Annotated in this window: 33 protein-coding genes and 1 tRNA gene; 26 read left to right on the top strand and 8 right to left on the bottom strand. The window is 67.9% G+C overall.

Going from position 1 to position 40828, the window contains the following annotated elements:
* Window positions 1-897, bottom strand: an 897-nt coding sequence (locus tag H0W38_RS00380) for an MBL fold metallo-hydrolase (RefSeq protein WP_292450534.1), incomplete at its 3' end; no start/stop codon positions are given.
* A 122-nt stretch (window positions 898-1019) separates the two neighbouring features.
* Here H0W38_RS00380 and H0W38_RS00375 point away from each other — a divergent pair.
* The 19 genes from H0W38_RS00375 (at window position 1020) to H0W38_RS00285 (ending at window position 22052) form a co-directional block, all read left to right on the top strand.
* On the top strand, window positions 1020-1463 hold the full coding sequence (locus H0W38_RS00375; RefSeq protein ID WP_292450533.1) for a MerR family DNA-binding transcriptional regulator: 444 nt from the start codon (window positions 1020-1022) through the stop codon (window positions 1461-1463).
* Between the two features lie 49 nt (window positions 1464-1512).
* Window positions 1513-2760, top strand: coding sequence for an isovaleryl-CoA dehydrogenase (locus H0W38_RS00370; protein ID WP_292450532.1), 1248 nt, complete (start codon window positions 1513-1515; stop codon window positions 2758-2760).
* Window positions 2761-2901: 141 nt separating this feature from the next.
* Window positions 2902-3573, top strand: coding sequence for a carbonate dehydratase (gene can, locus H0W38_RS00365; protein ID WP_292450531.1), 672 nt, complete (start codon window positions 2902-2904; stop codon window positions 3571-3573).
* A gap of 194 nt (window positions 3574-3767) precedes the next feature.
* Entirely contained in the window at window positions 3768-5618 is a 1851-nt protein-coding gene (aceK, locus tag H0W38_RS00360) for a bifunctional isocitrate dehydrogenase kinase/phosphatase (RefSeq protein ID WP_292450530.1), read from the top strand.
* Between the two features lie 80 nt (window positions 5619-5698).
* A complete protein-coding gene (locus tag H0W38_RS00355; RefSeq protein ID WP_292450529.1) occupies window positions 5699-6889 on the top strand; it encodes an acetyl-CoA C-acyltransferase in 1191 nt (396 codons plus the stop codon).
* Window positions 6886-7359, top strand: coding sequence for a MaoC family dehydratase (locus H0W38_RS00350; protein WP_292450528.1), 474 nt, complete (start codon window positions 6886-6888; stop codon window positions 7357-7359). The genes H0W38_RS00355 and H0W38_RS00350 overlap by 4 nt, the downstream gene beginning before the upstream one ends.
* 130 nt (window positions 7360-7489) lie before the next feature.
* The gene (trkA, locus tag H0W38_RS00345) at window positions 7490-8893 is read left to right on the top strand and encodes a Trk system potassium transporter TrkA (protein WP_292450527.1); all 1404 of its coding nucleotides are present in this window, start codon (window positions 7490-7492) and stop codon (window positions 8891-8893) included.
* The gene (locus tag H0W38_RS00340; RefSeq protein ID WP_292450526.1) at window positions 8894-10351 is read left to right on the top strand and encodes a TrkH family potassium uptake protein; all 1458 of its coding nucleotides are present in this window, start codon (window positions 8894-8896) and stop codon (window positions 10349-10351) included. It abuts the gene before it with no gap.
* Between the two features lie 179 nt (window positions 10352-10530).
* Window positions 10531-11655 carry a TRAP transporter substrate-binding protein gene (locus tag H0W38_RS00335; protein WP_292450525.1) on the top strand — a complete coding sequence of 375 codons (1125 nt, stop codon included), beginning with the start codon at window positions 10531-10533 and terminating at the stop codon, window positions 11653-11655.
* A 73-nt stretch (window positions 11656-11728) separates the two neighbouring features.
* On the top strand, window positions 11729-12358 hold the full coding sequence (locus H0W38_RS00330) for a TRAP transporter small permease subunit (RefSeq protein WP_292450524.1): 630 nt from the start codon (window positions 11729-11731) through the stop codon (window positions 12356-12358).
* Complete coding sequence (locus H0W38_RS00325) at window positions 12358-14313, top strand: TRAP transporter large permease subunit (RefSeq protein WP_292450523.1); 1956 nt, start codon at window positions 12358-12360, stop codon at window positions 14311-14313. Before H0W38_RS00330 ends, H0W38_RS00325 begins: the two co-directional genes overlap by 1 nt.
* A 34-nt stretch (window positions 14314-14347) precedes the next feature.
* Window positions 14348-14953: a 2-hydroxychromene-2-carboxylate isomerase gene (locus H0W38_RS00320; protein WP_292450522.1), complete on the top strand. Its 606-nt coding sequence runs from the start codon at window positions 14348-14350 to the stop codon at window positions 14951-14953.
* A gap of 113 nt (window positions 14954-15066) precedes the next feature.
* Window positions 15067-16704, top strand: a complete 1638-nt coding sequence (locus tag H0W38_RS00315) for a carboxyl transferase domain-containing protein (RefSeq protein ID WP_292450521.1) — start codon at window positions 15067-15069, stop codon at window positions 16702-16704.
* Window positions 16705-16741: 37 nt separating this feature from the next.
* Window positions 16742-17008 carry a type II toxin-antitoxin system VapB family antitoxin gene (locus tag H0W38_RS00310; protein ID WP_292450520.1) on the top strand — a complete coding sequence of 89 codons (267 nt, stop codon included), beginning with the start codon at window positions 16742-16744 and terminating at the stop codon, window positions 17006-17008.
* Window positions 17005-17406, top strand: coding sequence for a PIN domain nuclease (locus H0W38_RS00305; protein ID WP_292450519.1), 402 nt, complete (start codon window positions 17005-17007; stop codon window positions 17404-17406). Before H0W38_RS00310 ends, H0W38_RS00305 begins: the two co-directional genes overlap by 4 nt.
* Window positions 17407-17408: 2 nt before the next feature.
* Complete coding sequence (locus H0W38_RS00300; protein ID WP_292450518.1) at window positions 17409-18554, top strand: acyl-CoA dehydrogenase family protein; 1146 nt, start codon at window positions 17409-17411, stop codon at window positions 18552-18554.
* Window positions 18555-18568: 14 nt separating this feature from the next.
* A complete protein-coding gene (locus tag H0W38_RS00295) occupies window positions 18569-19357 on the top strand; it encodes an enoyl-CoA hydratase/isomerase family protein (protein ID WP_292450517.1) in 789 nt (262 codons plus the stop codon).
* Between the two features lie 3 nt (window positions 19358-19360).
* Entirely contained in the window at window positions 19361-19990 is a 630-nt protein-coding gene (locus H0W38_RS00290) for a DUF4126 domain-containing protein (RefSeq protein WP_292450516.1), read from the top strand.
* A gap of 13 nt (window positions 19991-20003) precedes the next feature.
* Complete coding sequence (locus H0W38_RS00285) at window positions 20004-22052, top strand: acetyl/propionyl/methylcrotonyl-CoA carboxylase subunit alpha (RefSeq protein WP_292450515.1); 2049 nt, start codon at window positions 20004-20006, stop codon at window positions 22050-22052.
* A 191-nt stretch (window positions 22053-22243) separates the two neighbouring features.
* Here the strand turns inward: H0W38_RS00285 and H0W38_RS00280 are convergent, their stop codons facing one another.
* Window positions 22244-22690 carry a hypothetical protein gene (locus H0W38_RS00280; protein WP_292450514.1) on the bottom strand — a complete coding sequence of 149 codons (447 nt, stop codon included), beginning with the start codon at window positions 22688-22690 and terminating at the stop codon, window positions 22244-22246.
* A 139-nt stretch (window positions 22691-22829) separates the two neighbouring features.
* Between H0W38_RS00280 and H0W38_RS00275 the strand changes: the two genes are divergently transcribed.
* Genes H0W38_RS00275 through H0W38_RS00265 form a run of 3 tightly spaced genes read left to right on the top strand, consistent with a single transcriptional unit; the run spans window position 22830 to window position 24666 of the window.
* Window positions 22830-23756, top strand: a complete 927-nt coding sequence (locus H0W38_RS00275) for a hydroxymethylglutaryl-CoA lyase (RefSeq protein WP_292450513.1) — start codon at window positions 22830-22832, stop codon at window positions 23754-23756.
* 53 nt (window positions 23757-23809) lie between these two features.
* Window positions 23810-24010: a DUF1289 domain-containing protein gene (locus H0W38_RS00270; RefSeq protein ID WP_292450536.1), complete on the top strand. Its 201-nt coding sequence runs from the start codon at window positions 23810-23812 to the stop codon at window positions 24008-24010.
* Window positions 24007-24666, top strand: coding sequence for a 2-hydroxychromene-2-carboxylate isomerase (locus H0W38_RS00265; RefSeq protein WP_292450512.1), 660 nt, complete (start codon window positions 24007-24009; stop codon window positions 24664-24666). Before H0W38_RS00270 ends, H0W38_RS00265 begins: the two co-directional genes overlap by 4 nt.
* A 71-nt stretch (window positions 24667-24737) precedes the next feature.
* Here the strand turns inward: H0W38_RS00265 and H0W38_RS00260 are convergent, their stop codons facing one another.
* Window positions 24738-25862, bottom strand: a complete 1125-nt coding sequence (locus H0W38_RS00260) for an ABC transporter substrate-binding protein (RefSeq protein WP_292450511.1) — start codon at window positions 25860-25862, stop codon at window positions 24738-24740.
* Window positions 25863-26032: 170 nt separating this feature from the next.
* Between H0W38_RS00260 and uvrA the strand changes: the two genes are divergently transcribed.
* Entirely contained in the window at window positions 26033-32401 is a 6369-nt protein-coding gene (gene uvrA / locus H0W38_RS00255) for an excinuclease ABC subunit UvrA (RefSeq protein WP_292450510.1), read from the top strand.
* 48 nt (window positions 32402-32449) lie between these two features.
* On the opposite strand, the gene H0W38_RS00250 is transcribed toward uvrA, so the two are convergent.
* The 5 genes from H0W38_RS00250 to H0W38_RS00230 all read right to left on the bottom strand — a co-directional run bounded on the left by H0W38_RS00250 (window position 32450) and on the right by H0W38_RS00230 (window position 38414).
* Complete coding sequence (locus H0W38_RS00250; RefSeq protein ID WP_292450509.1) at window positions 32450-33931, bottom strand: aspartate aminotransferase family protein; 1482 nt, start codon at window positions 33929-33931, stop codon at window positions 32450-32452.
* Window positions 33932-33938: 7 nt separating this feature from the next.
* Complete coding sequence (locus H0W38_RS00245; protein WP_292450508.1) at window positions 33939-34565, bottom strand: LON peptidase substrate-binding domain-containing protein; 627 nt, start codon at window positions 34563-34565, stop codon at window positions 33939-33941.
* 14 nt (window positions 34566-34579) lie between these two features.
* A complete protein-coding gene (gene rapZ, locus H0W38_RS00240) occupies window positions 34580-35482 on the bottom strand; it encodes an RNase adapter RapZ (RefSeq protein WP_292450507.1) in 903 nt (300 codons plus the stop codon).
* Between the two features lie 175 nt (window positions 35483-35657).
* On the bottom strand, window positions 35658-37385 hold the full coding sequence (gene recN, locus H0W38_RS00235; protein ID WP_292450535.1) for a DNA repair protein RecN: 1728 nt from the start codon (window positions 37383-37385) through the stop codon (window positions 35658-35660).
* Window positions 37386-37511: 126 nt separating this feature from the next.
* Complete coding sequence (locus tag H0W38_RS00230) at window positions 37512-38414, bottom strand: NAD kinase (protein ID WP_292450506.1); 903 nt, start codon at window positions 38412-38414, stop codon at window positions 37512-37514.
* Window positions 38415-38497: 83 nt separating this feature from the next.
* Here H0W38_RS00230 and hrcA point away from each other — a divergent pair, with 83 nt between their 5' ends.
* The 3 genes from hrcA to H0W38_RS00215 all read left to right on the top strand — a co-directional run.
* Window positions 38498-39526 carry a heat-inducible transcriptional repressor HrcA gene (gene hrcA / locus H0W38_RS00225; protein WP_292450505.1) on the top strand — a complete coding sequence of 343 codons (1029 nt, stop codon included), beginning with the start codon at window positions 38498-38500 and terminating at the stop codon, window positions 39524-39526.
* 34 nt (window positions 39527-39560) lie between these two features.
* Window positions 39561-39637: transfer RNA gene (locus H0W38_RS00220), tRNA-Ile, on the top strand.
* Between the two features lie 460 nt (window positions 39638-40097).
* On the top strand, window positions 40098-40828 hold a 731-nt coding region (locus tag H0W38_RS00215), incomplete at its 3' end, for a hypothetical protein (RefSeq protein WP_292450504.1).

Genomic DNA, 40828 nt, shown 5'->3' with positions numbered 1-40828 from the left:
CGCCTCGGCGCAGGCCGTCATCACCTCGGCGAAGCGCTCGGCATGGTGGTCTCGAAGCTGGTCGATGCGCGTGTGCAGGCCGGTGAAGGGGCGGCCGTGCGAGGGCAGCACCAGCGTGTCGGCGGGCGGGGCGCGCAGGCGTTCGATGGAGGCCAGGTAAAGCGCCAGCGGATCGGCCTCGGGTTCGATGTCGATCACGCTCACGTTGGTGCTGATGCGCGGCAGGACCATGTCGCCGGAGATCAGGACGCCGAGCGCTCCGCAATGCAGGGCGATGTGCTCGGGCGCATGGCCGTAGCCGGCGTGGCACTGCCATTCCTGCGCCCCGATGACGAGGCGCTGGCCGTCCATCAGCCGGTGAAAGCGCGGCGGCACCGCGGGCACCATCGACGCGTAGTAGTTCGAGCGCCGGCGCACCTTGTCCAGCGCCTCGGGATCGGCAAGCCCGTGACGCGCGAAGTGGGCGGCGGCCGCCTCGCCGCCGAAGCCGGTGGTGCTTTGCGTGGCCAGCTTGGCGGCGTGGTAGTCGGTGGCACTCATCCACAGATCGCACTGCCAGCGCGAGGTGAGCCAGTCGGCCAGGCCGATGTGGTCGGGGTGCATGTGGGTGACGATCACGCGCAGCACCGGCAGGCCGTCGAGCTGGGTCGCGAACACCTGTTCCCAGGCTTCGCGGGTCGGCTCGCTGGCGATGCCGCAGTCGACGATGACCCAGCCTTCTATCGGTCCGTCCGGGCCCTGCCGGCGGTCCCGCAGCAACCACAGGTTGATGTGGTCCAGCGCGAAGGGCAGGCCCATGCGCAGCCACTTGACGCCGGGGGCGACCTCGAGCGCAGTGCCGGGTGCCGGCAAGGTGTCGCCGTGCGGATAGTCGAGCTGCATTTCGAGGGCGTTCATCGCGATGAGTCCATGGTGATCGGTCGGCGCCGGCGGGCGGCGGCATAGCGGGCCGCGGCTGCAGGCCCGCGGCTATAGTTGACGTTAACGTCAACGTCAACGTCAACCGATTCTAGGCAGCCATGCCCGCACCCGCTGTCTCCGAGACATCACCGTCGTTCACGATCCGCGAGTTGGCGCGCGAGTTCGACCTGACCACGCGCGCGATCCGCTTCTACGAAGACTGCGGCCTGCTGGCGCCGGCACGCGGCGGCGCCGGAGGACGCCAGCGCGTGTACACCGCGCGCGACCGCACCCGGCTCAAGCTCACCCTGCGAGGCAAGCGGCTAGGGCTCTCGCTGGCGGAAATCAAGGAACTCGTCGATATGTACGAGTCGCCGCGAGACTCCGTGCCGCAACTGAAGAAGTACCTCGCCGTGCTCGCCGAGCACCGTGAGCAAATCGAGCAGCAGCTCGCCGACCTGCAGGCCACGCTCGACGAGGTGCGCACGCACGAGAAGGAAGCGCGCCGCCTGCTCGCGCAGGGCGAGCAGCGCAGGGCCGGACGCGCCCGAGCCGCGGCCTGAGCCGGTCCTCGGCGAGCGACGGACAACGCACAAGTTCAGGAGACGCCTCATGCAGCCACCCGGCCTCGACTTCGATCTCGGCGAAGACATCGAAGCGCTGCGCGACACCGTGCGCGCCTTCGCCCAGGCCGAGATCGCGCCGCGCGCGGCCGAGATCGATTCGAGCGACCAGTTCCCCATGGACCTGTGGCGCAAGCTCGGCGAGCTGGGCGTGCTCGGCATCACCGTGGCCGAGGAGTACGGCGGCGCCGACATGGGCTACGTGGCGCACATGGTCGCCATGGAGGAGATCTCGCGCGCCTCGGCCAGCGTGGGCCTGAGCTACGGCGCGCATTCCAACCTCTGCGTCAACCAGATCAAGCGAAACGGCAACGCAGCGCAGCGAACGAAGTACCTGCCCAGGCTGATCAGCGGCGAGCACGTCGGTGCGCTCGCGATGAGCGAGCCGGACGCCGGCAGCGATGTCATCGGCATGAAGCTCAAGGCCGAGGACAAGGGCGGCCACTACCTGCTCAACGGCACCAAGATGTGGATCACCAACGGCCCGGACGCCGACACCATGGTGGTCTATGCGAAGACGGAGCCGGTGAACGGGGGCCCCCACGCTTCGCTGCCCCCAGAGGGGGCGCACCGGCCTGCTGGCGGCCGGTCGGCCGGCGGGGGCGCGCGCGGCATCACCGCCTTCATCGTCGAGAAGGGCATGAAGGGCTTTTCGACCGCGCAAAAGCTCGACAAGCTCGGCATGCGCGGTTCGCACACCGGCGAGATGGTGTTCAGCAACGTCGAAGTGCCGGCCGAGAACATCCTCGGCGGCTTGAACCAGGGCACCAAGGTGCTGATGAGCGGGCTGGACTACGAACGCGCGGTGCTCGCGGCCGGGCCGATCGGGATCATGCAGGCGGTGATGGACAACGTGCTGCCCTACATCCACGACCGCAAGCAGTTCGGCCAGAGCATCGGCGAGTTCCAGCTCATCCAGGGCAAGGTGGCCGACATGTACACCGTGCTGCAGGCGGCGCGGGCGCTTTGCTACACGGTCGGCAAGAACCTCGACAAGCTCGGCACCGAGCATGTGCGACAGATTCGAAAGGACTGCGCCAGCGTCATCCTCTGGTGCGCGGAGAAGGCGACCTGGATGGCCGGCGAGGGCATCCAGGTGTTCGGCGGCAACGGCTACATCAACGACTACCCCCTCGGGCGGCTGTGGCGCGATGCCAAACTCTACGAGATCGGCGCCGGCACGAGCGAGATTCGCCGCATGCTGATCGGCAGGGAGCTGTTTGCGCAAACCATGTGACTGACCGCGCCGGGCACGCGGCTTCACCACGCGTGCGGCGGTCAGTCCGTAAACTCCCGGCTCGCCGCATGCGCATACGCCGCATGAGCCTGCATGACCGCGCCAGGGCAGTTTCCGCAGCGCGCAGCAAGAGAGTAGTCAATGAGCACCGACCTCCAGGAACTGTTCGACAACAACCGCGCCTGGGCCGAGCGCACCGAAGCGCGCGAGCCCGGTTTCTTCTCGCGCCTGCTGCGCCAGCAGGCGCCGAAATACCTGTGGATCGGCTGCAGCGATAGCCGCGTGCCGGCCAACGAGCTGGTCGGCTTGCTGCCGGGCGAGCTGTTCGTGCACCGAAACGTCGCCAACGTGGTGGTGCATTCGGATCTGAACTGTCTGTCGGTGATCCAGTACGCGGTCGACATGCTGGGCGTGCAGCACATCGTTGTGGTCGGCCACTCGGGCTGCGGCGGCGTGGTGGCGGCGCTGGCCGATCGGCGCGTCGGCGTGGCCGACAACTGGCTGCGTCACGTGAAGGACGTGCGCAAGAAGCACCAGACCTGGCTCGACACCGTGCCGCCCGAGCGCCGGGTCGATGCGCTGTGCGAGCTCAACGTGGTGGAGCAGGCCGTCAACGTCTGCCAGACCACCATCGTGCAGGACGCCTGGGAGCGCCGCCAGACCGTGGTGATCCACGGCTGGGTCTACGGCCTGAACAACGGCCGGCTGCACGATCTGACCATGACCGTGGCCGGGCCGACGCAGACCGACACCGCTTACGTGCAGGCGCTTGCCACGGTGAAGGCGCGGTATGCGTCGCCTGCGGAGGCCTGAAATGACGGCTGCAGCGCATCGGTGCGGCCTGCCGTCGGCTGATTGCGGTGGCGGTGGCGAGCTTTCCCTGCTTGCAGGCGGAAGCGGGGCCGCCGACTTCGTTCAGGAAATGCTTGTTCATTGCGTCGGCGACCCCGCTCCCGGCTTTGCTTGCGCGAACACTTCGGTCTCGGCAGTCCCGCAGAGCCACTGAGATGGAACGCGCTCCCTCCCTGCAGATCCTGAACGACCCGCGAGCGCTCGACATTGCGCAGGCGCTGATCCAGGGCTTCGACCGCCACTACACGCTCTTTCGCCAGACCAGCGCCGAAGCCAAGCAGCGCTTCGAGGCGGCCGACTGGCATGGGCAGCAACGCGCGCAGGCGATGCGCATCGAGTTCTACGACGCGCGGGTCGGCGAGGCGGCCGAACGGCTCGAGACCGAGTTCCAGGTGAGCGTGCTCTCGCGCGAAACCTGGCAGCAAGTCAAGCTCTACTACATCGGCCTGCTGATCGACCACCACCAGCCCGAGCTGGCCGAGACCTTCTTCAACTCGGTCACCACCCGCATCCTGCACCGCAGCTACTTCCGCAACGAATTCATCTTCGTGCGCCCCGCGGTCAGCACCGAGTACATCGAGAACGACGAGCCGGCCGCGCAGCCGACCCACCGCGCTTACTACCCGAGCCGCGAGAACCTGCGCGAGACCCTGCTGCGCATCATCGACAACTACCGGCTCGACCGCGAGTTCGAAGACCTGGGCCGCGATGTCGAGTACGTGCTGGCGGCACTGCAGAGCCAGCTCGGCGAGGTGAAGCTGCGCGCCAACTTCCAGATCCAGGTGCTCTCCAGCCTGTTCTTCCGCAACAAGGGCGCCTACCTCGTCGGCAAGTACATCAACGGCTTTCACGAGACCGGCTTCGCGCTGCCCATCCTGCACAACGCGCGCGGGCAACTCGTCATCGACGCGGCGCTGTTCGGCGAGGACGACCTGCTGTTGCTGTTCAGCTTCGCGCGCGCCTACTTCATGGTCGAGATGGAGATTCCCTCGGCCTACGTGCACTTCCTGCGCAGCCTCATGCCGAGAAAGCCACGCTGGGAGCTCTACAACGCGCTCGGGCTGGCCAAGCAGGGCAAGAACGTCTTCTACCGCGATTTTCTCTATCACCTGCGCCACTCGTCGGACAACTTCCGCATCGCGCCCGGCATCAAGGGCATGGTGATGCTGGTGTTCGACCTGCCCAGCTTTCCCTTCGTCTTCAAGGTCATCAAGGATTTCTACCCGCCGCAAAAGGAAACCACGCGCGAGCAGATCAAGGGGAAGTACCTGCTGGTCAAGAGCCACGACCGCGTGGGCCGCATGGCCGACACGCTCGAGTACAGCGACGTGGCCTTTCCGCGCCAGCGCTTCGACGAGGAACTGATCGCCGAGTTGAAGCACTTCTGCCCCAGCCTGCTCGTCGAGGAGGGCGACAGCCTGGTGATCCACCACGTCTACATCGAGCGGCGCATGATCCCGCTCAACATCTTTCTGCAGGAAGCCTCGCCGGAGCAGCTTTCCCATGCCGTCGTCGAGTACGGCAATGCCATCAAGGACTTGGTCTCGGCCAACATCTTTCCGGGGGACATGCTCTGGAAGAACTTCGGCATCACCCGCAACGGCAAGGTCGTGTTCTACGACTACGACGAGATCGAGTACCTCTCCGACTGCAACTTCCGCAAGGTGCCCGAGCCGCGCAACGAGGAAGAGGAGATGTCTGGGGAGGTCTGGTATTCCGTCGGCGCGAGGGACGTGTTTCCGGAGACCTTCGAGCCCTTCCTGCTCGGCAACCCCGCCGTGCGAGAGGTGTTCATGCGGCACCACGCCGATCTGCTCGAGGCGGCCTTCTGGCAAAGCCACAAGGACCGCATCCTGGCCGGCCATGTGCACGATGTGTTTCCCTATGCGCGCAACAAGCGTTTCCGCCGTCGCGGCGACTCACCGTTCAGCAGCTTCCAGGCCGGCGACGGGCTGCCGCCGGCTGCTGCGGCAGGGCACTCGGAGCTCGATCGCAATCCGATCTGATCCAGGGCTGCCGGCACCTCGCCCTCAGTTTCAAACTTCGTTTCCTTTCCGCTTCTCTTTCCGTAGCCACAGGAGCTGTGATGTCCCCATCCCACCCGGACCCCATCGTCATCGTTTCCGCCGCCCGCACGCCGATCGGCGGCCTGCTCGGTGACTTCTCGACGCTCGCGGCCTGGGAGCTCGGCGCCGTCGCGATCCGCGCCGCGGTCGAGCGTGCGGGTATGCCCGGCGACGCGGTCGATGAAGTGCTGTTCGGCAACTGCCTGATGGCCGGCCAGGGCCAGGCGCCGGCGCGGCAGGCGATGCGCAAGGCCGGCCTGCCGGATTCCGCCGGCGCGGTCACGCTGTCCAAGATGTGCGGCTCGGGCATGCGCGCCATGATGTTCGGCCACGACATGCTGGTGGCCGGCTCGGCCTCGGTGATCGTGGCTGGCGGCATGGAGAGCATGACCAATGCGCCGCACCTCGCCTTCGCACGCAAGGGCATCAAGTACGGCGCCGCCGCGCTCTACGACCACATGGCCATCGACGGCCTGGAAGACGCCTACCAGCGCGGCAAGGCGATGGGCGTGTTCGCCGAGCAGTGCGTGGGCAAGTACGGCTTCACGCGCGAGGCAATGGACGCCTTCGCGATCGCCTCGACCGAGCGGGCAATCCAGGCCAACAGCGACGGCAGCTTCGACTGGGAGATGGCGCCCGTCACGCTTTCCGGCAAGGCGGGCGAAGTGAAGATCGCCCGGGACGAGCAGCCCTTCAAGGCCCGGCTCGACAAGATCCCCGGCCTGAAGACCGCCTTCGCGAAGGACGGCACGATCACCGCCGCCACGTCGTCGAGCATCTCCGATGGCGCTGCGGCGCTGGTGCTGATGCGCGAATCGACCGCCCGCGAGCGCGGCGCCACGCCGATCGCGCGCATTCGAGCGCACAGCGTGCATGCGCAGGCGCCCGAGTGGTTCACCACCGCGCCGGTCAGTGCGATCGACAAGGTCTTGAAGAAGACCGGCTGGAGCACGGCCGAGGTCGATCTTTGGGAAATCAACGAAGCCTTTGCCGCGGTCACGATGGCAGCGATGACCAAGTTCGAGCTGCCGCACGATCGCGTCAACGTCCACGGCGGGGCCTGCGCGCTCGGCCACCCGATCGGCGCGAGCGGCGCGCGCATCGTTGTCACCCTGCTCGGCGCGTTGCGCAAGCACGGCGCCAGGCGCGGCGTGGCGGCGCTTTGCATCGGCGGCGGCGAAGCGACGGCAATGGCCGTGGAGATGCTGTGAGCGATGTTTCCAAGCCGCAGCGCCCGCAGCCGACCGTGCCCGCCGAGCCCGGCCACACGATAGAGCGCATCGACCGCTACAGCCGCGAAGACATCGTCGCCTTTGCCGCCGCCTGCCGCGACACCAACCCGCTGCACACCGACGACGCGCTGGCGCAGCGTTCGCGCTTCGGCGAGGTCATCGCCAGCGGCCAGCACACCAGCTCGATGCTGCTCGGCCTGCTGGTCACGCACTTCGCTCAAGACACCGAACCGCACCCGGCCGAGGTGCTGGTGCTGCACGTCAATTTCGCCTTTCGCGGTGCGATCTTCGCCAACGAGGAGGTCCGCCTGCGATGGCGAGTTGTCGAGGTGGCCTGGAACGGCAAGCTCGGCGGGCACGTGCTCGTGCTCGAAGGCGGCGCTGCCACGGCGCGCGCGCGTCCGGCGCTGGTGGCGCGGGCCACGCTTCTGGTCAAGTCCGCCTCGTGAAAGCACCGGTCCTCGCCGCATGCTGCTGCATCGGCCCGACAGTTGCGCCACGCAGCGGCCGCTTCGTCGCTCGCCCGAGCGAGGGGGCTGCGAGACGCCCGCGGCGGCGCGCTCGTGTGAACATCCCGGCATGAACATCATCATCCTCGGAGCCGGCCGGGTCGGCGAGAGCGTGGCCGAGAGCCTGGTCTCCGAGCGCAACGACATCACCGTCGTCGATCTCGATCCGCAGCGCTTGCGCGCGCTGCAGGACCGGCTCGACCTGCGCGGCGTCACCGGCAACGGCATCCAGCCCTCAGTGCTGCGCGAGGCCGGCGCGGAAGACGCCGACATGCTGATCGCCTGCGCGCCGCTGGACGAGACCAACCTGGTGGCCTGCAAGATCGCGCACGACGTGTTCAGCATCGCCACCACGATCGCGCGCGTGCGCTCGCCGGAGTTTCCCGGCGGCAGCGAGCTGATGGGCAAACCGGGCTTCGCCGTCGATCACGTCATCCAGCCGGAGGTCTCGCTCACCACCTACATCAGGAAGCTGATCGAATATCCGGAGGCGCTGCAGGTGCTGGAGTTCGCCGAAGGCCGCGTCAGCCTGATCGCCGTGCGCGCAGTCGCCGGCGGGCCGATGGTGGGCCACATCATCTCGGAGCTGCCGCGGCTGGTGCCCGAAGTGGAGATGCGATTCGTGGCCATCTACCGCAACGACGCTCAGGGCCAGGATCGCCAGGTCATCTGCAAGGGCGCAACACGCATCGAACCTGGCGACGAAGTGTTCGTGCTGGCCTCCACCGAGGCCATCCGCCGCGTGCTCGACGCCTTGCGGCACCGTGATCAGCCGGTCCGCAAAGTGATGATCGCCGGCGGCGGCCGCGTCGGCCTGCGGCTGGCGCGCCAGATCGCGGGCGACTACCAGGTCAAGATCGTCGAGGCCAGCGCCGTGCGCTGCGAATACCTCAGCACGCAGCTGCCCAGCGACGCGCTGGTGCTCAACGGCGACACCACCGACGAGGAGCTGCTGGAAAACGAGAACGTGCAGGACACCGACCTTTTTCTCGCGCTGACCAGCGACGACGAGGACAACATCATGGCCTGCTTGATGGCCAAGCGCATGGGCGCGCGCCGCGTGCTGGCGCTGATCAACCGCCGGGCCTACGCCGATCTGGTGCAGGGCACGCAGATCGACATCGCCCTGTCGCCGGCGCAAACCGTGATTGGCGAGCTGCTCGCGCACGTGCGCCGCGGCGACGTCGAGGTGGTTCACAGCCTGCGCCGGGGTGCAGCCGAGGCGCTGGAGGCGGTGGTGCGCGGCGACCGCAAGAGCTCCAAGGTGGTCGGCCGGCGCATCGAGGAGATCGCCATGCCCGCCGGCGCACAGATCGGCGTGGTGGTGCGCGGCGAAGGCGACGCCGCGCGGGTCATCGTCCCGCACCACGACACGGTGATCGAGGCCGACGATCACATCGTCGTGTTCCTGCCGAGAAAACGCATGGTGCGCCAGGTCGAGAAGCTGCTGCAGGTCAGCGCAACGTTCTTCTAGATGCTCAGCCCGCTTGCCGTCTTCGCGCTGGTCGGCCGCTTCGTGCTGCTGTTCGCGCTGCTCATGCTGGTGCCGCTGGCTTTCGCGGTGGTCGGCGACGATGCCGCCAAGGGCGCCTTCATGACCGCCACCGCGCTGACCCTGGCTGCCGGAGCCGCCATGGTGATCTCGGCGCGGCGCTTTCGCCGCGAGCTGCAGTCGCGCGACGGCTTCGTGCTCGTCACCCTGACCTGGCTGCTGCTGCCGGCCTTCGGTGCGCTGCCGTTGCTGCTGGCCATGCCGAGCCTGTCGGTCACCGATGCCTACTTCGAGGCGATGTCGAGCTTCACCGCCACCGGGGCCACGGCGCTCAGCGGGCTCGACGCGCTGCCGCTGTCGGTCAACGTCTGGCGCTGCTTCCTGCAGCTCGTCGGCGGCCTGGGAATCATCGTGCTCGCGGTGGCCATCCTGCCGCTGCTGGGCGTGGGCGGCACGCAGCTCTTCAAGACCGAAATGCCGGGGCCGATGAAAGACCAGAAGCTCACGCCCCGCATTGCTGAGACGGCGCGCGGCCTGTGGGTGATCTATTTCGTGTTCGCCGTGCTGTGCTTCTTCGCGTATCGCCTGGCCGGCATGAGCTGGGCCGACGCCTTCATGCACATGTGCACCACCATGGGCTTGGGAGGATTCTCGTCGCACGACCTGAGCTTCGGCTACTGGGACTCGCCGGCCATCGAGGCGGTGGCAGTCGTCTTCATGATGCTGTCGGGCGTGAGCTTCGCGCTGTACTTCCTGGCCTGGCGCCAGGGTTCGCTGCGCATCCTGTGGCGCGACGTCGAGGTGCGCGCCTTCTATGCGGTCGTGATCGGCGCGGTGCTTCTGATTTCCGTCTACCTCACGACCAATGGAACCTACGAGAGTTACCGACAGGCGCTGCGCTACAGCGTCTTTCACGTCGTCTCGATCGCCACCACCACCGGCTATGCCTCGGCCGACTACACCCAGTGGCCGCTTTTCGCGCCGTTCCTGATGCTGCTGCTGGGCTGTTTTGCCACCTGCGCAGGCTCTACCGGCGGCGGCATCAAGATGATCCGGCTGCTGGTGCTGCTCAAGCAGGCGCGGCGCGAACTCGTGCGCATCGTGCACCCCAATGTCGTCAACCCGGTGTTGATCGGCCGTGCGGTGGTCAGCCCCAAGGTCATCCACAGCGTGCTGGCCTTCATGATGATCTACGGCGCCACCCTGGTGACGCTGACCATGCTGCTGCTGTTCAGCGGCCTGGACGTGGTGACCGCCTTCACCGCCGTGGTGGCCTGCGTCAACAACATCGGTCCCGGCCTGGGCACTGTGGGGCCGGTCCACAACTACGGCAGCTTCTCGGACTTTCAAACCTGGGTCTGCACCTTCGGCATGATGCTGGGCCGGCTCGAGTTGCTGGCGGTGCTGGTGCTCTTCACGCGCCAGTTCTGGCGTGGGTGAAGAAACCGTCGGCCCGGCCCCCGCTACGGGGGGGGAGGAGCGCGACGTGACGCCCATTCGGGTAAATGCCGGCGCGCTTCGAGCCGGGCATAAGTAGGATTACTGCTGTTCCAGATGCTGAAACGTTGTCCTGCCACGCAGGAGTCGCCCAGCGCGTACCAACCCCCCAGGAGAAACCAATGACCGTGAAGAAGACCCCCTCGCAACGCCGCCGCTTCCTGAAAACTGCGTCAGCCGGAGCTGTCGGTGCTGCGGCGATGGCCGCGCCGATGGTGTCGATCGCGCAGACCACGTCGCTGCGCTTCCAGAGCACTTGGCCGTCGAAGGACATCTTCCACGAGTACGCGCTCGACTTCGCCAAGAAGGTCAACGACATGGCGGGTGGGCGTCTGAAGATCGAAGTGCTGCCGGCTGGCGCCGTGGTGCCCGCTTTCCAGCTGCTCGACGCAGTCAACAAGGGCACGCTCGATGGCGGCCACGGCGTGGTTGCCTATCACTACGGCAAGAATTCGGCCCTTGCGCTGTGGGGTTCCGGCCCGGCGTACGGCATGGACCCCAACATGCTGCTGGCCTGGCACAACTACGGCGGCGGCAAGGACCTGCTCACCGAAATCTACAAGAGCCTGAACCTGGATGTCGTGTCCTATCTGTACGGCCCCATGCCCACGCAGCCGCTGGGCTGGTTCAAGAAGCCGGTCGCCAAGGTCGAAGACCTGAAGGGCCTGAAGTTCCGCACCGTCGGCCTGGCGGTCGACGTGTTCACCGACATGGGCATGGCCGTCAACCCGCTGCCGGGCGGCGAGATCGTGCCCGCGCTGGACCGCGGCCTGATTGACGCGGCCGAGTTCAACAACGCATCGAGCGACCGGCTGCTCGGCTTTCCAGACGTGGCCAAGAACTGCATGCTGCAAAGCTTCCACCAGAGCGGCGAGCAGTTCGAGATTTTGTTCAACAAGGGCAAGCTCGAGGCGCTGCCGGCTGAACTCAAGTCGATCATCGACTACGGTGTCCAGGCGGCCAGTGCCGACATGAGCTGGAAGGCCGTGGAGCGCAACTCGCAGGACTACATTGCGTTGAAGAAGGACGGCGTCAAGTTCTACAAGACGCCCGATGCCATCCTGCGTGCCCAGCTCGAGTCATGGGACAAGACCATTGCCAAGAAGGCCGGCGAGAACGCCCTCTTCAAGAAGGTGCTCGATTCGCAGAAGGCCTATGCCCAGCGCGCCGGCCAATGGCAAAACGACTACACGGTCGATTTCAAGATGGCTTACAACCACTACTTCGGACGCGCCGCCAAGTCCTGAACGAGCGTGACAATGCGGGGGCGCCGACAGCGGCGCCCCCGTTTTTTTGAGGCGAGGGATCGGAGAAGTACAGATGCAAAAAACCTTATTGGCGGTGGATCGCTTCTCCACCTGGTTCGGCAAAGTTTTCGCCTGGCTGGCCGTGGCACTCACGGCACTGATCAGCTGGGAAGTGTTCTCGCGCTACGTGCTCAACGAGCCGCACGCCTGGGTGCTCGATGCCCAGATCATGCTGTACGGCACGCTCTTCATGACGGCCGGCGCCTACACTCTGAGCAAGAACGGCCACGTGCGCGGCGACGTGCTTTACGGCTTCTTCCGCCCGCGCACCCAGGCGACGATCGACCTGGTGCTGTACATCGTTTTCTTCTTGCCCGGCGTGTTGGCGCTGACCTGGGCCGGCTGGACGTTCGGCCAGGAATCGCTCGCGATGCGAGAACAGACCTTCAACGCCGACCCCATTCCGGTCTATCCGTTCAAGTTCGTGATTCCGATCGCCGGCGCCGTTCTGCTGCTGCAAGGCTTCGTTGAAATCATCCGGTGCGTGGTCTGCCTGCGCGAGGGCGCCTGGCCGTCCCGCGAGGAGGACGTCGAGGAGGTCGACGTCGATCAGTTGAGAGAGATGGTTCACGTGAAAGATGCCGACATCGAGGCTCGCGACAAGAGCCTGCTGCCCCCTGCACAACGCCAGGAGGGTGCGTGATGCCGACCTTGCGCAAGGAACTGTGGTTCGGCTTCAGCCTGATGGCGATCCTGGTCGCGGGCGCGGCCTACATGCTGCTGTCGGCGCCGGTCATCACCAACGGCCACCTGGGCCTGCTGATGCTCGGGCTGGTGGTGGTGGCGATCATGCTGGGCTTCCCGACCGCCTTCACGCTGATGGGCATGGGCATGCTGTTCGCCTTCTTCGCCTACCACTCGGGCCGGCAGACCATAGGTGGAGCCACGACGCAGACGCTGGACCTGATGGTGCAGCGGGCCTATTCGGTGATGTACAGCGACGTGCTGATCGCGGTGCCGCTGTTCGTGTTCATGGGTTACCTGGTCGAGCGCGCCAACCTGATCGAAAAGCTCTTCAAGAGCCTGCATCTTTCGCTCGCACGCGTTCCCGGTTCGCTCGGTGTGGCTACGCTGGTGACCTGCGCAATCTTCGCCACCGCCACAGGCATCGTCGGTGCGGTCGTGACCCTGATGGGCCTGCTCGCCATGCCGGCCATGCTGCGCGCCGGCTACAGCGTGCAGTTGTCGGCGGGTGCCATCACCGCGGGTGGCTGCCTCGGCATCATGATCCCACCCTCCGTGCTGCTCATTGTTTATGGCGCAACCGCCGGTGTGTCGGTGGTGCAGCTCTATGCAGGGGCCTTCTTTCCGGGCGTGATGCTGGCCGGGCTGTACATCCTCTACTTCATCGTCGTCGCAAAGCTCAAGCCGCAGTGGGCTCCGCCGCTGACTGCGGAGCAGCGCATCGTGCCGTTGCCCGCACCGCTGGAGCGCGTCGGCGCCACTGGCGAGCGGCGTGCGCTGCCTGTGTTGATGACGGCCCTGAAGGGCAAGCGCAACCACGACGTGCCGACCGGCTATCTGCTGAGGCAACTCTTCATCGCGTTGATGCCGGCACTGCTGTTTCTGGTGGTCGCGGTGTGGAGTTATCAGACGGCGACCCGTGTCGTTCCAGTCGTGACATACACCGGGCTGCAGCAGATCGGCGCGGTTGCCTACGAGTCGGATGCTCCCAGCGTCGGCGGCCTGCAGGAGCCGCCCACGAGCGGGGTGCAGGAACCGCCCGTTGAAGGAGGGTTGAGCGAACCTCCCGGCGCTGCAGCGGTCGCAGAGCCACCGGTCCCTGGCTCGACGAAGCCAGGTACCCCGGCGAAACCGGCACCGGGTGCTGGCGCCACCACGCAACCCGCCCCGGCCGGCTACTGGATCGGTCTGGCCGTGGGCGCGGTCGCCATGGCGGCTTACTACCTGCTGCTGAGCTTCGCCAGGCTCGAGATCTTCAAGATGCTGCTGTCGAGCTTCTTCCCGCTCCTGATCATGATCATGGCGGTGCTCGGCTCCATTGTTTTCGGCCTGGCCACGCCGACCGAGGCGGCGGCTATGGGTGCGCTCGGCGGCTTCGTCCTTGCCGCCGCCTACCGTCAGCTCAATCTGAAAATGGTGCAGGAGTCGGTCTTCCTCACCGCCAAGACCACGGCGATGGTGTGCTGGCTGTTCGTCGGCTCGGCCATCTTCTCCGCTGCCTTCGCGCTGTTGGGCGGGCAGGCGCTGGTCGAGACCTGGGTGCTCGGCATGGACCTCACCACGACCGAGTTCTTGATCCTGAGCCAAGTCATCATCTTCGTGCTCGGCTGGCCGCTGGAATGGACGGAGATCATCGTGATCTTCATGCCAATCTTCATTCCGCTGCTCGACAACTTCGGCGTCGATCCGCTGTTCTTTGGCTTGCTGGTGGCACTGAACCTGCAAACGGCCTTCCTCAGCCCGCCGGTGGCAATGAGCGCGTTCTATTTGAAGGGTGTGGCGCCCAAGCACGTGACGCTCAACCAGATCTTCGCGGGCATGATGCCGTTCATGGGCATCCAGGTCGTGGCGATCATCCTGCTGTACAACTTCCCGGCTATCGGGATGTGGCTGCCCAGCGTGCTGTACAAGTGAGCGACAGAGCCGACCGGTCGAGGCGATCACGTCGATGAGCCAAGCACCGGTCGAGTTCTATTTCGATTTTTCCTCGCCCTACTCGTATATTGCGAGCGAGTGGGTCGAGGCGGTTGCGGCGCGCTACGGACGCACCGTGCGCTGGCACGCGATCCTGCTCGGCGCAACCTTTCAGGCCGCCGAGTTGAAGAGCCCGGTCTCCCACCCGCTCAAGCGCGAGTATTCGGTGGCGGACTTTCAGCGCTCAGCGCGCTTCGAGGGCGTGCCGTACGTGGCGCCACCGCAGTTCCCGATCCCGACACAGAACGCCGCGCGAGTGTTCTGGTGGCTGCATGCGCAAGACGAAGCAAGCGCTGCGGCCTGGGCCCATGCCGGCCTGCGCGCCTACTTCACGCGGGGCGTGGTGCTGAGCGACGCCGGCAGCCTGCGCGCGTTGTGCGTCGAGACCGGCCTCGACGCGCCGGCCGCCGAGGCGGCATGGAGCGACCCGGTCTGGAAAGAGCGCCTGAAGGCGGAGAACGACGCGGCCATTGCCGCCGGCATCTTCGGCGCGCCCGCTTTCGTCATCGACGGCGAGCTCTTCTGGGGCAACGACCGTAAGCCGCAGATCGAGCGCTGGCTGTCGAGCGGGCCGTTCTAGCGGTCCGAACTCTCGGGCGCCCTCGAGGGCTGGCTAGAATGGGTTGACGTTGACGTTGACGTAAACGTCAACCAAATGCGGCCGAGCGGCCCGCGCTGCACGCAGGAGATTTGATGCCGGCCCTCGAATCCAAGCTCGATCCGCGCGCCGAGGAGTTCAAGGCCAATGCCGCCGCGATGCGATCGCTGGTCGATGACTTGAACGAGCGGCTGGCGCGCATCGCGCTCGGTGGCGACACCGACACGAGCCGCGCCGCCCGTGCCAGGCACTTGGCGCGCGGCAAGCTGCTGCCGCGGGATCGGGTCGAACTGCTGCTCGACCCCGGCACACCGTTTCTGGAGATCGCACCGCTCGCTGCGATGAACGTTTACACCGACAAGGACGGCAGCGATGCCGCCCCCTGCGCCGGGCTCATCACCGGCATCGGCCGCGTCAACGGTGTCGAATGCCTCATCGTCTGCAACGACGCCACGGTCAAGGGCGGTACCTACTATCCGCTGACCGTGAAGAAGCACTTGCGCGCACAGGAAGTGGCCGAGCAGAACCGCCTGCCCTGCATCTACCTCGTCGACAGCGGCGGGGCCAACCTGCCGAACCAGGACGAGGTGTTCCCGGACCGCGACCACTTCGGCCGCATTTTCTACAACCAGGCCAACATGTCCGCGCAGGGCATCCCGCAGATCGCGGTGGTCATGGGTTCCTGCACGGCCGGCGGCGCTTATGTGCCGGCAATGAGCGACGAGACCGTCATCGTCAAGGAGCAGGGCACCATCTTCCTCGGCGGCCCGCCGCTGGTGAAGGCCGCCATCGGCGAGGTGATCAGCGCCGAGGCGCTGGGCGGCGGCGATGTGCACACGCGCCTGTCGGGCGTGGCCGACCACTTGGCGCTGAACGACACGCATGCCCTGGCGCTGACGCGTCAGATCGTCGGCACGCTCAATCGCCGCAAGCCGCAGCCCCTGCTGCTGCGCGAGCCGAGGCCGCCGAAGCACGACCCGGCCGGGTTGCACGGCGTGATCCCGCTCGATGCCCGCAAGCCCTACGACGTGCGCGAGGTCATCGCCCGCATCGTCGACGGCTCCGAGTTCGACGAGTTCAAGGCACGCTACGGCGTCACGCTGGTGACGGGCTTCGCACACATCGAGGGCCTGCCGGTCGGCATCGTCGCCAACAACGGCATCCTGTTCTCCGAGTCCGCCCTCAAAGGCGCGCACTTCATCGAGCTGTGCTGCCAGCGCCGGGTGCCGCTCGTCTTCCTGCAGAACATCACCGGCTTCATGGTCGGCCAGAAGGTCGAGAGCGAGGGCATCGCCAAGCACGGCGCAAAGATGGTCACGGCGGTGGCCACTGCCACCGTGCCCAAGTTCACCGTCATCATCGGCGGCAGCTTCGGTGCCGGCAACTACGGCATGTGCGGCCGCGCGTACTCGCCGCGTTTTCTGTGGATGTGGCCGAACGCGCGCATCGGTGTGATGGGCGGCGAGCAGGCGGCCAGCGTGCTCGCCACCGTGCGCCGGGATTCGGTGCAGGCCAAGGGTGGCGACTGGTCCGACGAGCAGGAACGCGCGATCAAGGATCCCATCCTCGAGCAGTTCGAACGGCAGGCGCATCCGTACTACGCCAGCGCGCGGCTGTGGGACGACGGCGTCATCGATCCGGCCGACACGCGGCGCGTGCTGGCTCTGGCGATCAGCGCCAGTCTCAACGCGCCGATTCCCGAGCAGCCGAGGTTCGGAGTTTTTCGGATGTGATGTACGATGTGTACGTAATACTTTTGCTATACACATCATGCGCACCAACATCGTCATTGAAGAGGCTTTGCTCGAAGCGGCCATGCGGGCCGGACCGTTCAAGACCAAGAAGGAGGCGGTCGAAGCAGGTCTCAAGCTGCTCGCCCGCAAGGCGGCCTACCGCGACATCCTCGCGTTGCACGGCAAGTTGCGCTGGGACGATATCCCGCAGGCTGCTGCGCTGAGCGCACGGGAGCCGCAGCCAGGCTATTCGGCCGAGCCGGTGGCAGTACCTGAGTCCACGCTCAAGTCGCGCCGAAAATGATCCTCGTCGATTCCTCGGTCTGGATCGACTTTTTCAACGGCCGCGACGTTGCTTCGGTGACGAGGCTCACGGAGTTGCTCGAGGACGGCGGCGCGCCGGTGGCCATGGCCGATCTCGTGCTGTTCGAGGTGCTGCGCGGTTTTCGCGACGAGAAGGACTACAACGCCGCGCGGCGCACACTGGCCGCCTTGCCGGTGGTTGAGATCGGGGGCGAGAACGAGGCGCAGCGTGCCGCACAGCACTACCGCGCACTGCGCGCTCGCGGCCGCACCATTGCCAGCCCGATCGACGTTTTATTGGCCAGCTACTGCATCGAGCACGACTACGCGCTGCTGCACAGCGACCGCGACTTCGACGCGCTGGAGTCGCTTCGCGGCCTGAAGGTCTGGCGCCATTGACCATGGACAGCATCTACGTCGCTCCTGAGCATGAACTGCTGCGCGACCAGGTCGCGCGCTTCCTCGAACGTGAAGTGGAGCCGCACGGCGAAGCGTGGGAGTCGGCGGGCTGCGTTCCGCGAGCGGTGCTGCGCAAGCTCGGCGCCGCCGGTTTGCTCGGCCTGACGCACGCTCCCGAACACGGCGGCGCCGGCGCCGATGCGCTGACCAATCTGGTGTTTGCCGAGGCGCTGTCGCAATCGACCTTCGGCGGCTTCGTCATCACGGTGCTGGTGCACACCGACATGGCGAGCCCGCATCTCGCGCATGCCGGTTCACCGGCCCAACTCGAGCGCTGGATGCCCGGCATCACGCGCGGCGAGCTGATCACTGCCGTCGGTATCACCGAAGCAGGCGCCGGCTCCGATGTGGCCGGCCTGCGCACGCGTGCCGTTCGTGGCACCGACGGAGACGGCGATCACTGGGTGCTCGACGGCAGCAAGCTCTTCATCACCAACGGCGTGCACGCCGACCTGTATTTCATTGCCGCACGCACCGGCGAAGCGCGGCATGCGATCTCGATGTTCATCGTCGAGAAGGGCACGCCCGGGTTCAGCGTGAGCCGCTCGTTGGACAAGACCGGCTGGCTGTCGTCGGACACCGCAGAACTCGTGTTCCAGAACTGCCGCGTTCCGGCCACCAACCTGCTCGGCGAGGAAGGTCGCGGCTTCCAGGCGGTGATGAAGAACTTCCAGACCGAACGCATCGCGCTGGCCGCCATGGCGGTCGGTCATGCGCAGCAGGCCCTGAAGCTCACGCTTGCACAGGTTCGCCTGCGCCAAGCCTTCGGTGCAACGCTGTGGGACAAGCAGGTCATCCGCCACCGACTCGCACTGCTCGACGCGAAGACGCGCGCGGCGCGCCAGTACCTGTACCACTGCGCCTGGCGGGTCACGCAGGGGCACGACGCCGTGCAGGACGTGTCGATGCTCAAGGCGCTGACCGGCGAGCTGGTGAACGAAGTGGTGCAGACCTGCCAGCAGTTCCACGGCGGCATGGGCTACATGCGCGGCACGCCGATCGAGCGGCTCTGGCGCGATGCGCGCATCCTCGCGATCGGCGGCGGCGCCACGGAGGTGATGCTCGACGAGGCCGCCAAGCGCTATTGAAGGAGCGATCTCACATGAGCGAAAGCCCCATTCGCATCGACCGGCCGGCCGCGGCAGTGGCCCGCGTGACGCTCGACCGCCCCGCCGTGCGCAATGCCTTCAACGACGAAACCATTGCCGAGCTCACGCGCGCATTCCGTGAACTCGACGCCGACGACGGCGTGCGCGTGATCGTGCTGGCGGCGCAGGGCCCGGCTTTTTGCGCCGGCGCCGACCTGCACTGGATGCGCCGCATGGCCGAGTATTCGCGCGACGAAAACCTCGGCGATGCCGCGCGTCTGGCCGACATGCTGCGCAGCATCGCGAGCTGCCGCAAGCCGACCATCGCCCGCGTGCAGGGCGACGCCTACGCGGGCGGCATGGGGCTGGTGGCCGCGTGCGATTTGGCAGTGGCGGCGGACACGGCGCACTTCTGCCTCACCGAAGTCAAGCTCGGCCTGGTGCCGGCCACGATCGCCCCGTATGTGATCCGTGCGCTGGGCGCGCGCGCGGCGCAGCGCTACATGCTCACAGCCGAGCGCTTCGACGCGGCCACCGCGTTGCGCCTGGGTTTCGTTCAGGCAGTGACGGCGTCGGATCAACTCGACGCATGCGTCGAGGCCTGGACCAGCGCGCTGCTTGGCGCAAGCCCGCAGGCCCTGACTGCGTGCAAGCAACTGCTGCACGAGGTCACCGACCGGCCGATCGATGCGGCCCTGGTCGCACGCACGGCAGCACTCATCGCCGACGCCCGCGCCTCCGACGACGGCCGCCACGGCCTGCAAAGCTTCCTCGACAAGACGCCGCCGCGCTGGCGCGCCTGAGACATGGACGCCTTGCAGGCCCTGGGCACCCCCGAGCTGATCGCGCTGGCCGCCGCACTGGGCTGGGCCAGCGGGCTGCGCCTGTACGCGGTGCTGGCGTTCACGGGCCTGGCCGGGTACGCCGGCTGGGTCGAGTTGCCGCCTGGGCTGCAGGTGCTCCAGCACCCGGCCCTGCTGGCGGGCAGCGGTTTCATGCTGTTCGTCGAATTCTTCGCCGACAAGATCCCGGGGCTCGATTCTCTCTGGGACCTGGTTCACACGGTGGTGCGCATTCCCGCCGGTGCGGCGCTCGCGGCGGGCGTGTTCGGCGCCGACCAGGCCACCGCCGCCACGCTCGCCGCGCTCCTCGGCGGCACCTTGGCCGCCACCAGCCATGCGGCCAAGGCAACCACGCGGGCGGCGGCCAACACGTCGCCGGAGCCGTTCTCCAACATCGGCCTGTCGCTGCTGGGGGACATGGCGGTGCCGTCGGTGCTGTGGCTGGCTTTCGAGCAGCCGCTCTTGGCGCTGGCCGTCGTGGCGTTGGCTGTGGTCGTGATGCTCGTGGTGGTGTGGCTGCTGTCGAAGTTTCTGGTGCGTCTGTGGGCGCGTTTGAAGACGCTGTACGGCATGACGCCTTCGACGCCGGCGTGACGAGAAGGACCACATGTTCAAGAAAATCCTGATCGCCAACCGCGGCGAGATCGCCTGCCGGGTCGCCGCGACCGCGCGGCGCCTGGGCATTGCCACCGTCGCGGTGTACTCCGATGCCGATGTCGGCGCGAAACACGTGCTCGCCTGCGACGAGGCGCTGCACATCGGCGGCGCGGCGCCGCGCGAGAGTTACTTGCGCCTTGAGCGCATCCTCGAAGCAGCGCTTGCGAGCGGCGCGCAAGCCGTGCACCCGGGCTACGGTTTCCTCAGTGAGAACGAGGCCTTCGCTCGGGCCTGCGGCGGCGCCGGCGTCGTGTTCATCGGGCCGCCGCCTGGCGCCATTCGCGCAATGGGTCTGAAGGCCGAGTCGAAGCGGCTGATGGAGGCAGCCGGCGTGCCGCTGGTGCCCGGCTACCACGGCGCCGATCAGGACCCGGCCCTGCTGCAGCGCGAGGCCGCGCGAATCGGCTACCCGGTGCTCATCAAGGCCAGTGCCGGCGGTGGTGGCAAGGGCATGCGCGTGGTGGCGAGCGAGGTCGAATTCGCGACCGCGCTGGCCTCCTGCCGGCGTGAGGCCGTGAGCAGCTTCGGCGATCACGCGGTGTTGATCGAGCGCTATGTGCAGCGCCCACGGCATGTCGAGATCCAGGTCTTCGCCGACGCGCAGGGCCGCTGCGTGCACCTGTTCGAGCGTGACTGCTCCGTGCAGCGACGCCACCAGAAACTGCTCGAGGAGGCGCCCGCGCCTGGCATGACGCCCGAGCGGCGCCGCGAAATGGGCGAGGCGGCCGTGAAGGCCGCGCAGGCGGTCGGGTACGTGGGCGCCGGCACGGTCGAGTTCATCGTCGAGCAGACGCTCGGCTACGGCCGGCCCGAGGGCTGGCGCTTCTACTTCATGGAGATGAACACGCGCCTGCAGGTCGAGCACCCGGTCACAGAGGCCATCACCGGCCTGGACCTGGTCGAGTGGCAGCTGCGCGTGGCTGCGGGCGAGCCGCTGCCGCTGGCGCAGGACGACCTAGAGATCCACGGCCATGCGATCGAGGCGCGCCTGTGCGCCGAGAACCCGGAAGCCGACTTTCTGCCTTCGACCGGCGCGCTGGCGGTGCTGCGCTGGCCGGCTCATGTGGCGTTCCGCCGCAATGCCGACGCCCAGAGCGCTCACGATCCTGCACCGGTGCGCGTGGACGCCGGCTTCGGCGAGGGCGACACGGTGTCGCCGCACTACGACTCGATGATCGCCAAGCTCATCGTCTGGGGCGAGGACCGCGAGCAGGCCCTGGCCCGGCTCGACGCCGCATTGGCGCAGACCCACATCGTCGGCCCGCACACCAATGCTGCCTTTCTGCGTCGCGTGGTGCTGAGCGCCTCGTTCGCGAAGGCCGAACTCGACACCGCACTGATCGAGCGCGAACGCGCCGCGCTGTTCGATGTGCCGGCCCTGCCATTGCCGGTGGCTGCAGCCGGTGTGGCCGCGCACGCGCTGGCCTTGGAGCGCGCCGCCGAGGATGCCGACCCCTGGTCGCGCCGCGACGGGTGGCGACTGTTCGGCGCGGCGGTGCGGCGCTTCGAGATCGACCACGCGGGCGGTCGTCACAGCGTGGCACTCGAGCGCAGCCACGACGCAGCCATGCAACTCGAGGTCGGCGGCGAGCGCTATGCATTCACCGCCTTGCCGCTCGCCGTAGAGGCCGGGCGTGACCGCTACGACGTGCGGCTGGGCGAACGCCGCCTGGCGTTGGCTGTTTACACCGTCGGCGAAAACGTCGCGGTATTCGCACCCGAGGGCTCGGCCTTGCTGCGCGAGGTCGATGTGCTGGCGCACGCCGGCGAAGTCGCCGAGGCCGGGCGCCTGACGGCGCCGATGCCCGGCAAGGTGATCGCCTTTCTTGCTCAGCCGGGAGAGCGTGTATCTCGCGGACAGCCGCTCGCAGTGATGGAGGCGATGAAGATGGAGCACACGCTCAATGCGCCGAGCGACGGCGTGGTCGCTGCACTGCGCTTCGCAGCGGGCGACCAGGTCGCCGAGGGCGAAGCCTTGCTGGACCTCGAAGAGCAATAAAGCACGAAGGACGAGGCGCGCAACTCCCGCCGCGACTCATCTCTTGGCGGATCCTGCAGAGCGGTGTTGCCTTTGCAAACGCGAGGCGCTGCGGAAGGCTCGCTCTGCTGCCGCGTGGCATCGAGACCTGATTGCGGCGCGGTTCAGCGGCATGGGTGCCGCCGCTCGATATGTCTGCGCTTTGCCGCCGATCAGTGACGCGCGCCGCGCTGCTTGGCCAGACGCAGCCAGTCGGCTGGCGCGAATCGGGACCGCGGTGCGTTCGTCGGCTCGAGCGACGCCGGTGCGGACTCGAGCCCGGCCGGTGCCTGCGTGACGCCGAAGCCGCTGGTGTGGCGCGACCAAGCCAGATCCTGCGGCACGGCGAACGCACGCTTCGGGATCTGTGCCAATGCCGCCCGTGCGCGTTGCGCCGCCTCGGCCATGTGCGCCTTCGCATCCTCGGCGGCGCTCTCGTCGTCGAAGCGGTCGGCCATTTCCAGCAAGGCCAGGTCGTCGATGCCGCGGCAGATCTCGAGCACTTCTTCGGCGTAGTCGCGCTCGCTCAGCATCCGGCGCACGTCGATGCCCTGCTTGAGTTCGCGCAGCAGCGCGAGATGAATGCGGGTGGCAAGATGCAGGCGGGTCAGGGCGGTCAAGGCAGGCTCCACGAATGCGTCGATGCTGCGTCTCGGCGGCGTGTTTGCCCACCCCGCACAATGGTGACGACGCGCCCCGGGTCGGGGGGTTGAACGAATTTTCCGCTAGCGCGAGGCAGATTTCCGTGAGGTATTTCACATGCTCCCGAGCCGCGTGACTTTGCTCGATGTGGGTCCGCGTGACGGCCTGCAGAACGAACCGGCGCCAGTGCCTGCTGCCGACAAGATCGAGCTGGTTCACCGTCTGCAGGCAGCCGGCCTGCGCGAGATCGAAGTCACCAGTTTCGTCAGCCCGAAATGGGTGCCGCAGATGGCCGACAACGCGCAGGTCATGGCCGGCATCGCGCGCCGGCCCGGCGTGCGCTACAGCGTGCTCACGCCCAACCTCAAGGGGCTGGAAGCGGCGATGACGCCGGCACGCGAGCGGTGGCCGGACGAGGTGGTGGTGTTCGGTGCCGCCAGCGAAGCTTTCAGCCAGCGCAACATCAATTGCGGGATCGCGGAATCGATCGAGCGTTTCGCTCCCGTGGCTGAGGCGGCGCGCGCTGCCGGCATCAAGGTGCGCGGCGCCGTCTCGTGCGCGCTGGCCTGTCCCTACGAAGGCGAGACCGACCCCGATCGCGTCGAGTTCGTCGTCAGGCTCATGCGAGAGATCGGCGTGCAGCATGTGGGCGTGGCCGACACCCTCGGCACAGGGACGCCACGGCGCGTGCAGGCGGCGATGGAGCGCGCGCTCAAGCATTACCCGATCGATGAGGTCAGTGGCCATTTTCATGACACCTATGGCCAGGCGCTGGCGAACATCTACGCTTGCCTGGAACTCGGTATCCATCGCTTCGATGCCAGCGTGGCTGGCCTGGGTGGCTGCCCTTACGCCAAGGGTGCAACCGGCAATGTGGCGACCGAGGACGTGGTATTCATGCTGCAAGGTCTGAACATCGAGACGGGCGTCGAGCTCGATGCGCTGGTCGACGCGGCGGCGTTCATATCGGGCAAGTTGAGCATCAAGCCGGTGTCGCGGGTCGCCAACGCCGTACTGGCCAGGCGTGCGGCGGCGGCGACATGACGCGCAAAGAAAGCGCCCCTTCTCCCGAGGGCAGGGTTCGGGACGGGGCAGCACTGCCCCGCGAGGGGAGCGGCGCAGTCGCCTCCCCTTGCACGAACGTATGCCGGATGAACGAAGCGAGCGGGTGGTGCGAAGGCTGCTGGCGAACCATCGATGAAATCGTCGCCTGGGCGGTGTTGGACGAGCCCGAAAGGCGCGCGGTTTGGCTTCAGCTTGAAGTTCGTCGCCGCGGTACCGGAGACCGCTCGAGATGACACCGATCACCTTTTGGTTCGACCCGATTTCACCCTATGCCTACCTTGCTTTCGAGCGCCTGCCGCAGGCGCTCGAGGGTTGTTCCTACGCGGTGACTTATCGGCCGCTGCTCTTTGCCGGACTGCTTGCGCACTGGGGCCAGCTCGGGCCGGCCGAGATTGCACCCAAGCGCGACTGGACCTACCGGCAGGTGGCCTGGCTCGCGCATCGAGACGGCGTCGCACTCGCGATGCCGGTGGCGCACCCGTTCAATCCCTTGCCGTTGCTGCGCCTGCTGGTGGCGTGCGGCGAGGACGGCGCTGCGAACCGCTACCAGTGCGAGACGGTGCTGCACCAGGTCTGGCGCAGCGGCGGTGCGGGCGACGATGCGCAGGCGCTGGCACGGCTCACGGTGCAACTCGCGCCTGCACGCGATCCGCAGTCCGTCGCAGTGAAGCAGGCGCTGCGTGCCAACACCGACGTCGCCATCGCGCGCGGGATCTTCGGCGTGCCGACGCTCGAACTGCCGCGTCGTGACCCGGCGCTCGGTCCCTTGCTGTTCTGGGGCGCCGATGCGCTCGACATGGCGGCCGCGTGCCTGCGCGGTGAGCCGTGGTTCGACGCCGAGTGGGACCGCGCCGCGGCGGTCGCGGCCGGAGTGCAGCGCTCGCGCTGAGCCGTCTTTGCGCGGTGAACAGGGCCGCTTCGGCCGGACGCTCTCGCCGCCGTGAGCGAGCCGGCGCCGACTCAGCGGCGGAACCTGCCGTCGGCACCGATGATGGACAGGTCGGCGAAGTCCAGGCCGGTGTGGTCGGTCGGGCTGTAGTTCAGCTCCATGCCGCCCAGGTCGAACTTGCGGATGCCGTTGAGGGCAAGCACCAGCTTCTCGCGTGTGGGGGCAACGCCCGCGCGGCGCAGGCCCTCTACCAGCACCTTCGCGGCCGCAAAGCCTTCGAGCATGGCCGGGGTCACTCCGTCCAGTCCCTTGGCCTTGGCGAGCTCGATCGCCTCCTTGACCAGCGGGGATGCGATGGAGCGCGAACTGGGAAATACCTGCGACACGATGGTGCCGCGGGCGTTCTCTCCCATTTGTGTGATGAAGCCGGAAGAGGCGTTGTTCGACATCGTGACGATCTGCGCGCTGGAGCCGGCCGCACGAATCGCCTTGGTCCCGTCGGACACCGCCGCACCGGAGCCGATGAACACGACCGCTTGCGCGTTGGACTTCGCCACCATCGGCGCGATGGCGCTGAAGTCGGGCTTGGCGCGGTTGAACGTTTCGTTCATCACCGGTTGCAGGCCGGCGCCGGCGAAGCCCTTGACGGCGCCGGCAACCACGTCCGCCCCGAAGGAGTCGTCGGTGCGCAGGATCGCGATGCGCGTCAGCCCGGTCAGCCCCAGGTGCCGCACCGCCCGTTCGGCCTCGCGCTGATAGGTTGCCCGCACGTTGAAAATGTAGGCGTGCACCGGCTCGTGCAGCACCATGGCACCCGTGGAAGGCCCCACCAGCGGCAGTCTGAACTCCGTCAGCAGCGGCAAGATGGCCTCGGTGTGCGGTGTGCCGCGGGTGAGAAACAACGCGATTACGCCGTGCTCGGTGATCAGCCTGCGAGCGTTCTCGGCCGCCAGCTTGGGCGTGAACTTGTCGTCCAGCGAGACCAACCTGATCGGTTGCCCGTTTACGCCGCCACTGGCGTTGACGGCGTCGAAGTAAAGCTTGGCCCCCGCAGTGCTTTCCTGCACGCCGGCGGCGACGGCGCCGGTGAAGCCGGCCGTCTGGCCTACGACGATCTGTGCAGCGGCCGGCAAGGCTGCGCCTGACAGCAACAGCAGTTGGGCGAGACAGCGGAAGGCTGCCGAAAGATTGCGCATCTGGAACTCCTCGGTGCGTTGTCGAACGAACGTTTACATCAGGTTACTCAGATGTACGCTGGCGCGCATTGGGAAGAACCGACATGCAGCCGCTGCGGCGTGACAAAGACCCGCTTCGCAGGGACCGTGGGCGCATCCCTAGAATCTTCTGCCTCACCCCCGGGACCCCCATGCCTAACGGTCAATGCCCACCCGGCGTGATCCGCATTCGCGGCGCGCGCCAGCACAACCTCAAGAACCTCGATCTCGACCTGCACACCGGTGAGCTGACGGTGGTCACCGGGCCCAGCGGTTCCGGCAAATCGAGCCTCGTCTTCGACACGCTGTATGCCGAAGGGCAGCGCCGCTACGTCGAAACCTTCAGCGCGTACGCGCGCCAGTTCCTCGACCGCATGGACCGGCCGGCAGTCGACCACGTGGAAGGCGTGCCGCCGGCCATCGCCATCGACCAGACCAACCCGGTGCGCACCTCGCGCTCGACGGTCGGCACGATGACCGAGTTGAACGATCACCTCAAACTCTTGTTCGCGCGCGCCGGGCGTTTGTTCGACAAGCAGAGCGGCAAGCCGGTGCGCGAGGACGACCCGGAGTCGATCTACGCCGAGCTGCAGCGGCGTGCTGCACCGGGTCAGCGCTTGGTCGTCACCTTTCCGGTCGAGCTGCCGGCCAACACGTCGCAACAGGACATCGAGCAATGGCTCGCGGCCAGCGGCTACACCCGCGTGCAGGCCGAGCGCGAGATCGCCACGCCGACGGGGCCGCGCAAGCTGCTCGATGTGGTGGCGGATCGGTTCCGGCTCGACGGCGTGGAGAAGTCGCGCGTGGTGGAGGCTCTCGAGATTTCGCTCAAGCGGGGCAGTGGTCGGTTGAACGTGTACGCATCGGCTTCGGTTTCCGCTTCTGCGACGGAAGATGAAGGTCGGGCCGGCCCCTCACTTTCAGTGCGCGATCCGGCTTGCAAGCCGGATCCGCTCGACGGGCTCGCCGCATGCGGCTCGAAAGCCCCGTCTCGCCCCCAGCGAGAAGAAGAGGCAAAGCCATCGCTTCCCCGAGAAGCCGGCATCTGGCGCTTCTCTTCGGGCCTGCACTGCCCCGACAGCGACACGCGCTACAGCCATCCGCAACCGGCGATGTTCTCGTTCAACTCGGCTTACGGTGCGTGCGAAACCTGCCGCGGCTTCGGCCGGGTGATCGGTGTCGATTGGGGCCTCGTCATTCCCGACGCCCGCAAGACCCTGCGTGGCGGCGCGATCAAGACCCTGGCCACGCCGGCCTGGAAGGACAGCTTCAAGGACCTGCTCGATTACGCCGGCGAAGCCGGCATACCGCGCGACACCGCCTGGGCTCAGCTCTCCGAGGCGCAGCGCGAGTGGGTCATCGAGGGCACGCCGAACTGGAAGGGCAACTGGAACAAGCAGTGGTACGGGGTGCGCCGCTTCTTCGAGTACCTGGAGAGCAAGGCCTACAAGATGCACATCCGCGTGCTCTTGTCCAAGTACAGAAGCTACACGCCGTGCACCGTGTGCGGGGGCGCGCGGCTGAAGTTGGAGTCGCTGCTGTGGCGCCTCGGCACGAAGGAGGGCGCCGATATGGTGCTGGCGCCCGGCAAGCGCTTCATGCCGCACGGCGTGGCGTGGACGCGCGAGGAGCTCGAAGCGCTGCCGGGGCTGAGCCTGCATGACCTGATGCTGATGCCCATCGACAAGCTGCGGTCGTTCTTCGACCGCCCGTTCGGTTCCCACACCGACCTTGCCCCTGCGGCGGATGCCATCGACACGGCGCTGCACCTGCTTTTCACGGAAATCCGCACGCGCCTCAAGTACCTCTGCGACGTCGGCCTCGGCTACCTGCAGCTCGACCGCCAGAGCCGCACCCTCAGCGGCGGTGAGGTGCAGCGCATCAACCTGACGACGGCGCTCGGCACCTCGCTCGTCAACACACTGTTCGTGCTCGACGAGCCTTCGATCGGTCTGCACCCGCGCGACATGAACCGAATCAACCAGGCGATGCTCAGGCTGCGCGACGCCGGCAACACGCTGGTCGTCGTCGAGCACGACCCGGCTGTGATGCTGGCCGCCGACCGCGTGATCGACATGGGCCCTGGCCCCGGAACGCAGGGCGGGCGCATCGTCTTCGACGGCACGCCCGAAGACCTGAAACGCGCCGACACCATGACGGGCGCCTACCTCGGCGCACGCCGCTCGATCGGCCTAGGCCTCAAGCGGCTGGTCACCGACAACACGCCGCGCCTCGTCGTCGAAGGCGCGCGCGAGCACAACCTGCGTGACCTCACCATCGAGTTCCCGCTGCAGCGGCTGGTCTGCGTGACGGGTGTCAGCGGCTCCGGCAAGAGCACGCTGATGCAGGACCTGCTGTTCCCGGCATTGGCCCGCCATTTCGGCAAGGCCACCGAGACGCCCGGCGAGCACGACCGCTTGCTCGGTGCCGACCACCTGAACGGCGCCGTGTTCGTCGATCAGTCGCCGATCGGCAAGACGGCGCGCTCCAACCCGGCCAGCTACGTCGGCGCCTTCGACACGCTGCGGGCCATCTTCGCCGAGGCCCCCATTGCAAGACAGCGCGGCTACGGGCCGGGCATGTTCAGCTTCAACGCCGGCGACGGCCGCTGCCCGACCTGCGGCGGCTCGGGCTTCGAGCACGTCGAGATGCAGTTCCTCAGCGACGTGTACCTGCGCTGCCCCGACTGCGACGGCAAGCGCTTCCGGCCCGAGTTGCTGGAAGTGAAGATCGAACGCGCCGGCAAGTCGCTGGACGTGAACCAGGTGCTGGAGCTGACCATCGCCGACGCGGCGCGCTACTTTGCCCAGGACCGCGAGGTGCTGCGCGCACTCACGCCGCTGGTCGATGTCGGTCTCGAGTACGTGAAGCTCGGCCAGCCGGTGCCCACGCTCAGCGGCGGCGAGGCGCAACGCCTCAAGCTCGCCGGCTTCCTGGCCGACGCGGCGAAGAACGCCACCGCCACGCGCCAGCCGGTGGCGAAGAAGGGCACGCTCTTCATGTTCGACGAGCCGACCACCGGCCTGCACTTCGACGACATCGCCAAGCTGATGCGCGCCTTCCGCAAGCTGCTCGAGGCCGGGCACTCGCTCGTGGTCATTGAGCACAACCTGGATGTCGTGCGCTCGGCGGACTGGTTGATCGATCTGGGGCCGGAGGGTGGGGAGGCGGGTGGCGAGCTGGTGTGCTTCGGCACGCCCGATGACGTGAAGCTGCATCCCACGTCGCACACCGGTGCGGCGCTGCGCGCCTACGAGCGCTCGCTGGGCGAAGGTGGCCTGGTCGTCGAAGTGCGCGAACGACTCCCTTTCCCTCAGGGAGAGGGCTGGGGGCGAGACGGGGCTTTCGAGCCGCATGCGGCGAGCCCGTCGAGCGGATCCGGCTTGCAAGCCGGATCGCGCACTGCAAGTGAGGGAGACGGCGGGGAGGGGGTGATACAGATCGTCAACGCGCGAGAGCACAACCTCAAGGGCTTGTCGGTCGATATTCCGCGCGGCAAGTTCAGCGTGGTCACGGGTGTCTCGGGGTCCGGCAAGAGCACGCTGGCTTTTGACATCCTCTTCAACGAAGGCCAGCGCCGCTATCTCGAATCGCTCAACGCCTATGCGCGCAGCATCGTGCAGCCGGCCGGGCGGCCCGAGGTGGATGCGGTGTACGGCATCCCGCCGACGGTGGCCATCGAGCAGCGCCTTTCGCGCGGCGGCCGCAAGAGCACGGTGGCCACCAGCACCGAGGTCTATCACTTCCTGCGCCTGCTGTTCGTCAAGCTCGGCACCCAGTACTGCCCGCACTGCACGGCCGACGCGAGCGTGGCGGTGCGCCCGCAGACACCCGAGTCCATCGCCGCGCAACTGCTGCGCGACTACCGCGGCCAGCACGTCGGCCTGCTCGCGCCGCTGGTCATCAACCGCAAGGGCGTCTACACCGACCTCGCCAAGTGGGCGGCCCAGCGCGGTCACACGCATCTGCGCGTGGACGGCGAGTTCATGAAGACCTCGCCCTGGCCGCGCATCGACCGCTTCAAGGAACACACTTTGGAGCTGCCGGTCGGAGACATTACCGTGCAGCCCGACGACGAGGCTGGCCTGCGCACGCTGCTGACCAAGGCGCTCGAACTCGGCAAGGGCGTCGTGCACCTGCTCGCACCGCTCGACGGCCTGCAAGCGGCCATGGCCGACGGCGCGCCGACGCACCGGATCGGCCGCGTCAGGGTGTTCTCGACCAAGCGCGCCTGCCCGAGCTGCGGCACCAGTTTTCCCGAGCTGGACCCGCGCATGTTTTCCTACAACAGCAAGCACGGCTGGTGCGGCGACTGCGTGGGCACCGGGCTGGCGCTCACGCGCGAGCAGCGCAAGGCGCTCGACGATTCGGTGCGAGACGAAGACAGTGGCGGCCGAGAGAAGACTTTCGCCGAGCCCGACGTGGAAGACGTGGTGGACGCGCCCTGCGCCACCTGCCAAGGTACGCGCTTGAACAAGGTCTCGCTGGCGGTGCGCTTCGGCAAGGCGGGTGAGCGGAGCCGCCCGAGCGGTGGTGAAGAGCAGGGCGTCGCGGTTGCGCAGGCGGGCGGTGGCGGCGCTGCAGAGAAGCTGGGCGATGGCGATGGCGGTGCTCCGGAGAAGCGTCGCGATGGCGGTCGCGACGCCCGGGAAATGATGGGCGGTGGCGGTGACGGCGCCGCGGAGAAGGCGCGCGGTGACGAGAAGGGCGAGCAGTCGATCGCCGCTGTGGCCGCACGCTCGGTCGTCGATGCCCGCCGCTGGATCGAGGCGCAAAAGCTCGACGGCCGCGAGGCGACGATCGCGCGCGACGTGATCGCCGAGATCCGCTCGCGGCTGAGCTTCCTGGAACAGGTTGGCCTGGGCTATCTCACGCTCGACCGCGCGGCACCGACGCTGAGCGGAGGCGAAGCCCAGCGCATCCGCCTGGCCGCGCAACTCGGCAGCAACCTGCAGGGCGTGTGCTACGTGCTGGACGAGCCGACCATCGGTCTGCACCCGCGCGACAACCGCATCCTGCTCGACGCGCTGCACGTGCTGGGCAGCCAGGGCAACACGCTGGTCGTCGTCGAGCACGACGAGGACACGATCAGACGTGCCGAGCACATCATCGACATCGGGCCCGGTGCCGGCAAACGCGGCGGGCGGCTGGTGGCGCAGGGCACGGCCGCCGATCTGCTGCGCGAGCCGGCGTCGGTAACGGGGCGCCTGCTCGCGCATCCGATGCGGCATCCGCTGCAGGCGCGGCGGCCGGTGGAGTCTCCATCCACCGACGGACACGCTTTGCTCCCTCGCCCCTCTGGGGAGAGGGCCGGGGTGAGGGGCCAGCCGGTTGCGGCCGGTCGGCCGGGTCGGGCTGCTGCGTTGGCCCTCACCCCTGCCCTCTCCCAGAGGGAGAGGGAGCAGAGCGGGGCAGGTGATTTCATCGGGCTCGAGCTCACCGGCGCATCACTTCACAACTTGCAGGACATCGACCTCCACATCCCCCTGCAACGCCTGGTCGCCGTCACCGGCGTCTCCGGCTCCGGTAAGAGCACGCTCGCGCGCGACGTCCTGCTGCACAACGTGCACGCCGCCGCCGCCATGAAAGTCACCAAGGCGGGCCGCGATGCGCTCGCCGCCGGCCGACACCCCGCCTGGACCGGCTGCACGGGTCTCGCCGGCTTCGAGCCGGTCGATCGCGTGCTCGAAGTCGACCAGACGCCCATCGGCAAGACCCCGCGCTCCTGCCCCGCCACCTACATCGGCTTTTGGGACACCATCCGCAAGCTCTTCACCGAGACGCTGGAAGCAAAGGCGCGCGGCTACCCCGCCGCGCGCTTCAGCTTCAACACCGGCACCGGCCGCTGCCCCGGCTGCGAGGGTCAGGGCCTGCGCACCATCGAGATGGCCTTCCTGCCCGACGTGAAGGTGGCCTGCGACCAATGCCACGGCGCGCGTTTCAATCCCGAAACGCTGGCCGTCACCTGGCGCGGCAAGAGCATTGGCGACGTGCTGCAGATGGAGGTCGACGAGGCGGTCGATTTCTTCGCCTCCATGCCGAGCATTGCGCACCCGCTGCAACTGCTCAAGGACGTGGGGCTGGGCTACCTGACCCTGGGCCAGCCGTCGCCCACGCTCAGCGGCGGCGAGGCGCAGCGCATCAAGCTCGTCACCGAATTGAGCAAAGTGCGCGACGACATCACGCGCCGCGGTCAGAAGCTGCCGCACACGCTGTACGTGCTCGACGAGCCCACGGTCGGTCTGCACATGGCCGATGTCGAGAAGCTCATCCGCGTGCTGCACCGGCTGGTCGACGGCGGGCACAGCGTCATCGTGATCGAGCACGACCTCGACGTGATCGCCGAGGCCGATTGGGTCATCGATCTCGGGCCCGAAGGCGGTGGCGGTGGCGGCCGTGTGGTGGCGGCCGGCACGCCGGAGCAGGTGGTGGCCGCGGGCACGCACACGGGCGTGGCGTTGGCGCCGGTGCTCGGCCGCTCGCTGGTGGCGCCGGCACCGCGGGCGCGCATCGGCGCCTGAGCCGGACCGGCCGCGTGTGCCGGCGCAGCGCCGGCCTCGTCGAAGCGGCTACGGGCGTTCGAGCACGAGCGCGTCGCCCAGTTCCTGCACGAGGCCCGGCAGCGCATCGACATCGGCGTGCAGCGTCGCGAAGTTGACGATGCATGCGCGCAGCGCGAAGCGTCCGCCGATCAGCGCCTGGCTCAGGTAGGCGCGGCCGTCGTGCTGCAGGCGCGCGAGCAGTTCGCGGTTGAACGCGTCGAGCACCGCCTCGTCGTGCAGGCCGGGCGGCCGGAAGCGAAAGGTGGTGACGCCGAGCTGCTGCGTCAGCGCCTCGAGCCGCGGCGTGGCCTGCACGCGCTCGAACAGCCGCTGCGCCAACGCGATGTCGTCGCCGATCATCTGCCGGAAGCCCTCGCGGCCCGCGACGCGCAGCGCCAGCCAGACCTTGAGCGCGCGCAGGCCGCGCGTGTTCTCCGGCCCGAGTTCGTGAAAGTTCAGGCCGTCGTCTTCGCCGGGCGTGCCGTAGTAGGGAGGGCGGTGGCTGAAGGCGTCGAACAGGCTGCGCGGATCGCGCACCAGCACGCAGCCCGCGTCGATCGGCGCATAAAGCCACTTGTGCGGGTCCAGCGCCAGCGAGTCTGCTTCGCGCAGGCCGGCAAGGTCGGCGCCGGCGCTGCCGAGCCGGCCGGCATGCTTCGAGTCGATCAGGCAAGCCGCCGGCGCCCCGTAGGCGCCGTCGACGTGCAGCCACAGGCTGTGCCGGCGGCACAGCGCCGCCATCGCGGGCAGCGGATCGACCGCGCCGGTGCTCACCGTGCCGGCGGTGCCGACCACCATCAAGGGCTGCACGCCGGCCGCGACATCCGCGTCGATGGCCGCTTCGAGCGCCGCGACGTCGAGCCGCTGCAAGGCGTCGGTCGCGATCCAGCGCAGCGACTGTGTGCCGATTCCGGCCAGATCGACCGCCTTGTGCAGCCAGCCGTGCGTCTCGCGCGAGGCATAGACCGCGAGCGCCGCGCCGCGCAGGCCGCTTTCGCGCACGTCCCACGACACCCCTGCCCGGCGTGCGGCGAGCAGCGCCACCAGGTTCGCCATGCTCCCGCCGCTCACCAGGAGCCCACCGCAACCGGCCGGGTAGCCCACCAGTTCGGCCAGCCAGCGCACGGTCTGTGCCTCGATCTCGCTCGCCACCGGCGCGGCGTTCCACAGCGCCACGTTGCTGTTGACCGATGCGGCCAGCAGCTCGGCCAGCATGCCGATCGGTGCGGGCGAGGCGGCAATGTAGCCATGAAAGCGTGGGTGGCGGGTGCGTGGCGTCTGCTCGAACAGCAAGGCCGCCGCTTCCTCGAGGACGTGCGCGGCGTCCTCGCCCTGCGCCGGCAAGCCACGATCGCCGAGGCGGGCGCGGATGCCGGCCGGCGTCGTCACCCCGTCGGCCACCGGCCGGGCGTACAGCGCGGCCAGCTCATCGGCGATGCGCTCCACCAGCGCATGGCCGAGCGCGCGGAACTGCTCGGGCGCCATGCTGAGCGCGGCAAGGCGCGTCATGGGCGGCTCAAACCACCACGCCCTTGCTGCGCAGGAACTCGTCGACCAGTTGCAGCCGCACGAGCGGGTCGGGCAGCTCCATCAGCTTCTGTTTGGCGGCGAGCGAGATCGGCAGGATCTCGCACCAGCGGTTGGCCAGCCAGCCGGCGCTGTCGAACTGGTAGGGCTCGAGAAACGGCACGCTGCCCTGCTGCTTGAGCGTGGCGATGGCATTGGCCAGGCCTTTCGCCGAGCCGAGCAGCGCTTCGCTCGGCAGCACCGTTTCGTCCTCGGGCAGCCGTCGGGCCTGGGCGACCCACAGATGGTCGGCCTGCTGCTCGAGGTGCGTGGCCTCGAAGCGCTGCGTGCCGAGGCAGCGCACCTGGAGGATGCCCGGCTGCACGCTATCGACCTCGATCAGCTCTGCCATGCAGCCCACCGACTCCAGCGCCACCGGGGTTCTATCCGCCGCCTTGACCTCGCTGCCCTTCTTGAGCGCGATCACGCCAAACGGTGTTTGTTCGCGCAGGCAGCTTCCGATCATGTCGAGATAGCGGGCCTCGAACACCTTCAGGCCGAGCAGGCCGCCGGGAAACAGCACCGACTGCAGCGGAAACAGGGGCAGCTCGAAGGCTGTGGCGGCGTCAGTGATCATCGAAGTGGGAGGCTTCAGCGGGCGTCGAGTTCCCGGTGCCGCACCAGCACGGCGCCGCGGCCGTGAAAGCGCTGCGCGAGCTGCTCGGCGAAGTACACCGAGCGGTGCTGGCCGCCGGTGCAGCCGATCGCCACGGTGAGGTAAGCGCGCTGGTCCTGCTCGAACGCAGGCAGCCAGCGCGCCAAAAAGGTTTCGATCTGTCCCAGCATTTCGCCCACCTCGGGTTGCTGCATCAGGTACTCGATCACCACCAGGTCGCGCCCGCTGAACGGACGCAACTCCGGCACGTAGTGCGGGTTGGGCAGCACGCGCACGTCGAACACGAAATCGGCGTCGAGCGGCACGCCGTGCTTGAACGCGAACGACTCGAACACCAGCGTCAGCCCACCGCCGGTGGGCGCCTGCACCAGCTGGCGCACCCATGCGCGCAGCTGCGTGGGGCGCAGCTCGCTGGTGTCGATGACGGTGGCGGCCTGGCGCAGTTCGGCGAGCAACTCGCGTTCGAGCTCGATGGCCTCGGTAAGGGCGCGATGCTGATCGACCTCGTCGCCCGGCGCATCCTTGCTCAGCGGATGGCGCCGCCGCGTTTCCGAGAAGCGGCGCACCAGCTCGCCGGTGCTGGCGTCCAGAAAAATTGCTCGAACCACGACGCCGGCGCCGATCAGTTGCGATAGCAAGGGCAGCAGATTCGGCAGCGAGCCGGCACTGCGCACGTCGACCGCGATGGCGATGCGGCGCACCGCGCGGTCGGTGCGCGCGTTCTCTAGGCGCAGGAACTCGGGCAGCAGTTCGGGCGGCAGGTTGTCGACGCAGTAGAAGCCGGCGTCCTCCAGCGCATGCAGCGCGACCGATTTGCCCGAGCCGGAGATGCCGGTGACGAGCACCACTTCGCGCGTCGTTGCTGCGGGCGCATTCAAGAGTGCACCCTCGCGTTTCGCGCTGTCCCGCGCCGGGGGAGCGTGCCCTCCGTGGAGCCGAAAGGCACACTTCGCGGCCCGCGGCGGCCGCGCGGAAAGCGCCTGCGGCCTTTGTCGCCTTCTTCCTGCCCGGCGAAAAGGCGGCGGCCTCGATCGATGCGGCTCGGCAACGGCTTCATGCGCGCTGCCGTTTTCGTTCGGTGCCCGGGCCCGGCGCCGGTGCGAGCGAAGCCGGCGCGACGGGCACGCTCGCGGCGTCGAGCAGCGCGCGCGCATGCGCCAGGCTGGTCTCGCCGGCGGCCGTGCCGCCCAGCATGCGGGCGATCTCCTGCTCGCGTGCGTCGCCCGCAACCGGCTGCACGTCGCTCACCGTCCCGGTGCCGCGGGCCTGCTTGCTGACGACGCAATGCCGGTCCGCGGCCGCGGCCACCTGCGGCAGGTGAGTCACGGCGAGCACCTGGCGGTCGCGGCCGAGGCGGCGCATGAGTTGCCCCACGGCATCGGCCACGCTGCCACCAACGCCGGCATCGACTTCGTCGAAGATCAGCGTGCCGGTTTCGCCCAGTTCGCTGGTGGTCACCGCAATGGCCAGCGCGATGCGCGACAGCTCACCACCCGAGGCCACCTTGGCGAGCGCGCGTGGCGTGCTGCCGGCATGGCCGGCGACGCGGAACTCCGCTGCCTCAAGCCCGAATCGCTGCGGTTCGGCCAGGCGCTCCAGCGCGACCTCGAAGCGCCCGCCCGCCATGCCGAGCTGCTGCATCGCCGCGGTCACCGCCTTGGCGAGCCGCGGCGCTGCGGCTTTGCGCTGCGCCGAGACCGCCTGGGCGGTGGCATCGAAAACGGCACGGGCCGTGGTCAGTGCGCGCTCCAGCGCAGCGAGGTCGGTGGCGGCATCGAGCCGTGAAAGCTCGTCGCGCCAGTCGGCCAGCAGCGCAGGCAGTTCAGTGGCTTGGCGGCGAAAACGCCGGGCCAGGCTCATCCACGCCGCGATCCGTTCGTCGAGCGCCTGCAGACGCTCGGGTTCGAGCTCGCCGTGGCGCTGGGCGGCGGTCAGCGTGTGGGCGGCGTCCTGCAATTGCGCCTGCGCGCTGCGCAGCGCCTCCAGCGGATCGCGCAGGGATGCGTCGTGTTCCACAACGCCTTCGAGCACGGCAATGGCCTGCGCGCTGCGCGCCTCGGCGGACGCTTCGTCGTCGCTGATGGCGGCCAGCGCAGCCTGCACCGCCTCCAGGATCGCCTGCGCGTGGCTCAGCCGCCGGTGCTCGGCTTCGAGCTCGGGCCATTCGTCGGGCCCGGGCGCCAGCTTCGCCAGCTCGCTGATCTGCCACTGCAGGCGCTCGCGTTCGCGTTCGAGGTCGCCCTGCCGAGCTCGCGCATCAGCCAGGTTTTCCTGTGCTGTGCGCCAGCCGCTCCACGCTGCGCAGAGTGGTGCGGCATCGACGCCGGCATAGCCGTCAAGCAAGGCGCGCACCGCGTCGGGCCGGGTCAGGCTTTGCCAGGCGTGCTGTCCGTGGATGTCCACCAAGCGCTCGCCGGCCTCGCGCAATTGGCCGATGGTGGCCGGGCTGCCGTTGATCCACGCGCGGCTCTTGCCTTGCGCATCGAGCGTGCGGCGCAGCAGCAAGCCGAGGTCGTCGCCGTCCTCGTTCTGGAAACCGCTTTCGGCCAGCCAGGCCAGCAAAGCAGGCGGCGTGTCGAATTCGGCGCCGATCTCGGCGCGCGCCGCGCCTTCGCGCACGACGCCTGCGTCGCCGCGGTGGCCCAGCGCCAACTGCAGGGCATCGATGAGGATGGACTTGCCCGCGCCGGTCTCGCCCGTCAGCGCGGTGAAGCCGGGGTGCAGATCGAGTTCGAGCGCCGGCACGATCACGAAGTCGCGCAGGGTGATGCGCCTCAGCATGGCGGCGTGCGAGAAAGGCTCATGCGCCGGCTCCGCAGGTCTGCGCATGTCCCCATGTCGGGCCGTCGCCGGCATCGGCGCAAGAACCGCTTCGATCCCCGCTGCGCGGGGCCCCTCTTTCGCGGTTCATGCGCCGGTCTCGGGCAGCACGCCCTCGTTCCAGTGCAGCTTGCGGCGCAGCGTCGCGTAATAGCTCCAGCCGCGCGGATGCAGCACGCGCATGCGGTGCTCGCTGCGCCGCACGCAGATGCAGTCGCCGTGGAGCAGGCTGGCCAGGCTCTGGTGATCGAAATTCACGATCGCTTCGCGGCCGGAGACGATCTCGATGCGCACTTCGCCGGTGTCGGGCAGCACGATCGGGCGGTTGGACAGCGCATGCGGCGCAATCGGCACCATCACCCAGCCGGCGATGCCGGGGTGCAGGATCGGCCCGCCGGCCGAGAGCGCATAAGCGGTCGAGCCGGTCGGCGAGGCGACGATCAGCCCGTCAGCGCGGAAGTTGGCAACGAACTGTTCCTGCACGTCCACCCGCAGCTCCACCATGCTGGCGCTGGCGCCGCGGCTGACCACCACGTCGTTGACCGCGAAGCTCTCGTAGAGCGACTCGACGCCATGCGCCGACGGGCGCTGGACACAGCCTTCGAGCAGCGTGCGGTGCTCTTCCTCGTAATCGCCGGCAATCATCGGCGCCAGCGTTTCACGCAGTTCGCTGATCGAGATATCGGTCATGAAACCCAGGCGGCCCTGGTTGATGCCCATCAGCGGCAGGCCGTGGCGGGCCAGCATGCGGGCCGTGGCGATCATCGTGCCGTCGCCGCCGACGACGACCACCAGATCGCACTGCGCGCCGATCGCGGCGGCGTCGAGCGCGGCGTAGTCGGACAGCCCCGCCGCCAGCGCGGTGCCCGCGTCGAGCGAAACCTCGAGGCCCTGGCTGGTGAGGAACTCGGCGACGTTGGCCAGCACCGCGCGGCTGCCCGGCGCCTGGTACTTGCCCACGAGGGCGGCGTGACGGAAGCGGCTCGCCATGGTCGAAGAATTACACCACAGGGTTCACGCCCGGCGCCGTGCTCAGGCGAGGGCGCGGGCCCCCGCACCTACAATGAAACACCATGCTGGACGACCGCGCGAAGAGGCTGCTGAAGACACTCGTTGAGCGCTACATCGCCGACGGTCAGCCGGTGGGATCGCGCACCTTGTCGCGCGCGTCGGGGCTGGAGCTGAGCCCCGCGACGATCCGCAACGTGATGGCCGATCTGGAAGAGCTCGGCCTCATCGCCAGCCCGCACACCAGCGCCGGACGCATTCCCACAGCGCGTGGCTACCGGCTCTTTGTCGACACCATGCTCACCGCCCGGCCGCGCGATCTGGGCCACAAGGACACGCAGCACGAGCAACTGCGCGAGCAGTGGCAGCCCGACCAGCCGCAGCGCGTGATCACCCATGCGGCACAGGTACTCAGTAACCTGTCGCAGTTCGTCGGCGTGGTCACTGCGCCGCGCAAGACGAGCGTGTTCCACCACATCGAGTTCCTGCGCCTGAGCGAGCGCCGTGTGCTCGTCATCCTGGTCGCTCCCGACGGCGACGTGCAGAACCGCGTGGTGTTCACAGCCCGCGATCACGCGCAAGGCGAGCTGATCGAGGCCAGCAACTACCTCAACGCGCACTACAGCGGCCTGACCATGGAGGCCGTGCGCGAGCGGCTCAAGACGGAGATCGAGGCGCTGCGCGGCGAGATCGCCACCTTGATGCAGGCGGCCATGAAGCTCGGCAGCGAAGCCGAGGCGGGCAACACCGAGCAGCTCGTCGTCTCCGGCGAGCGCAACCTGCTGGCAGTTCAGGATTTCTCGAACGACATGGGCTCGCTTCGCAAGCTGTTCGATCTGTTCGAGCAGAAGACGCAGCTGATGCGCCTGCTCGACGTGAGCAGCCGCGCCGAGGGCGTGCGCATCTACATCGGCGGCGAAAGCCAGGTCGTGCCTTTCGAGGAACTCTCCATCGTCTCGGCGCCCTACGAAGTGGACGGGCAGGTGGTGGGCACGCTGGGCGTCATCGGACCCACGCGCATGGCGTATGAACGAATGATCCAGATCGTCGACATCACGTCGCGGCTGGTGGGCAATGCGCTGAGCCACAAATGAGGCAGGTGCGGGCGCGCTTCTAGAATCCGGGCGCGGGCCGTTAGCTCAGTCGGTTAGAGCAGAGGACTCATAATCCTTTGGTCGTTGGTTCGATCCCAACACGGCCTACCACACACGCACCAATCAAGTGGCAAGCGCTGACAGCGCCCTTCCATCTTGCAGCTTGTGTCGGCTCGGCGCTCCGATTTGCCTCGCGATGACTATCGCCAGATCGATGCCCGCTTAAAGGTCCGCAACGCTGGCGTCGGCAACACGGGCCACCGTTCCGGCGCCACGCAATGGCGATGCGAACCGCGTCGACAACATGCGCTTTGGTAGTGACTGTGAATCGGCGTTCGCCTTGTGATCGAGAAGCTCGGCACCGCGCTTCATTCACTCTCATGACCGAAGCCGGAAATAGTCCCGAATGCCGCCGGAAAAGCGCGGTCCTTCGAGGCTTCCCCGATCCGTTTTGCGCCCAGCGGGCTCTACCATTCCGCGCAAATCAGATCGCCCGAACCGCGTGTCACACCCTTTCATTTCCTTCTCGCCCCGCGTCGCGCGGGGCCGAACGCGTCCGTGCTCCTTGCGCATGGTGCTTGCGCTCCTGCTGGTCGCCCCTGTCGCACTTCAAGCCGCCAGCCTGCGTCTCGGCGGCTTCGTCGATGCCGGCACCGTCATGCGGCCGGCGTTGCCGATGGTCGGTGTCAGCTACGCCAGCCACGTCGACGAGCGCGTCGACGCGGCGCTGGTGCATCGTCCCTTTCACTTCGCCGATGAAGCGCGTGAGGAAGGCTTGCGGCTGCGCTCACCGTGCGATGGCACGCCGGGCGAGGGCGCCGACCTGCTCGGCCAATTACCTTGCGGCAGCGCGGCGCTGACCGCTTCGTCTTTCGCGCCCACCCGCGGTAACGGCCTACCGACGCTGGTGGCGCCGCTTAACGGACTGCCCGCGCCCATGCTGGTGCCTCGCTCGACCGAGTTGTCGCTGAAAGTCGGCCGCCTGAGCGAGGACGCGGTTCACTTGAGTGCCGGCACCGACCTGGTGATGCTGGCCAAGCTGCGACACGGCCTCACGCCTGATCACACGCTGTCGGCCACGGCGCTTCGGGTTGGCCCGGCGCACCTGTTGGCGGCCACGTCCGACTGGCGGCTGGGCGCCTTGGGCGTGGTGAGCGGCGGCGTCGGCCTGTTCGACCGCGGCAACGGCACGCAGTCGCGCACCGTGCTCGGCCACGATTTCCACTTCCGCAACGTCTCGACCGGCCTGCGTTGGGGCCGCAGCTACCGGCCCGCTCCGGGCGAGTTCGCGTTCGCGATCTC

Origin of the sequence: Methylibium sp., assembly GCF_013817365.1 — a bacterium.
In the GTDB taxonomy this organism is placed as follows: Bacteria; Pseudomonadota; Gammaproteobacteria; order Burkholderiales; family Burkholderiaceae_C; genus Methylibium.
The sequence above is the reverse complement of the archived record's forward strand: the minus strand, read 5'-3'. Positions and strand labels throughout refer to the sequence as shown.

Excerpts from the sequence above, each read along its gene's own strand:
- H0W38_RS00375 (WP_292450533.1), top strand. The coding sequence starts at position 1,020 with ATGCCCGCACCCGCTGTCTCCGAGACATCACCGTCGTTCACGATCCGC.
- H0W38_RS00370 (WP_292450532.1), top strand. The coding sequence starts at position 1,513 with ATGCAGCCACCCGGCCTCGACTTCGATCTCGGCGAAGACATCGAAGCG.
- can (WP_292450531.1), top strand. The coding sequence starts at position 2,902 with ATGAGCACCGACCTCCAGGAACTGTTCGACAACAACCGCGCCTGGGCC.
- aceK (WP_292450530.1), top strand. The coding sequence starts at position 3,768 with ATGGAACGCGCTCCCTCCCTGCAGATCCTGAACGACCCGCGAGCGCTC.
- H0W38_RS00355 (WP_292450529.1), top strand. The coding sequence starts at position 5,699 with ATGTCCCCATCCCACCCGGACCCCATCGTCATCGTTTCCGCCGCCCGC.
- trkA (WP_292450527.1), top strand. The coding sequence starts at position 7,490 with ATGAACATCATCATCCTCGGAGCCGGCCGGGTCGGCGAGAGCGTGGCC.
- H0W38_RS00340 (WP_292450526.1), top strand. The coding sequence starts at position 8,894 with ATGCTCAGCCCGCTTGCCGTCTTCGCGCTGGTCGGCCGCTTCGTGCTG.
- H0W38_RS00335 (WP_292450525.1), top strand. The coding sequence starts at position 10,531 with ATGACCGTGAAGAAGACCCCCTCGCAACGCCGCCGCTTCCTGAAAACT.
- H0W38_RS00330 (WP_292450524.1), top strand. The coding sequence starts at position 11,729 with ATGCAAAAAACCTTATTGGCGGTGGATCGCTTCTCCACCTGGTTCGGC.
- H0W38_RS00325 (WP_292450523.1), top strand. The coding sequence starts at position 12,358 with ATGCCGACCTTGCGCAAGGAACTGTGGTTCGGCTTCAGCCTGATGGCG.
- H0W38_RS00320 (WP_292450522.1), top strand. The coding sequence starts at position 14,348 with ATGAGCCAAGCACCGGTCGAGTTCTATTTCGATTTTTCCTCGCCCTAC.
- H0W38_RS00315 (WP_292450521.1), top strand. The coding sequence starts at position 15,067 with ATGCCGGCCCTCGAATCCAAGCTCGATCCGCGCGCCGAGGAGTTCAAG.
- H0W38_RS00310 (WP_292450520.1), top strand. The coding sequence starts at position 16,742 with ATGCGCACCAACATCGTCATTGAAGAGGCTTTGCTCGAAGCGGCCATG.
- H0W38_RS00305 (WP_292450519.1), top strand. The coding sequence starts at position 17,005 with ATGATCCTCGTCGATTCCTCGGTCTGGATCGACTTTTTCAACGGCCGC.
- H0W38_RS00300 (WP_292450518.1), top strand. The coding sequence starts at position 17,409 with ATGGACAGCATCTACGTCGCTCCTGAGCATGAACTGCTGCGCGACCAG.
- H0W38_RS00295 (WP_292450517.1), top strand. The coding sequence starts at position 18,569 with ATGAGCGAAAGCCCCATTCGCATCGACCGGCCGGCCGCGGCAGTGGCC.
- H0W38_RS00290 (WP_292450516.1), top strand. The coding sequence starts at position 19,361 with ATGGACGCCTTGCAGGCCCTGGGCACCCCCGAGCTGATCGCGCTGGCC.
- H0W38_RS00285 (WP_292450515.1), top strand. The coding sequence starts at position 20,004 with ATGTTCAAGAAAATCCTGATCGCCAACCGCGGCGAGATCGCCTGCCGG.
- H0W38_RS00275 (WP_292450513.1), top strand. The coding sequence starts at position 22,830 with ATGCTCCCGAGCCGCGTGACTTTGCTCGATGTGGGTCCGCGTGACGGC.
- H0W38_RS00265 (WP_292450512.1), top strand. The coding sequence starts at position 24,007 with ATGACACCGATCACCTTTTGGTTCGACCCGATTTCACCCTATGCCTAC.
- H0W38_RS00260 (WP_292450511.1), bottom strand. The coding sequence starts at position 25,862 with ATGCGCAATCTTTCGGCAGCCTTCCGCTGTCTCGCCCAACTGCTGTTG.
- uvrA (WP_292450510.1), top strand. The coding sequence starts at position 26,033 with ATGCCTAACGGTCAATGCCCACCCGGCGTGATCCGCATTCGCGGCGCG.
- H0W38_RS00250 (WP_292450509.1), bottom strand. The coding sequence starts at position 33,931 with ATGACGCGCCTTGCCGCGCTCAGCATGGCGCCCGAGCAGTTCCGCGCG.
- H0W38_RS00245 (WP_292450508.1), bottom strand. The coding sequence starts at position 34,565 with ATGATCACTGACGCCGCCACAGCCTTCGAGCTGCCCCTGTTTCCGCTG.
- recN (WP_292450535.1), bottom strand. The coding sequence starts at position 37,385 with ATGCTGAGGCGCATCACCCTGCGCGACTTCGTGATCGTGCCGGCGCTC.
- H0W38_RS00230 (WP_292450506.1), bottom strand. The coding sequence starts at position 38,414 with ATGGCGAGCCGCTTCCGTCACGCCGCCCTCGTGGGCAAGTACCAGGCG.
- hrcA (WP_292450505.1), top strand. The coding sequence starts at position 38,498 with ATGCTGGACGACCGCGCGAAGAGGCTGCTGAAGACACTCGTTGAGCGC.